The sequence below is a fragment of the Ectopseudomonas oleovorans genome, from assembly GCF_029845265.1.
In the GTDB taxonomy this organism is placed as follows: Bacteria; Pseudomonadota; Gammaproteobacteria; order Pseudomonadales; family Pseudomonadaceae; genus Aquipseudomonas; species Aquipseudomonas oleovorans.
Genome location: NZ_JAOCLK010000036.1, coordinates 1 through 49,551 on the forward strand (window position 1 = coordinate 1; position 49,551 = coordinate 49,551).

Here is a 49,551-nt window from a genome sequence, read left to right on the forward strand (position 1 = left end):
TCAAGCGATAGGCAGGGTGCGCCGTGCGCACCGAGGGTGCTGACAGGTTACGCTCGCTGCCTTTCCAGTAGTTCACGAAAGGCCTCCTGCGGTAGCGGTTTGCTGAACAGGTAGCCCTGATAGAGGTGGCAACCCTGCGCTTGTAGAAAGTCCAGTTGGTCCTGCTGCTCCACACCCTCGGCGATCAGCGCCAGGCCCAGGCTGCGCGCCATGGCGACGATGGCACGGATGATCTCGGCATCGTTGGGATCGTGGGTGGCGTCACGCACGAAGGACTGATCGATCTTCAGCATGTCCACCGGCAGGCGCTTGAGATAGGTCAGCGAGCTGTAACCTGTGCCGAAATCGTCCATGGCGAAGCTGACGCCGTGCTTTTTCAGGCGCAACATCTTGCCGACGGTGTCATCAATATTCTGAATGACGATGCCTTCGGTGATCTCCAGTTTGAGCATGGCGTTGGGTAGCTGGCTGTTGCGCAGGCTGCTGGCGACCCGGTCGACGAAGTCATGCTGGCGAAATTGTCGCGGGCTGATGTTGACGCACAGGCTGAAGCGTTCGCCGTCGACCAATCCATCTGCCATCAGGCGCGAGCAGAAATGGCAGGCCTCGGCCAACACCCAGCCACCGACCTCGACGATCAGCCCGCTCTCTTCGAGTACCTGGATGAACTGCGCGGGCGACTGTGGGCCCAACTGCGGATGCTGCCAGCGCAGCAATGCCTCGGCGCCGACCACCTTGCCATCACAAGCATCGACCTGAGGCTGGAAGTGCAGTTCGAACTCGCCGCGCGCCAGGGCCAGGCGCAGATCGTTCTCCAGGCGCAGACGGGCGCTGGCGGCGTCCTGCATGGTGGTGCGAAACAGCTGGATGGCGTTGCGCCCGGAGTCCTTGGCGCGATAGAGGGCGATATCGGCGCGTTTTAGCAAATCCGCCGGGGTATTGCCGTGATCGGGAATCAGGGCGACGCCGATGCTCGGGGTCACCTGCAGGCGGTGGCCGTCCAGCAGCATCGGTTCGGCCAGTAGCTGGCGCAGCTTGTCGGCGACCTGGCGAACGTGGCGGGTGACCTCCGAGCGCTTGCCCTCCAGACCGGAGAGCAGCACCACGAATTCGTCGCCGCCGAGGCGGGCCACGGTGTCCTCCAGACGCACACTGGCCTCCAGGCGCGCAGTGACCAGGCGCAGCACGGAGTCGCCGACAGGATGGCCGAGCGAGTCGTTGATGTGCTTGAAGTGGTCGAGGTCGAGGAACAGCAGGGCGCCGCGCAGATCATGGCGCTTGAGCAGGGCGATCTGCTGGGTCAGGCGATCCATCAGCAGGGCGCGGTTGGGCAGGTTGGTCAACGCATCGTGGTAGGCCAGGTGCTGTACCTGCGCCTGCGCCTGCTTCAGTTCGCTGATATCGCGCGCGGTGAGCAGCAGGCAGGGCACGCCATTGAGCTCGATGGGTTGCACGGAAACGTCGACCAGACGCACCTCGCCGTCTCGATGCCGGCCATGCATTTCCATGTGCAGCACCTGGCCCTGCTGGGTCAGGTGCTCGATCATGCGCACGCGCTCTTCGGGGTAGGCCCAGATGTCCAGCTCGAAGGCCGTGCGACCGACTACTTCGTCCGGCAGATAGCCGGTGATGCGGGTGAAGCCTTCGTTGACCTCGATATAGCGCCCGCTGTCACGTTCGGTGATGGTGATGGCGTCCGGGCTGAAGTGGAAGGCCTTGGCAAATTTCTCTTCCGAGGCTTGCAGGCGCTGCTCGCGCAGCAGTCGCTCGCTGATATCGACCAGCGTGCCGACCATGCGCTGCGGTTGGCCGGTATCGTCGAGCTGCAGTTTGGCGGTGCTTTCGAGAAAGCGCAGGCCGCCATTTTCCAGTTGCACGCGATAGGTGACCTGATAGTGGCTGCGGTGTTCTGCGACCAGGCTTTGGTAGCTCTGGCGCAGACTGTGTCGATCCTCCATCGGTACCTGACGGAAGAAGTCGAGGAAGGCGCCTTCGAACGGTAACGACTCCAGGCCGTGCAGCTGGGAGGCACGGGCGCTGGCAAACAGCCGACTACTGGGGATGTGCCAGTCCCAGGTGCCCAGGTCGGCCGACTCCAGGGCCAGGCGCAGGCGCTGCCTGCTTTCGTTGAGTGCCTGCTCCTGCGCGCGCTGCTCGGTGATGTTGCGCACGGTGAGGACCAGGCAGGTGGTGCCGTTCAACTCGATTTCGCCACCGAACAGCAAGTTGCTGGTGACGCTGCCGTCGCGGCTGAACAGTCGTACCTCAAGGTTGTTCAGGCGCCCGGTCTGCGCGGCGTCGAGCATACGCTGGCGGTCGCTGGGGTCAGCCCAGATGCCCAACTCCAGTGAGGTGCGGCCCACGGCCTCGGCGCTGCTCCAGCCAAATTGCTGCTCGAAACTCGGGTTGACCTCGATGAAGCGGCCGGTCGCCCGGTCAGTGATGGCCACCGCGTCGGGCGTATGCATGAAGGCCTTGGCGAACTTTTCCTCACTGGCGCGCAGGGCGTTTTCTGCGCGCTTGCGTTCGCTGGTATCGAGGAAGGTGCAGAGCACCAGGCGCTCGCCCTGCAGCTCGATGTACTGGCTCGACAGTACGCCATCGAGAATATCGCCACCACGGGTGCGCAGTTGTACTTCCTGAATCACCGGCTCGCGGCTCAGCGGCGCTTGCTGGCGCAACTGATCGCGTTGGCTGGCGTGAACCCAGAGATTCAGCTCATGGATGGGGCGGCCAAGAATGTCGCTGGCGTTCCAGCCGAAGGCGTGGGTGAAGTGCTGGTTGACCTCGACAATCTCGCTGTTGTCGTAGCGCACCAACATCATGATGTCGGGGCTCAGGCGGAACAGGCTGGCGAAGCGTTCCTCGGAGGCGCGCAGGGCTTCGGCACGCTCCTGCTGGGCGCTGATGTCACGGATCACGCCGAACATGCGCGGCCGACCATCGGCCTCGCGTTGCAGGCTGCCGGTGATCTCCAGCCAGTGCAGGCTGCCGTCCGGCCAGCGGATGCGGTGGCGCAGGGCGTCGGCAATCTGTTCGCCCTTGAGGATGGCATTGAATTTCGCCAGAACCTCGGCGCGCTCCTCTTCGGGGATCAGCTCGATGTAGTGCAGTTCTCGTGTCACCGGGCGCTTGGGGTCGAGGCCGAACAGGGCCTGGGCGCCGCGCGACCAGTTCACCTGGCCACTGCGAATGTCCCAGTACCAGGTGCCGAGATGAGCACCGTTGAGCGCGGCAAGCAAACGCGGCGCGTCTTGCCAGGTTTGCTCGAATTCGGCGGGATCCATCGCCGGTATATGTGGCAGGGGCGGGGTCTGGTCAGTCGATCTGGCCATGGCCGTACCTTCCTCTGGAGTGCGCGATGCGCGGGGCGGGCGTTAGAGGTATGTAGATATGTTTTTGTCGTTATGTCGCCACGTTAGTCTCAGTTCGGATGCCTATGCAAGATCATCGCGCTGGCTGTCGAGCAGATCCATGAATGCCCGTGCGGCATTCGACAGGGTGCGCTCGGTATGCAGGATGTAGCCCAACTGGCGGGTCAGCTGGATGCCCGGTATCGGCAGGCGCGCGACCTGGTCGTCGAGCATGGTGCGCGGCAGCACGCTCCAGGCCAGGCCGATGGACACCATCATCTTGATGGTTTCCAGGTAGTTGGTGCTCATGGCAATGTTGGGCGTCAGGCCCTGGGCCTCGAACAGGCGCTGCACGATGTGATGGGTGAAGGTGTTGCCGCCGGGGAAGACTGCAGGATGCTGCGCCACGTCGGCCAGGCTGATCACCTGGCTGCGCGCCAGGGGGTGTTCCGGTGCGGCGACGAAATCCAGTGGATCGTCCCACACGGCGACGGCGCGGATCGGTTCGCGGGTTTCCGGGGCGAGGGTAATCACCGCCAGCTCGGCGCGACCATGCAGCACTTCTTCGTACGCCACTTCCGAGTCGAGGAACTGGATATCCAGCGCCACCTGCGGGTGGGCGCGGGTAAAGGCGCGTAGCAGGGCGGGCAGGCGATGCAAGCCGATATGGTGGCTGGTGGCGAGGGTCAGGCGGCCGCTGACTTCACCCGACAGGTTGGTCAGCGCGCGGCGGGTATCGTCCAGTACGTTGAGGATCTGGTAAGCACGCGGCAGCAGGGCGCGGCCGGCCTGGGTCAGGCCAATCTCGCGGCCGAGGCGGTCGAACAGGCGCACGCCCAGTTGCTGTTCCAGGCCGGCGATGCGCTTGCTTACGGCAGGCTGGGTCAGGTGCAGGCGCTCGCCGGCTTCGGAAAAACTGCCAGTTTCGGCAATGGCGATAAAGGCGTTGAGGTTGGCCAGATCCATGGAACGCTCCGGTAAGTAATGATGCGCTGAGCATACATTCCTCTTCGGAATCCTTTGAATAAAAAATATGAATTTGAGTTATTTCGTGCCTGGCAATAGCATTCCCCCCATAAGCCGAAGGGCCATTTTCGCCCAGGCATAGAAAGGTGCACTTCTGACGCCGGGCGGTGATAACGCAGGCAGTTTCCGGATGTGCTCAAAAGGCGCTGATGAGGTAAGGCTGATGACTGGCAAGACGCTCTACGACAAGCTCTGGGAAATGCACGAAGTGAAACGTCGCGACGACGGTTCCTCGCTGATCTACATTGATCGTCACATCCTCCATGAGGTGACCTCACCGCAGGCTTTCGAAGGCCTGCGTCTGGCCGGGCGCAAGCCGTGGCGCATCGACGCCAACATCGCCACGCCGGATCACAACGTGCCGACCACCAAGGCCGAGCGTCAGGGCGGCCTCGAGGCCATCGCCGACGAAGTCTCGCGCATCCAGGTACAGACCCTGGACGAGAACTGCGATGACTTCGGCATCCTTGAATTCAAGATGAACGACGTGCGTCAGGGTATCGTCCACGTGGTCGGGCCGGAGCAGGGCGCCACCTTGCCGGGCATGACCGTGGTCTGCGGCGACTCGCACACCTCCACCCATGGCGCCTTCGGTGCCCTGGCCCATGGCATCGGCACCTCCGAGGTCGAGCACGTGCTCGCCACCCAGTGCCTGGTCGCCAAGAAAATGAAGAACATGCAGGTGCGCGTTGAAGGCAAGCTGCCGTTCGGCGTTACCGCCAAGGACATCGTGCTGGCCGTGATCGGCAAGATCGGCACCGCTGGCGGCAATGGCCATGCCCTGGAGTTCGCCGGCAGCGCGATTCGCGACCTGTCGCTGGAAGGGCGCATGACCATCTGCAACATGTCCATTGAGGCCGGCGCCCGTGTCGGCCTGGTGGCGGTGGACGAGAAAACCATCGCCTACGTCAAGGATCGTCCGTTCGCGCCCAAGGGTAGCGACTGGGACAAAGCCGTGGCGCAGTGGCAGAACCTGGTGTCCGACGCCGATGCGGTGTTCGACACTGTGGTCGAGCTGCGTGCCGAGGACATCAAGCCACAGGTCAGCTGGGGCACTTCGCCGGAGATGGTTCTGGCCGTCGATCAGAACGTGCCGGACCCGGCCCGCGAAAGCGACCCGGTGAAGAAGGATTCGATCACTCGTGCGCTGAAGTACATGGGCCTGAGCGCCAATCAGCCGATCACCGATATCCAGCTCGATCGCGTGTTCATTGGTTCCTGCACCAACTCGCGCATCGAAGACCTGCGCGCTGCCGCAGAGGTGGCCAAGGGGCGCAAGGTCGCCGCGACCGTCAAGCAGGCGCTGGTGGTGCCGGGCTCCGGTCTGGTCAAGGCGCAAGCCGAGGCGGAAGGGCTGGACAAGATTTTCATCGAGGCCGGTTTCGAATGGCGTGAGCCGGGTTGCTCCATGTGCCTGGCGATGAACCCGGACAAGCTGGGCAGTGGCGAGCATTGCGCGTCCACCTCCAACCGCAACTTCGAAGGCCGTCAGGGCGCCGGTGGTCGTACCCACCTGGTGAGCCCGGCCATGGCTGCCGCGGCGGCGGTTACCGGTCGTTTCATCGACGTGCGCGAATTGATCCAGGCCTGAGGAGCTAGATGATGAAAGCCTTTACCCAACACACCGGCCTGGTCTGCCCACTCGACCGTGCCAACGTCGACACCGACCAGATCATTCCCAAGCAGTTTCTGAAGTCGATCAAACGCACCGGCTTCGGCCCCAACCTGTTTGACGAGTGGCGCTACCTGGATGTTGGCCAGCCGAACCAGGACAACTCCAAGCGCCCGATCAACAAGGATTTCGTGCTCAACTTCCCGCGCTACCAGGGCGCCAGCGTACTGCTGGCCCGCGAGAACTTCGGCTGCGGCTCTTCGCGCGAGCACGCGCCGTGGGCGCTGGACGAGTACGGTTTCCGCACCGTGATCGCGCCGAGCTTCGCCGACATCTTCTTCAACAACAGCTTCAAGAACGGCCTGCTGCCGATCATCCTCAAGGACGAAGAAGTCGATGCGCTGTTCGAGCAGGCCGAGGCCACCGAGGGTTATCAACTGACCGTCGATCTCGAGGCGCAAACCGTGACCCGTCCCGACGGCGTGCAGTACAGCTTCGAAGTCGATGCCTTCCGCAAGCACTGCCTGCTCAATGGTCTGGACGACATTGGCCTGACTCTGCAGGATCAGGAGGCGATCAAGGCTTTCGAAGCCAAACACCAGCAGAACAGCCCCTGGTTGTTCGGCGCGATCAGGTAGGGTGCGCTGCGCGCACCGACGGATTCATTGTTCAGGTGGTGCGCATGGCGCACCCTACGGTTTGACGAGGATGTGATGAGCAAGCAGATTCTGGTTCTCCCGGGCGACGGTATCGGCCCGGAAATCATGGCCGAGGCGGTCAAGGTGCTGAACCTGGCCAACGACAAGTACGCCCTGGGTTTCGAGCTGAGCTTCGATGACCTGGGCGGTGCCGCCATCGACCGTTACGGCGTGCCGCTGGCCGACGAAACCCTGGCGCGCGCCAAGTCTGCCGATGCCGTGCTGCTCGGCGCCGTTGGCGGGCCGAAGTGGGACACCATCGACCCGGCCATCCGTCCCGAGCGTGGCCTGCTGAAGATCCGCTCGCAGCTGGGCCTGTTCGGCAACCTGCGTCCGGCCATTCTCTACCCGCAGTTGGCCGAGGCCTCCAGCCTCAAGCCGGAAGTGGTCGCTGGCCTGGATATCCTCATCGTCCGTGAGCTGACCGGCGGCATCTACTTCGGCCAGCCGCGCGAAAGCAAGGTGCTGGAAAACGGCGAGCGCATGGCGTACGACACCCTGCCGTACAGCGAGAGCGAAATCCGCCGCATCGCCAAGGTCGGTTTCGACATGGCGCGCGTGCGTGGCAAGAAGCTGTGCTCGGTGGACAAGGCCAACGTCCTGGCGTCCAGCCAGCTGTGGCGCGCTGTGGTCGAGGAAGTGGCCAAGGATTACCCGGACGTCGAACTGAGCCACATGTACGTCGACAACGCCGCCATGCAACTGGTACGCGCACCCAAGCAATTCGACGTGATGGTCACCGACAACATGTTTGGTGACATTTTGTCCGACGAAGCTTCGATGCTGACCGGTTCCATCGGCATGCTGCCGTCGGCATCCTTGGACGCCAACAACAAGGGCATGTACGAGCCGTGCCATGGCTCCGCGCCGGACATCGCCGGCAAGGGCATCGCCAACCCGCTGGCCACCATTCTCTCGGTCTCGATGATGCTGCGTTACAGCTTCGGCCAGGTCGCTGCCGCCGATGCCATCGAGAAGGCGGTGAGCCTGGTGCTGGATCAGGGCCTGCGCACGGGTGACATCTGGTCCGAGGGCAAGACCAAGGTCGGTACCGCTGCCATGGGTGATGCAGTAGTCGAAGCGCTGCGTAGTCTGTAATCTTCCCAGCCCCGCCGGGGTGGTTCCGGCGGGCTGTTTATATAGGTGTAGTCGTTATGAAACGTGTAGGTCTGATCGGTTGGCGTGGCATGGTCGGTTCCGTGCTCATGCAGCGCATGCTGGAAGAGCGGGACTTCGACCTGATCGAGCCGGTGTTCTTCACCACTTCCAATGTCGGTGGCCAAGGCCCTGCCATTGGCAAGGACATCGCTGCGCTGAAAGATGCCTACAGCATTGACGACCTCAAGGGCCTGGACGTGATCCTGACCTGCCAGGGCGGCGACTACACCAATGAAGTATTCCCCAAGCTGCGTGAAGCCGGCTGGCAGGGCTACTGGATCGACGCGGCCTCCAGCCTGCGCATGGATGACGACTCGGTGATCGTGCTCGACCCCATCAACCGCAAGGTGATTGACCAGGCGCTGGACGCCGGCACCAAGAACTACATCGGCGGCAACTGCACCGTCAGCCTGATGCTGATGGCGCTCGGCGGTCTGTACGAGGCTGGTCTGGTGGAGTGGATGAGTGCCATGACCTACCAGGCTGCTTCCGGTGCTGGCGCGCAGAACATGCGTGAGCTGATCAAGCAGATGGGCGCTATCAACGGCGCTGTCGCCGATGAACTGGCTGATCCGGCCAGCGCTATTCTGGATATTGACCGCAAGGTGGCCGAGGCCATGCGTGGCGAAGGCTTCCCGGTCGACAACTTCGGTGTGCCGCTGGCTGGCAGCCTGATCCCCTACATCGACAAGGAACTGCCGAACGGGCAGAGCCGTGAAGAGTGGAAGGCTCAGGCCGAAACCAACAAGATTCTCGGTCGTTTCAAGAACCCGATCCCGGTCGACGGCATTTGCGTGCGCATCGGCGCCATGCGCTGCCACAGCCAGGCGCTGACCATCAAGCTGAACAAGGATGTGCCGATGGCCGACATCGAAGGCCTGATCAGCCAGCACAACCCGTGGGTCAAACTGGTGCCGAACCACCGCGAAGATTCCATCCGCGACCTCGGCCCGACTGCCGTAACCGGCACCCTGAGTGTTCCGGTCGGTCGTCTGCGCAAGCTCAACATGGGTTCGCAGTACCTGGGTGCGTTCACCGTCGGTGACCAACTGCTGTGGGGCGCTGCCGAACCGCTGCGTCGCATGCTGCGGATCCTGCTCGAGCGCTAAGCGCGAAGCCGGCATCCTGTATCAAACAAAGCCCTTCTGTCTCGGCAGAGGGGCTTTGTGTTTTCTGGGAGAGCCGATTGCCTGGGCGATGGGTCGCAGTTACAGTGCCGCTCCCTCTGTGTCGTAGGTCAGCTCATGAGTCAGTCCATCAATATCGCCGTGATCGGCGCCACCAGCAACGTCGGCGAAGCGCTGGTCGAATTGCTCGAAGAGCGTGAGTTTCCGGTGAAGGATCTGCATCTGCTGGCCAGCAGCGAGTCGGCTGGACAGAGTCTTTCTTTCCGTGGTCGGCAGGTGCGGGTCAGATCGCTCGATGCCTTCGATTTCACTCAGGTGCAACTGGCGTTCTTTGCTGCGGGCTCTGACGTGACGCGCAGCCATCATGAGCGCGTGGTCGCGGCCGGTTGTTCCGTTATCGATCTGAGTGCTGCTTTTTCGCTGGAGCAAGCGCCATGCGTATTGCCCGAACTTGGCGCCGCAGGTTTGCCGGCATTGACCAAGCCGTGGTGTGTCAGTGCGCCGACGCCTTCGGCGGTTGCCTGTGCGCTGGTGCTGGCGACGCTGAGGCCTGTACTGCGACCCCAACAGCTGCAGGTGACTGCCATGCTGTCGATCTCCACTCTGGGGCGTAGCGGTGTGCAGGAGCTGGCGCGGCAGACCGCCGAGCTGCTCAACGGGCGCCCGCTGGAATCGAAGGCGGTAGATCGACAGATCGCGTTCAATCTGCTGGCGCAGGTCGGCGAGGTGGATGACCACGGGCATGCTCAGTTGGAGAAGCGTCTGGTGGCCGAGATTCAACAGTTATTGAGTCTGCCTGGGCTTCCGGTAGCAGCCACCTGCGCCTTGGTGCCGGTGTTCTTTGGCGATAGTCTCGCACTGGGCGTGTATGCTGATTCGGCTATCGATATCAGTACAGTGCTGCAATTGCTCGAGGTCGCGCCGGGCATCGAGTTGGTAGAGGTCGGCGATTACCCGACTGCAGTGGGTGATGCAGTGGGGCAGGATCAGGTCTATGTGGGGCGTGTCCGGCGCGGCGTGAGCGATCCAAGGCAACTCAATTTGTGGATTGCGTCTGATAATGTAAGAAAAGGCGCCGCCCTTAATGCTGTGCAGATAGCTGAGTTATTGATAAAACACTATCTGTAAAAGATACTTACCTAGAATTTTGAAGAATCTTTCTAGCTTGGCAATACTGGCTGAGTTGATTGCTGAATGGGGAGCCGCTCGTGGAGCGGAGGCAGGCAGCAATTCTCAAGACCCACTCGCATGCCGAGAAAAAGATAAAACAAGGGATAACGCTATGGTTCGGGTTCGCAAACTGGTGCTGGCAATCGCAGCCGCTTCCGCGCTGTCTTCCGGTATGGCGCATGCGCTGGGGCTGGGTGAAGTTACCCTGCAATCGTCGCTGAATCAGCCGTTGGTAGCGGAAATCGAATTGCTGGAGGTACGCGACCTTGCTTCCAATGAGGTGATTCCCAGCCTCGCGTCCCCTGAGGAGTTCATCAAAGCTGGCGTCGACCGTCAGTACTTTTTGACCGACCTCAAGTTCACCCCGGTATTGAAGCCCAACGGCAAGAGCGTTATCCGCATCACCTCGAGCAAGAGCGTGCGTGAGCCTTACCTCAACTTCCTGGTTGAAGTGCTCTGGCCGAACGGGCGCTTGTTGCGTGAATACACCCTGCTGCTCGATCCGCCGCTTTACTCTCCGCAAACTACCGTAGCCGCTGCGCCGCAACTGCCTATCGCCGCGCCTGCACCGCGTCCGTCTGCGGCGCTTGCTTCCGCTTCTGCGTCGCGCACTGCAGCACCCGCTCCGGCCCCGCGTCCTGCCGCACCGGCCCCGGCGTCGCGCGCCATTGCCGGTAACGAATACAGAACCACTGCCAACGATACGCTCTGGGAAATCGCCCAGCGCGTCGGTGGTGGCTCGGTCAATCAGGTCATGCTGGCCATTCAGGATTTGAATCCGGATGCCTTCATCGGCGGCAATATCAACCGTATGAAGAGCGGTCAGGTACTTCGCCTGCCGGACGAACAGCAGATTCGCAGCCGCAGCAATGCCGAGGCGATCGCTCAGGTTGCCGAGCAGAATGCCGCCTGGCGTGAAGGCCGTGCTGTCGCTTCGCGTCAGCTGGATGCCACTCGCCGCACCACAGCGGGCGCTGCGCCGGCGACTGCAGAGGCGGGTGATAGCCTGAAACTGGTCGCTGCTGAAGCAGGTCAGTCCACTCGCGGTAGCGATACCGGTGCGGCTGGCAGCAAGGCGCTGGCCGACAAGCTGGCAGTGACTCAGGAAAGCCTGGATTCGACTCGTCGTGAGAACGCCGAACTGCAGAGCCGTGTCAGTGACCTGCAAAGCCAGCTGGACAAGCTGCAGCGTCTGGTGGAGCTGAAGGACAGCCAGTTGGCCAAGTTGCAGGCCGACCTGTCGGCTGCGCCCGCAGCTCCTGCTGCAACGGAAGAACCGCCTGCGGAAACTCCGGCAGCAGCGCCTGAGGCCGCGCCGCCCGCTGTGGAGGCGGCCACGCCGCCGACTACGCCGACTGAGGAGGCAGCGCCTGACTACAACTATTCCGAGGAACCGGCTGCGCCCGTCGAGGACAGCGCCGCCGCAACCCAACAGCCGGCCAGTGAGCCGGCTACTGCCGTTGAACCAGCCGCCCCGGTCAAGCCGGCCGAAGCAGCCAAACCTGCTACACCTGCTCCTGCTCCTGCTCCTGCACCTGCGCCGGCCCCACAGAGCTTCATTGATGACCTGCTGGCTAACCCGATGATGCTGGGTCTGGCCGGTGGTGGGGCGCTTCTGCTTCTGTTGGCCGGCCTGATGGCGCTGTCGCGCCGCAACGCCCAGAAAGAGTCCGAGCTGCAAGATGAACTGGCCGACGACCTGTCTCAGGAACAGGCGTTTGCCTCCGGCCTGGACATGCCTGAAGACAGTTTCGCTGGCCTCGATGATGAGCCTGTGCAGACCGCCCAGGCCGCTGGCGAGGAGCGTGTCACGGCGCAGACTGGCGACGCGTTGGGCGAGGCTGATATCTACATTGCTTACGGGCGCTTCAATCAGGCGGCCGAACTGCTGCAGAACGCGATTAATGACGAGCCGCACCGCGCCGATCTGCGTCTGAAGCTGATGGAAGTCTACGCCGAGCTGGGTGACCGCGAAGGCTTTGCCCGTCAGGATAACGAGCTGCGCGAGATCGGCGGGGTGAATGCCGAAGCCGAGCTGCTGAAGTCCAAGTATCCAGCGATCGCAGCCTTCGCAGGTGTGGGTGCCGCAGCTGCCGCTGCCTCCGTCGATGACGACATGGGCGACTTCAGTCTGGGCGACCTCAGTCTGGATGAACCGACCGCAGAAACGCCTGCTTCCACCGGCGCTGATCTGGATGATGCCTTCGATCTGAGCCTCGATGACCTGGAGGCCGATCTGGAGAGCGATGTTCAGTCGAGCAAGGCTGAGCAAGCGCCGTTGTCGCTGGATGATGATCTGGACTTCGGTCTGGTCGATGAACCCGCCGCGCCGGCAGCTTCTGCCGACGACGATCTGGGCTTCGATCTCGCCCTGGATGATGACAAGGTTGAGCTGTCCCAGCCGACCGACGATCTGTCCGCCTTCAGCCTGGATCTGGATGAGGCGGCTCCGGCAGTCAGCGATGAAGCTGATGATTTCCTGCTGAGCCTCGATGACGATGCACCGCTGAACCAGCCGGCCGAGGATCTTTCCGATTTGAGCCTGGATCTGGCTGAAGAAGCGCCATCTGCCAATCTCGATCTGCCGGCTGACTTCGATCTCTCACTCGAAGACGAAACTCCGGTTCAGCCGGCTGTTGCATCCGACAGCTTCGCTGCGCAGCTGGATGAAGTGACCGCCGAGCTGGATCAGCTGTCAGCTGACCTCGAAGAGCCGCAAGCAGCTCCGCTGGCGCCGGCCAGCAGCCTGTCCAGTGATCTGGATGGCGATGATGACTTCGACTTCCTGTCCGGCACCGATGAAACTGCGACCAAGCTGGATCTGGCTCGGGCTTATATAGACATGGGCGACACCGAAGGTGCGCGCGACATTCTCGAAGAAGTGGTTGCCGAGGGCAGTGACGCCCAGCAGCAAGAAGCTCGTGAGATGATTAGCAAGTTGGTTTGATTGATAAATGTCTGATGCAGTACCTGTAGCGGCCGCCGAAATGGCGGCCGCTGGCTTTTTCAGAATCGCCCTGGGCCTCGAATACAAGGGCGCACGTTATCGCGGGTTCCAGCGCCAGGGCGCGAATGTTCCGTCGATCCAGGGTCACCTGGAAAATGCCTTGTCCAAGGTCGCCGGTGGTGCCCCGGTCAGCATTCTGTGCGCAGGGCGTACCGATGCTTCTGTGCATTCCAGTGGTCAGGTGGTGCATTTCGATACCACTGTCGAGCGTTCGCTGCACGCGTGGATCATGGGCGCCAACATGAATTTGCCCGGTGACATTAGCGTGACCTGGGCGAAGGTGATGCCGGCGCACTTTCATGCACGCTTCTCGGCCATCGCGCGACGCTACCGCTACGTGATCTACAACGATCCGATTCGCCCGGCGCATATGGCCGAGGAAGTCACCTGGAATCATCGGCCGCTGAATGTGGCGCGCATGCGTGAAGCGGCCCTGGCGCTGGTCGGCACTCATGATTTCAGCGCCTTCCGGGCAACCCGTTGCCAGGCCAAGTCACCGATCAAGACCGTGCACCACCTGCAACTTATCGAGCATGGTCGCTTCATCGTGCTGGATATTCGCGCCAATGCTTTTCTGCATCATATGGTGCGTAACATCGCCGGCGTGTTGATGACCATTGGTGCGGGTGAGCGGCCGCCGGAATGGGCGCGCGAGGTGCTCGAGCGCGGCGATCGACATAGCGGGGGAGTGACGGCGCACCCCTACGGTCTCTATCTGATACAAGTCGATTACCCGGAGGAGTTCGAATTGCCGCAGCGCTATCTCGGGCCGCATTTTCTCTCCGGTCTGCCGGACGTGCGACAGCTATAACCCTTTGTTACCATCCGAGCCCGGATGGCGAGAGGTATGAACGTGACGGTCGTACGTAGCAAGATTTGTGGGATCACCCGCATCGAGGATGCTCTGGCAGCGGTGGAGGCGGGAGCCGACGCCATTGGTCTGGTGTTCTACGGGAAAAGCCCGCGAGCAGTCAGCATCGAGCAGGCCGCAGCTATCCTGCAGGCGTTACCGCCGTTCGTGACCAGTGTCGGGCTGTTCGTCGACATGCCGCACGACGAGCTGCAACAGTTGTTGCAGCGCCTGCCGCTGGATCTGCTGCAGTTTCACGGTGATGAGTCGCCGGCCGACTGTGAAGGCCATGGCCGCCCCTATATCAAGGCGCTGCGGGTTCGCCCCGGTGAGGACGTATCGGCCGCCATGGCGCCGTACGCTGGTGCGCGGGGTATTCTGCTCGATACCTTCGTCGAGGGCGTTCCGGGTGGTACGGGCGCTTCGTTCGATTGGTCGCTGGTGCCGGAAAATGCCGCCAAGCCAATCATCCTGGCCGGCGGCCTGGATGCAGGCAATGTCGCGACGGCTATTCGCCAGGTGCGGCCCTATGCCGTGGATGTCAGCGGCGGGGTAGAGGCCGGTAAAGGCATAAAGGATGCAGGCAAGATTCGTGCATTCGTGCGGGCAGTGCGTGATGCTCGATGTGACGGCGATTGAAGCAGGGCCGTCAATTAGCCTGTCACGCCGCCTTGGCTCGTTTCGGCGGGCGCTGGGTGCGGCAGAAAAGAATTGCTGGAGATGGGCGTTTCACGATGAGGCGTTCATCCGAACCAACGGTTATGGAGAAATGACAGCATGAGCAACTGGTTGGTAGACAAACTCATTCCCTCGATCATGCGTTCCGAGGTGAAGAAGAGCTCTGTGCCCGAGGGCCTGTGGCACAAATGTCCGTCCTGTGATGCCGTGCTCTACCGTCCTGAGCTGGAAAAGGCACTCGATGTCTGCCCCAAGTGCAATCACCACATGCGTATCGGTGCTCGTGCGCGTATCGACCTCTTCCTCGATGCCGAGGGGCGCGAGGAGATCGGTGCTGATCTCGAGCCGGTCGACCGCCTGAAATTCCGCGACAGCAAGAAGTACAAGGATCGTCTGAGCGCTGCGCAGAAGCAGACTGGCGAGAAAGACGCGCTGATCTCCATGAGCGGCACCCTCGAAGGTATGCCGATCGCCGTTTGCGCGTTCGAGTTTTCCTTCATGGGTGGTTCCATGGGCGCCGTCGTTGGCGAGCGTTTCGTTCGGGCGGCCAATGTCGCGCTGGAAAAACGCTGCCCGCTGGTGTGCTTCTCCGCTTCCGGCGGCGCGCGCATGCAGGAAGCGCTGATCTCGCTGATGCAGATGGCCAAGACTGCCGCCGCCCTGGCGCGCCTGCGTGAAGAAGGCCTGCCGTTCATCTCCGTGCTGACTGATCCGGTCTATGGCGGTGTTTCCGCCAGCCTGGCGATGCTTGGTGATGTCATCGTGGCCGAGCCGAAGGCGCTGATCGGTTTTGCCGGCCCGCGCGTGATCGAGCAGACCGTGCGCGAGAAACTGCCGGAAGGCTTCCAGCGTAGCGAGTTCCTGCTGGAACATGGCGCCATCGACATGATCATTTCGCGCAATGAGCTGCGTCCGCGCCTGGCGCGTCTGCTTGCGCAAATGATGCATCGTCCGTCTCCGGTTTCCCTGCCGGCCACTGCATGACCGAACGTAGCCTGGGCGAGTGGCTCGCCTACCTCGAGCAGTTGCATCCGTCGGCCATCGACATGGGGCTGGAGCGCTCGCGTGAGGTGGCGCAGCGGCTCGGCCTGGGCAAACCTGCGCCATTGGTGGTTACCGTCACCGGTACCAATGGCAAGGGCTCTACCTGCGCCTTTCTCGCCAGCCTGATCGCAGCCCAGGGGCAGCGTGTCGGTGTCTACAGTTCACCGCACCTGCTGCGTTACAACGAGCGTGTGTTGCTGGATGGGCGCGAGGCGAGCGATGAAGAGCTGTGTCAGGCTTTCACCGCGGTCGAGGCCGCGCGTGGTGAAATTTCCCTGACCTATTTCGAGATGGGTACGCTGGCGGCCTTCTGGCTGTTCGAACGTGCTCAGCTGGATGCCGTGGTGCTCGAAGTCGGCCTCGGTGGACGCCTGGATGCGGTGAACCTGGTCGATGCCGATCTGGCCCTGATCACCAGCATTGGTCTGGATCACGCTGACTGGCTGGGCGATACCCGTGAATCGGTCGCCTTCGAAAAGGCCGGGATCATGCGCGCCGGCATGCCTGCGTTGTGCGGTGATCTCGACCCACCGCAGCCCTTGCTGGAGCAGGCGGTGACTTTGGACGCGCCGTTGTTCCTGCGTGGTCGTGACTACGACCTCAGTGTGCAGGCGCAGGACTGGTCCTGGTATGGCCTCGATGCGCATGGCCAGGTGCTGCGGTTGGAGCAGCTGCCGCTTCTCGATCTGCCGATGGAAAACGCGGCGCTGGCGTTGCAGGCCTATGCGCTTCTGCCGCTGCCGTGGAATCACCAGCAGGTCGTTCAGGCCCTGCTCGCCACGCGGGTAACCGGGCGTCTGGATCGTCGTGCGCTGGATTGGCGAGGCAAGTCACTCACACTGTTGCTCGATGTTGGGCATAATCCTCATGCCGCCGATTATCTGGCGCAGCGCCTGGAGAGTCGCCCGCTGGCCGGGCAGCGCTGGGCGGTGTTCGGTTTGTTGGCCGACAAGGATCTGCCCGGCGTGGTGTCGCCGCTTCTGAGTCTGGTTGCTGGCTGGGCCGTGGCGCCGCTGGATACGCCGCGTTCACGCTCTGCCGATGACCTGGCCGAGCACCTGCGGGGGCAGGGCGCGGCGGTGGTGCAGTACCCGGATGTGCGTACTGCGCTCGATGCGCAGTGCGAGCAGGCGGCAGAGGGTGACGAGATACTGTTGTTCGGATCGTTTTTCTGCGTGGCCGAGGCCCTGGATTGGCTGGCCCGCCCGGCTTGATAAGGGGATTGGGGATGGCAATGCTGGACAGTGGGCTCAAACAGCGCATGGTCGGTGCTCTGGTACTGGTGGCGCTGGCGGTGATTTTCCTGCCGATGCTGCTGTCGCGCGAGGACGAGATGCGCCGCGTGGTAGTGGATGCGCCGGCCATGCCGCAAGCGCCCGCTGCTGCCGAGGTCATCGTGCAGCCTGCCGAGGTCGTCGAGCCCGAGGAGTTGCCGCGGGAGCCGGTTCCCGTCGAAGAGGTGGAGCCTCAGATCGTCGAGGTGCCTGAGCAGCCCAAGCCGACCCCGCCGCCTGTCGCGCAACAGAGCAAGCCCGATCCGGTCAAGACCGAACAGGCGGCGAGCGCTGCTCCTGCCAAGCCGGAAGGGCGCCTGGACGCCAACAGTCTGCCGATCAGCTGGTCAGTGCAGTTGGCCAGTCTGTCCAGTCGCGCTGGAGCAGAAAATCTGCAGAAAACGCTGCGCAGTCAGGGCTACAACGCCTATATCCGTACTTTCGATGGCATGAATCGGGTGTTTGTCGGGCCGTTGATCGAGCGCGCCGAGGCCGAGCGTCTGCGTGACCAGCTCAACCGCCAGCACAAACTCAGCGGTTTTGTCGTGCGCTTCCAGCCGGAAGCAGGCTAAGCACGCAAGGGACTTTGCAGCGCCTGGTTACCCGATGCGCCGGGCTCTGCTAAAATGCTCCGCCTTTTCCGCTGGTAGGCCGCACCGTGGTATTCACCTGGGTCGATTGGGCGATCATCGCCGTCATCGCCATTTCTAGTTTGATCAGTCTGAAGCGCGGTTTCGTCAAGGAAGCCCTGTCGCTGCTGACCTGGATCATCGCAGGTGTGGTCGCCTGGATGTTCGGTGGCGCACTGGCCCAGCATCTCGTCGAATTTATCGAAACGCCTTCCGCGCGGGTCATCGCAGCCTGTGCCATTCTCTTCATCGCCACCTTGCTGGTGGGCGCTCTGGTCAATTTCCTCATCGGTGAGCTGATCCGCGTGACTGGTCTGTCCGGTACCGACCGTTTTCTCGGCATGGTATTCGGCGCCGCACGTGGTGGTTTGTTGGTGGTGCTGCTGGTCGGGCTGATCAGCCTGGCGCCAGTGGAGCAGGATACGTGGTGGCAACAGTCGCAACTGGTGCCGCATTTTCTGATGGTCGCCGACTGGTCGAAGAACCTCATTCTGGGGTGGTCCGATCAGTGGTTTACCGGTGGATCGGCTCACCCAGCTGATCTGCTTTAAAAGAGTGACCGCTGCGGAGTAACCGCTGCATCGGTCGCTGAATTAGCCTGAACTATCTAGCAGGGGTCGTGGCACATGTGTGGCATCGTCGGTATCGTCGGTAAATCGAACGTCAATCAGGCGCTGTATGACGGGCTCACCGTCCTTCAGCACCGCGGCCAGGATGCTGCCGGTATTGTCACCAGCCATGATGGCCGCCTGTTCCTGCGCAAGGACAACGGCCTGGTGCGTGACGTGTTCCAGCAGCGCCACATGCAGCGCCTGGTTGGCCATATGGGCATCGGCCATGTGCGCTACCCGACCGCTGGCAGCTCCAGCTCGGCCGAAGCTCAGCCGTTCTACGTCAACTCGCCGTACGGCATCACCCTGGCGCACAACGGCAACCTGACCAACGTCGAGCAGTTGGCCAAGGAAATCTACGAGTCCGATCTGCGTCACGTGAACACCAACTCCGATTCGGAAGTGCTGCTCAACGTGTTCGCCCATGAGTTGGCCCAGCGCGGCAAGCTGCAGCCGACCGAAGAAGATGTGTTCGCCGCCGTTACCCACGTGCACGAGCGCTGCCTGGGCGGTTACGCCGTCGTCGCGATGATCACCGGCTATGGCATCGTCGGCTTCCGCGACCCGAATGGCATTCGTCCGATCGTCTTCGGCCAGCGCCATACCGATGAAGGTGTCGAGTACATGATCGCGTCCGAGAGCGTATCGCTGGACGTGCTCGGCTTCACCCTGATCCGCGACCTGGCGCCGGGCGAGGCGGTCTACATCACCGAAGAGGGCAAGCTGTTCACCCGTCAGTGCGCGGCCAACCCGCAGTATGCGCCCTGCATCTTCGAGCACGTTTACCTGGCGCGCCCGGACTCGATCATGGACGGTATCTCGGTGTACAAGGCGCGTCTGCGCATGGGCGAGAAGCTGGCCGACAAGATCCTGCGCGAGCGTCCGGATCATGACATCGACGTGGTCATCCCGATTCCTGACACCAGCCGTACCGCGGCGTTGGAGCTGGCCAATCACCTGGGCGTGAAATTCCGCGAAGGTTTCGTCAAGAACCGCTACATCGGCCGCACCTTCATCATGCCCGGCCAGGCGGCGCGCAAGAAATCCGTACGGCAGAAGCTCAACGCCATCGAGCTGGAGTTCCGCGGCAAGAACGTGATGCTGGTGGACGACTCCATCGTCCGTGGCACCACCTGCAAGCAGATCATTCAGATGGCCCGCGAGGCCGGCGCGAAGAATGTCTACTTCTGCTCGGCAGCCCCGGCGGTGCGCTACCCGAACGTCTACGGCATCGACATGCCCAGCGCCCATGAGCTGATCGCCCATGGCCGCAGCACCGAGGAGGTCTGCGAGCTGATCGGTGCCGACTGGCTGGTTTATCAGGATCTGCCGGACCTGATCGAAGCAGTCAGCGGCAGCAAGAAGATCAAGATCGACAACTTCGACTGCGCAGTGTTTGACGGCAAGTACGTCACTGGTGACGTCGATGAGGCCTACCTGGATAAGATCGAGCAGGCACGCAACGATGCCAGCAAGGTCAAGTCGCAGGCAGTCAGCGCGATCATCGATCTGTATAACAACTGATTCGAGCGGGCAGGGCAGTAGTCCTGCCCTTTTTGTGAGGTAGCGATATGGCTGTGGAATGGGAAGCCGGCAGGCTTGATAGTGACCTGGATGGCGTAGGCTTCGACACCCTGGCGGTGCGTGCCGGCCAACACCGTTCGCCTGAGGGTGAGCATGGCGAAGCGTTGTACCTGACGTCCAGTTACGTGTTCCGCACCGCTGCCGATGCCGCTGCGCGCTTTGCTGGGGAAGTGCCGGGCAACGTCTATTCGCGCTACACCAACCCCACCGTACGTACCTTCGAGGAGCGCATTGCCGCACTGGAAGGCGCCGAGCAGGCGGTGGCCACTGCCTCCGGTATGTCGGCGATTCTTGCCATTGTCATGAGCCTGTGCAGTGGCGGTGACCATGTATTGGTGTCGCGCAGCGTATTCGGTTCGACCATCAGCCTGTTCGAGAAGTACCTCAAGCGCTTTGGCATCGAAGTGGATTACGTACCGCTGGCGGATCTGGATGCCTGGCAGGGCGCCTTCAAACCCAACACCAAGCTGTTGTTCGTCGAATCGCCTTCCAACCCGCTGGCCGAACTGGTGGATATCGCCGCACTGGCCGAGATCGCCCATGCTCGCGGCGCGCTGCTGGCGGTGGACAACTGTTTCTGCACGCCGGCCCTGCAGCAGCCGCTGAAACTTGGCGCCGACATCGTCATGCATTCGGCGACCAAGTACGTCGACGGCCAGGGCCGTGGTCTGGGCGGTGTGGTGGCGGGGCGTAGCGAGCAGATGAAGGAAGTGGTGGGTTTCCTGCGTACCGCCGGGCCGACCCTGAGCCCGTTCAACGCCTGGATGTTCGTCAAGGGCCTGGAGACGCTGCGTATCCGTATGCGCGCGCAGAGCGAGAGTGCCCTGCAACTGGCGCTGTGGCTGGAACAGCAGCCGCAGGTCGAGCGTGTGCATTACGCCGGTCTGCCCAGCCATCCGCAGCACGAGCTGGCGAAGACGCAGCAGAGCGCCTTTGGCGCGGTGGTCAGTTTCGAGGTCAAGGGTGGCCGTGACGCCGCCTGGAAGGTGATCGATGGCACTCGCGTCATTTCGATCACCACTAACCTCGGCGACACCAAGACCACCGTCGCCCATCCTGCTACCACCTCGCATGGCCGCCTGACCCCGCAGGAGCGGGCCAATGCCGGCATTCGCGACAGCCTGATTCGCGTTGCAGTGGGCCTGGAAGAGCTGGAAGACCTCAAGACAGATCTGGCGCGCGGCCTGGCTGCGCTCTGAGCATGTTGGAGTGGGGCACGAATGACACGCCCAGCAACGGGCGTGTCGCGTTGGTCACCGGAGCCGCGCGCGGTATCGGCCTGGGCATCAGCGCCTGGCTGATCACTGAGGGCTGGCAGGTGGTGCTGGCCGACGTGGATCGTGAGCGGGGCTCCAGGGTTGCGCGTGTGCTGGGTAACAATGCCTGGTTCGTCGCCATGGACGTAGCCAGGGAAGATCAGGTCAGTGTCGGTGTTGCCGAGATACTCGGTCAGTTCGGCCGCCTCGATGCGCTGGTGTGCAATGCGGCTATCTCCGATCCGCACACCCCGCCGCTGGAGTCGCTCGATCTCAAACGCTGGAATCGTACGCTGGCGGTCAACCTGACCGGTGCCATGCTGCTGGCCAAGCACTGCGCGCCGTATCTGCGTGGGCATCGCGGCACCATCGTCAATATCGCCTCGACCCGTGCCAGCCAGTCCGAAGCCGATTGCGAGGCCTACGCTGCTAGCAAGGGCGGCCTCGTTGCGCTCACGCATGCGCTGTCGATCAGCCTGGGGCCAGAGGTGAGAGTCAACTGCGTCAGCCCTGGCTGGATCGACGCTCGTGACCCGTCGCAGCAACGCCTGGAACCACTATCGGTGTTCGATCATGCGCAGCATCCGGTCGGCCGTGTCGGCACGGTAGAGGATGTCGCGGCGCAGGTCGCCTGGCTGCTCTCCGATGCGGCCGGTTTCGTCACCGGGCAGGAGTTCGTCATCGATGGCGGCATGAGCCGCAAGATGATCTATCAGGATTGAGTGCGGTAGGGCGGGTGCAACCCGCCGGCAGACTGTGGCGGGTTAAACCCGCCCTACAACTGTTGCAGATTTGGCAAAAACGAAAAAGGCTCCCGAAGGAGCCTTTTTCATGTGTGGCCGAATTACATGTTGGGGTAATTCGGGCCGCCGGTGCCTTCCGGCGCCACCCAGGTGATGTTCTGGGCCGGGTCCTTGATGTCGCAGGTCTTGCAGTGCACGCAGTTCTGTGCGTTGATCTGGAACTTCTTCTCGCCGTCTTCCTGCGTCACCACTTCGTACACGCCGGCCGGGCAGTAGCGCTGCGCCGGTTCGTCGTACAGCGGCAGGTTCTTCGTCAGCGGAATGCTCGGGTCGGTGAGCTTCAGGTGGCAGGGCTGCTCTTCTTCGTGGTTGGTGTTGGAGAGGAATACCGAGCTCAGTTTGTCGAAGCTCAGTTTGCCGTCCGGTTTCGGGTAGGCGATCTTCGCGCATTCGGCTGCAGGCTTCAGGCAGGCGTAATCCGGCTTGTTGTCGTGCAGGGTGAAGGGCGCCTTGCCGCCGAAGATGTTCTGGTCCAGCCAGTTGATACCGCCGCCGACGATGGCGCCGTACTTGTGGATGGCCGCACCGAAGTTGCGGCTGCGGAACAGCTCGTCGTACAGCCAGCTGGCTTTGAAACTATCGACGTAGTTGTTCAGCTCGTCACCGCCTTCGCGGCCGGCTGCCAGGGCTTCGGTGATGGCGTCGGCAGCGAGCATGCCGGACTTCATCGCGGTGTGGCTGCCCTTGATCTTGGCGAAATTCAGGGTGCCGAGATCGCAGCCGATCAGCGCGCCGCCCGGGAAGACCATTTTCGGCAGCGAATTCAGGCCGCCTTTGCAGATGGCGCGGGCACCATAGGCAACGCGCTTGCCGCCTTCCAGGTACTGGGCAATCACCGGGTGATGCTTGTAGCGCTGGAACTCGTCGAACGGCGACAGGTGCGGGTTGGCGTAGGACAGGTCGATGATCAGACCTACCACGACCTGGTTGTTCTCCAGGTGATAGAGGAAGGAGCCGCCGGTGTTCTCGGTGCCCATGATGTCCATCGGCCAGCCAGCAGTGTGTACCACCAGGCCCTGGTCATGCTTGGCCGGGTCGATATCCCAGATTTCCTTGATGCCGATGCCGTAATGCTGGGCATCGGCTTCGCTGTCGAGGTTGTACTTCTTGATCAGCTGCTTGCCGATGTGGCCACGGCAGCCTTCGGCGAACAGGGTGTACTTGGCACGCAGTTCCATGCCCGGGGTGTAATAGCCTTCCTTCGGATTGCCTTCGCGATCGACGCCCAGATCACCGGTGACGATGCCGCGTACCACGCCGTTGTCGTCGATCAGCGCTTCCTGAGCGGCGAAGCCCGGGTAGATCTCCACGCCCAGGTTCTCGGCCTGCTGAGCCAGCCAGCGGCACAGGTTGCCCAGGGAAATAATGTAATTGCCTTCGTTGTGCATGGTTTTCGGCACAAAGAAGTCAGGAATTCGGGTAGCCTTGTCAGCGTCGCGCAGCAGGTAGATGTCATCGCGCTTGACCGGGGTGTTCAGCGGGGCGCCGAGTTCTTTCCAGTCGGGGAAGAGTTCGTTCAGTGCGCGCGGTTCGAACACCGCGCCAGAGAGGATGTGAGCACCAACTTCGGAGCCTTTCTCGACCACGCAGACGCTGATCTCCTGACCCGCTTCAGCGGCTTTCTGCTTCAGTCGGCAGGCGGCGGACAGTCCGGACGGGCCGGCGCCGACGATGACGACGTCGAACTCCATAAATTCGCGTTCCACAGGCTATCTCCTACTCAAGGCTCTTCGATATTTTATGTTGGAGGGGCGGCTCGCTCCCTAAGCACGGCGTGGGCATTATATCTACACCCTCTCAGTGGGCCAATACAAACGTTTGTTTGAATTTTCTGTAGGCCTGTTAGAATCCTACTACATCGCGGATGACCGGCCAGTTCGCTGTATTGACCGGGCCAGGCCGCGGGGTCAAGATACGGGCGGTTTTGCGCTCGCCGTCTGAGCTGAAAGGTTGGTTGCGGCCGATTTTGCATCACCGGCCAGGCTCGCCTTGGCGACATTCTTATTCACCGGAGAGTAACGAGGAATCCATGAAGGTTCTTGTAGCTGTCAAACGAGTGGTTGACTACAACGTCAAGGTTCGCGTCAAGGCGGACAACAGCGGCGTCGACCTCGCCAACGTCAAGATGTCCATGAACCCCTTCTGCGAAATCGCCGTGGAAGAAGCCGTACGCCTGAAGGAGAAAGGCGTGGCGAGCGAAATCGTCGTCGTCTCCATCGGCCCGGCTACCGCCCAGGAGCAACTGCGCACTGCGCTGGCTCTGGGGGCCGACCGCGCCATCCTGGTCGAATCCAATGACGAGCTGAACTCCCTGGCCGTGGCCAAGCTGCTCAAGGCAGTGGTCGACAAGGAGCAGCCGCAGCTGGTGATCATGGGCAAGCAGGCCATCGACAGCGACAACAACCAGACCGGCCAGATGCTGGGCGCTCTGACTGGCTTCGGCCAAGGCACCTTCGCCTCCAAGGTCGAAGTAGCCGGCGACAAGGTCAATGTCACCCGTGAGATCGATGGCGGTCTGCAGACCGTTGCGCTGAACCTGCCGGCGATCATCACCACCGACCTGCGTCTGAACGAGCCGCGCTACGCGTCGCTGCCGAACATCATGAAGGCCAAGAAAAAGCCGCTGGAAACCGTTACCCCGGACGCGCTGGGCGTTTCCACCGCTTCCACCGTCAAGACCCTGAAAGTCGAAGCACCGGCTGCTCGCAGCGCTGGCATCAAGGTCAAGTCCGTGGCTGAACTGGTCGAGAAACTGAAGAACGAGGCGAAGGTAATCTAAATGACTATCCTGGTTATCGCTGAACACACCAATGCCGCCCTGGCGCCCGCTACCCTGAACACCGTTGCTGCGGCGCAGAAGATCGGTGGCGATATTCACGTTCTGGTTGCCGGTGCCAACGCTGGCGCTGCTGCCGAAGCCGCTGCCAAGATCGCTGGCGTGGCCAAGGTGCTGGTTGCCGACAACGCGGCCTATGCCAACCAGTTGCCGGAAAACGTCGCGCCGCTGGTAGCCGAACTGGGCAAGAACTACAGCCACATCCTGGCCGCAGCCACCAGCAACGGCAAGAACATCCTGCCGCGTGTCGCTGCTGCCCTGGACGTCGATCAGATCTCCGAGATCATCGCCGTTGAAAGCGCCGACACCTTCAAGCGTCCGATCTATGCCGGTAACGCCATCGCCACCGTGCAGTCCTCGGCTGCCGTCAAGGTGATCACCGTGCGTAGCACCGGTTTCGACGCTGTTGCTGCCGAAGGCGGCAGCGCTGCCATTGAAGCCGTTTCCGGCCCGGCCGATGCCGGCAAGTCCGCCTTCGTCGGCGAAGAGCTGGCCAAGTCCGATCGTCCGGAACTGACGGCTGCCAAGATCGTCGTTTCCGGCGGCCGTGGCATGGGCAATGGCGACAACTTCAAGCTCCTGTACGCGCTGGCCGACAAGCTGGGCGCTGCCGTCGGCGCTTCCCGCGCTGCCGTCGACGCCGGTTTCGTGCCGAACGACATGCAGGTCGGTCAGACCGGCAAGATCGTTGCGCCGCAGCTGTACATCGCCGTCGGTATCTCCGGTGCGATCCAGCACCTGGCCGGCATGAAGGACTCCAAGGTGATCGTCGCGATCAACAAGGACGAAGAGGCGCCGATCTTCCAGGTGGCTGACTACGGCCTGGTCGCCGACCTGTTCGAAGCCGTACCGGAGCTGGAGAAGTCGCTCTAAGCCGCTTTTCCCGCAACGAGAAACCCGCTCACCAGAGCGGGTTTTTTATTGCCTGCGCCTTGCTCGCGATCAGCGCCTGGCCATCACTTCAGGCCTTCGAGAAAGCCTCGGTAGAGTAGGGCGCTTTCTTCAGGGCGTTCGAGCATGGGCGCGTGGCCGACGTTGTCCATGATCACCACATTGGGTTTGTTCAGCAGCGGTTGCATCACCTCGATGCTGGAGACATCCAGCACGCGGTCCTGTCTGCCCCAGAGCAGCAGCGTCGGCGCCTGAATCTTGGGCAGCTCGGGCGCCAGGGGCACTGGGCGCTCCACGAGTTGCTTGAATACCTGGTCGTAATGCGTGGCCTTGGCCATGGCGCGTTCGCCCAGATAGCGTTTGAGCGATTCCGGCAGGTAGGGCGGTTCGACGAAGACGAAACGCAGCAGCTTGTCGAAATCCTGCGGCTGTTTGACCACCAGCGGGTTTGGCGAGCCACTGGTCAGCAGTTGATACAGTTCGCTCTTGTGTGGGCTCTCGATTCCGGCATTGGCGAACAGTGCCAGCGAGCGGACGCGTTCCGGGTAGCGCGCGGCGAAGAGGGCGGCAATCTGTCCGCCCATCGAGTTGCCCAGCACGTGCGCCTGTTGGACGCCCAGCTCATCGAGGATATCCGCCAGGCGCTCGGCCTGGGTGCCGACGTCGTAGCTGCCTGGCGGCAGATCGCTGTCGCCGAAGCCGGGCAGGTCCAGTGCGATGACGCGATAGTCCTGAGTCAGGGGGCGGGAAAAGCGCAGCCAGTTATCCTTGTCTGCAGCGAACCCGTGGAGCAGTACCAGGGTTTCGCCGCTTGCCGGTCCTCCCCGGTAATAATGGATGTTAAGATTGTGGACAGATAGTTGCTCGTGACTGAGCCCGGCACGGTACTGTTCTATCAGGCGCAGGCTGGCCAGTTGAGTCGCTGGAACGAAATACAGCGTGGCGGCGCTGCCTGATAGTAGAAGCAGCAGTGCGAACAGCAGTTTTTTCATGGCGCGTCCTTATCGCGAATTATTATGGCGGCGCCATTAAGCTAGCATGAACACCGAGGATGCCGGGGTGCCAAGACCATCCCACCGATCAACGCATAAACCGAGATTAGCCAATGCCAGAGCGTTGTCTGTTTAAGTCGCTGTTGCTGTGGTGCGCCCTGGCTCTGATGCCAGCCTCTGCTCTGGCTGCCGGTAAGTGCGAGCGCCTGGTGGCGACCGGCAACCCGGAGTATCCCCCTTATCTCTGGCGTGACCCGCAGAATCCACAGCAGCTGATCGGCGCCAATGCCGACCTGCTCAAGCATCTGGCCAAGGAACTGGGCGTGGTGGTCGATGTGATCTACACCGGGCCTTGGTCGCGCGCGCAGGACGAAGTGCGTACCGGCCGTGTCGACCTGCTGGCAGGGGCGTTTCTGACGCTACCGCGTCTGGAGAACATGGATTACGTGCACCCGGCATTCTTCTTCACGCCGAGTGTGGTCTGGGTGCGCAAGGGAGAGGCCTTTCCCTACGGCAGCTGGATCGACCTGCAAGGGCATACCGGCGACACCTTGGTGGGCAATAGCTTCGGCCAGCAGTTCGACGCCTTCGCCAAGCAAAACCTGAAGCTGGAGGGTGTCTCCAGCCTGACGCAGGCTTTCCAGAAGCTGTTGCTCGGTCGCACCGACTACGTGCTTTACGAGCGCTACCCCGGCCTTGCGCTCGCCGAGACGCTGGGGATGGACGATGATCTGGAGGTACTGGATCCGCCGATTTCCAGCGAAGGCCTCTACCTTACCTTGTCGCACAATTCGGCGTGCAACGAGCCTTGGCTGCGTGGCCAACTGGCGCGGAAGATGACAGAAATGGTCGCCGCCGGGCTGCCTGAGCAGTTCCTGCAACGCAATCTGGATCTGTGGAAGGCGCAGCAGATGCAGCCTGATCCGGTTGGCGACGTCACTCAGTAGGAAATTTTCGTGATCAATCGAACCCTTCCCTTGCTGCTGGCGCTGGGCCTGACAGCCTGCGCCAGCGATCCTGCTCCCACCGAGCAGATGCGGCTGACCGAACAGGCGTTGGCGCAGACCAAATCCCTGGGGGTGGTTAGCGAACAATCCGCGTCACTTCACCAGGCCGAAGAGAAGTTCGCGCAGGCCCAGGCGGCCATGCAGGACGGTGAACACAAGCAGGCGCGCCTGCTGGCCGAACAGGCCGAGCTGGATGCGCGCCTGGCTGAAGCTGAGCACCTCAATGCCAAAGGTCGGGAGCAACTGACCGAACTCCATCAACGCATCGGCCGTTTGCGCCAGCAACTGGGAGCCATGTGATGAAGACTTTTGGTCATCTGGGCGGTCTGATGCTGGTCGGTACGCTGTTGAGTGGTTGTGCGTCCAGTCAGTTGGCGAGTGAGCAGGCTCTGGAAGAAGCGCGTCTGAGTTTTCAGTCGGTCAAGGAAGATCCCAGTGTGCTGCGCGCCGCACCCAAGGACGTGATTCGCGCAGGCGAATTGCTGGGCCGTGCTGAGCGCCTGTCCAGTTACTGGGGCAGTGGCGACGATGTGCGTCATTACGCCTACCTTAGCCAGCGCTATGCCGAGATCGCCCGGCAACACAGCGATATCAGTCTCAACCAGGAACGCGCAGCCAAGCTCGAGCTGGAACGCCAGCGTCTGCAGTTGACCTTGCGCGAAGCCAAGCTGATGAGCGTGCAGCAGCACAACGACTGGTTGGAAGAGCAGATGGTCAGACTCGCCGCCAACGAGACCGAGCGCGGCCTGGTGATGACCCTGGGCGATATGTTGTTCGACGCCGGTCGCGCCGATCTGCAACCAGCAGCCAACCGTACGGCGCTCAAGCTCGTGCAGTTCCTGCAGATCAATCCGCAGCGCCGAGTGCGGATCGAAGGCTATACCGACAATACCGGTGATGCCGCCGAGAATCTCGAACTGTCGCGCGCGCGCGCGCAGGCTGTGGCCGATCTGCTGGTGGATCTGGGCGTGGAAGCCAAGCGTATTCAGGTCGTCGGTTACGGTGTCGACTTCCCGGTTGCGGAAAATGCATCGGCACGTGGCCGGGCGCAGAATCGGCGGGTGGAAATCGTCTTCTCCGACGAGCGAGGCCAGCTTGGTGCCGAGCGCTGAGCGAAATGCCTGACAGAACCCCGGCAGAGTCCGAGGTTTTTTATGCACTGAAATGGCGACGATGCCGTGCACGGTTGGCAAGCAATGGCGTAAGGGGAAAACAGATCCTATCTGTGCCGGTACAATTGTGTAGCAATAGGTTACTGTTATGCTCCAGTGACCCGGAGGATACCGCTATGACCAATCTGCTGCTCTATCAACGTATCGCCCAGCAGTTGGCCGAAGATATTCGTCGCGGTGTCTACCAGCCCGGCGAGCGCGTGCCTTCGGTGCGCAAGATGAGTGCGCAGCTCAATGTCAGCCACGCCACGGTGTTGCAGGCCTACGCCAACCTCGAAGATCAGGGGTTGATTCGTGCACGCCCGCAATCCGGCTTCTACGTGCACCAGACGCCAGCGCTGACCGCGCCGACGCCGGACATCGCCAAGGTCGAGCGACCAGGTCTGGTCACCCGCGCCAGCATCATCAACCAGGTCCTCACCGAGTCGCGTCGTGAGGGCGTATTTCCGCTGGGCGCCGCGGTGCCGCATGTCGACTATTTGCCGGTGCGAGCGTTGCACCAGCAACTGGCCAAGGTCACCCGTTTTCACAGCCCGCGCGCTTTCAGCTACATGTTCAGCCCCGGCTTCGAACCGTTGCGCCGCCAGGTGGCGATTCGCATGCGTGATGCCGGTGTGGTGGTCGATCCGTCCGAGGTAGTGATCACCCATGGCTGTGTCGATGCGCTGCAGATGAGCCTGCGCGTGTTGACCAAGCCGGGCGACCTGATCGCGGTGGAGTCGCCGACCTACTATGGTCTGCTGCAACTGGCCGATCTGCTCGGCCTCAAGGTCATCGAGATCCCGTGCGATCCGACCACCGGCATCAGCCTCGAAGCGCTGCAACTGGCGGCCAACCAGTGGCCGATCAAGGCACTGGTGCTGACGGCACGCCTATCCAATCCACTGGGTGGCACCATCCCCGAGGAGCGTCAGCGCCAGTTGCTGCGCCTGGCCGGCGATTACGATTTCCAGATCGTCGAAGATGATATTTACGGCGAACTGATGTTCGAACAGGGCCCGACCAAGGCGCTCAAATCCCATGATCGCGACAGCCAGGTGATCTATTGTTCGAGCTTCTCCAAGACGCTGTCGCCCGGTGTGCGCATCGGCTGGATCGTCGCCGGCAAGTATCAGGACGAGATCCAGCGGCTGCAGACCTTCTCCACCCATTCGGCGTGCAGCGTCACCCAGATGGCGGTGGCGGCCTACCTGGAAAATGGCGGGTATGACCGCCATCTGCGGCATATCCGTCAGGAGTACCGCAAGAACCTCAGCGCCTTCCAGCTGGCGGTGCAGCAGTATTTCCCGGTCGGTACGCAGATGACCCGGCCCAAGGGCGGCTTCATCCTCTGGGTCAGCCTGCCGGCGCGGGTCAACACCAAGGATCTGCACGTGCGCGCGCTGCAGCAGGGCATTTCCATCGCCCCCGGGCTGATCTTCAGCAATACCGAACAGTTCAACCATTGTGTGCGCCTCAACTGCGGCATTCCATGGAATCGTGAGGCGGAGAGGGCGCTGATGACGTTGGGCATGCTGGCCACGCAGCTGTGCCAGGAGGCGGGCGATTCGTGGGAAGGTTGAACAGGCACGTTCTGGTTTAACCCGATTCACCTCAGGGCTGCGTCTACCTGAGCGAAGGTCTTGTGCCATTGCTCAGGAGGTGCACCATGCCCGTTTATTCCTTGTTGCTCGTTCGTCCGTTCGCCGTCGGTTTTTCCGCGGGTACCGTGCTGTTGCTTGCCGCCTGCAGCGCCTCTGGCCCGGAGCCGGAAGCCCAGACCAACTCGGAGCCGGCGCCGTCACTCGTACGTGAACGCCTGGCTGCGCCTGCGGCTGCCGAGATGCATGTCGAGGCCAGCCAGAAGCGCATGTCGACCCTGGCTCACGCACCGTCTCCCATCGCCGATATCCTGCCGCCGGGCTACCGTGACGAATCGCGCGAGCAGTACCAGGCCTACGCCGACAACCCGGTGTTCGCTGTCGCCGAGACGCCGGTATCCACCTTCAGCATCGACGTCGATACCGGTAGCTACGCCAACGTGCGGCGCTTCCTCAACGGCGGGCAACTGCCACCGAAGGACGCCGTGCGTCTGGAGGAACTGGTCAACTACTTTCCCTACGCCTACCCGTTGCCGCAGGGCGATGCGCCTTTCGGCGTCAGCACTGAACTGGCGGTGACGCCGTGGAATCCGCAAACGCGCCTGCTGCGCATCGCCATCAAGGCGTCGGATCGCAGCGTTGAGGAGCTGCCGCCGGCCAACCTGGTGTTTCTGGTCGATGTGTCCGGCTCGATGCATCGCCGCGAAGGCCTGCCGATGGTGCAGGGCACCCTGAAATTGCTGGTCGAGCAGTTGCGCCCGCAGGATCGCGTCTCGCTGGTCACCTATGCCGGTGACTGCCAGGTGGTGCTCGATTCCACGCCCGGTAGCGACAAGGCGAAGATCCGTGCGGCCATCGATCAACTCAGCGCCGGTGGTTCGACGGCCGGGGAGTCGGGCATCCAACTGGCCTACCAGCAGGCGGGCAAGCACCTGATCGATGGCGGCATCAATCGCATCCTGCTGACCACCGATGGCGACTTCAACGTCGGCATCAGCGACTTCGACAGCCTCAAGCAACTGGCTGCCGACAAGCGCAAGAGCGGCGTCTCGCTGACCACCCTGGGTTTTGGCGTGGACAACTACAACGAGCGCCTGATGGAGCAGCTGGCCGACGCTGGTAACGGCAATTACGCCTACATCGACAACCTGCGCGAGGCGCGCAAGGTGCTGGTCGATCAGCTCGGCTCGACCCTGGCCACCTTGGCCAGCGACGTGAAACTGCAACTGGAATTCAACCCGAGCGAGGTCAGCGAGTACCGCCTGCTGGGCTACGACAACCGTGCGCTCAAGCGCGAGGACTTCAGTAGCGACAAGGTCGATGCCGGTGATATTGGCGCCGGGCACACCGTGACTGCGCTCTACGAGATCGTCCCGGCGGGCAGCAAAGGCTGGCTGGAGCCGCTGCGTTATCAGGCCAGTGCCCAGCCTGCGAGCAAGAGCGGCGAACTGGCCTGGTTGCGGATTCGCTACAAGGCGCCGGGGGAAGCATCCAGCCGGCTGCTGGAGCGGCCTATCGCACGCGGCGAGGCCAAGCCGGTTGCGGCTGCCAGCGAGGACCTGCGCTTCGCCGCAGCGGTAGCCGCCTTCGCCCAGCAGCTCAAGGGTGGGCGCTACACGGGCGACTTCGATCTGGCGCAGAGTATCGAGTTGGCGCGCTCGGCCAAGGGTGAGGATCGCTTCGGCCTGCGCGGCGAATTCATCCAACTGGCCGAAATCGCCCAGAGCCTGCACACTTCCGGCTCCACGCCAGCACGAGTTCAGCAGTGAACGCACCCCTCATGGATGACGACGCCGCTTTGTTGCGGCGTTACCGTCGCGGCGATGCCGCGGCCTTCAACGCGCTCTACCAGCGCCATCGGCTGGGCCTGTTTCGCTTTCTGCTCGGCCTGTGCGGCGATCACGCCCTGGCCGAAGAAGTGTTCCAGGAAACCTGGGTGAGCCTGATCCGCAGCCAGAGTGAGCAGCGCGAGTCGGTGCTGTTCAAGACCTGGCTGTACCAGATCGCGCGCAACCGCCTGATCGACCACTGGCGCAAGACGGGCCGCCATCAGGCCGGGCATGACGAATACGATGAAGGCCAGCATGCCCAGGCCGATCCGCAACCCGGTCCGGAACAGCAGTGGAGCCTGAGTCGCGACAGTGAGCGGCTGCAGGCGGCGTTGGCCGACCTGCCGGAAGATCAGCGCGAAGTGTTCCTGCTGCGCGCCCATGGCGACCTGGAATTGAACGAGATTGCCGAGTTGACCCGCACGCCGGCCGAGACGGTCAAGAGCCGTCTGCGCTATGCCCTGCAGAAGCTGCGCCGGCTGCTGGCCACCGAGGAGTTGTCCGCATGAAAGATCAACGAGAACCTCTGGATCACGAGCAGGCGCTGCTGGCGCATTTCTGTGCCCATGGCAGCGGCGAACCCTCGGCCGAGCTGGATGCGCGCATCCTGGCGGCGGCCAGTGCGGCCGCCCGTGAAGCGCAGCAGTCCGGCACGGCTGAATCCGGCTGGGCGCAGCGCCTGCATCAATGGCTGTTCGGCAGTGGCCGCCAGCGCTGGTCGGTGGCGGTGGCCGGGCTGGCTTGCGTCGGCATCGGCGTCAGCCTGACCTGGCACACCCTGGAGCAGACGCCGGAGGCTTTCGATGCTGTACCACCCAGCGTGGCGATGAGCCCCGTCGCACCGGCGCCGATGGCGGCCAAGCGTGGGCCAGAGCAGGAGACGGTTGCACCTGTGGCTGCCCCGCAGGAACGCATGACAAGCCAGGCCATGGCACGTCAGGCGCCGTCTGCCGATATGGCTGAGGCCCCGATGGCCAGTGGCGCTGCGCTGGCACCCATGGCCGAACTGGTGATCCAGAGCGAACCGCGCGAGGCGCTGCTGCGTCTGCTGGAGCTGCGCAAGGCGGGTGAGCAGGAGGAGGCGCAGCGGTTGCTGGAGCAGCTAAAGGCCGACTATCCACACCTGGATATCGAGGCTGAGCTCGCTCATCTGGCCACCGAGTCGCCGCGTGAATGAGGCACGAGGTAAAGGTCGTGTAAGTCGGCTTGTCAGGCGCGCCCAGGCGGAGGAACATGGGCGCGTACTGATCGAGCTGCCCTTGTCCCATGATGCGTAAGTCCATTCTTCTATTGCTGTGCCTGGGTTGGCTGAGCGCCTGTGAGCGTGAGCCGGAACCCGTTGCACAGCAGCCCGCGCCAGCGCCGGCAGTGGTCACTGCTACTGCGCCCGTTGCCGAGGTCGCCAAGCCAGAGCCTGTCGAACCAGCACCGCCTGCCAAGGTGGTTGAAAGCAAGCCCGTGCCCGCCGCCAAATCGCCCGTCGTCGCCAAGCCCAAGCCTGTTGTAGCGCCACAGCCCAAGCCGGTGGAGCCTGAATCGAAATTGGCATTGGATCTGAGCGTGCCGCAGGAGCTGTTCGAGCAGGCGCTGGAAAGTGAAACCCGCGAGGATTTCTCTCCCTTGCTGCCGCCGCTGTTTGGTGAGAAAACCGAAGTCCAGAGCCCGTTCCAGATCAGCGGTCGGCTGATCAGCAATGAGCGAGTGGACGACTACTGGGATTCCATCGAAGGCGCTGAGCTGCAGTTCGAGTTCAAGCAGTAGTAGGGAGCGGCGTACCCTACCCATGGCCAGGCTTCATTCTGCTCAGAAACGGTAGTGTCGCTGTGACTAATGCTGTTCGAGCCTTCATCAGTCAGCCTCTGATCCGATGCACCGAGTGGCTCGCCTGTTGCTCTGCTGTCTTGACCTCGACATAACGCATGGTGGGCCTGCTGGCTGCTTCACAAATTGCCTGCGCATCGTTCGTCACTCCCGCGAAGGCGGGAGCCCAGGTGCTTCTTGAATTCTGGCTTCCCGCCTGCGCGGGAATGACAGCCAACCTGTCGGACGCTAACGGCGCAGGTAGGAGGCGAAGTCGATATCGCCGGCCGAGAGGATCGCCTGCACGCGGTTGTGCACGCCCAGCTTGCGCAGGATGGCCGAGACATGCGCTTTGACCGTGGTTTCGGCGATATCCAGGCTGTAGGCGATCTGCTTGTTCGATTCGCCCTTGGTCATGCGTTCGAGCACCAGCAGCTGCTTGCGCGTCAGGGCCTGCAGCAGTTCCGGCGAGATGCTGTGGTGGTCGGGGTGGTGGCGATGGCCGCCGCTCTTCTGTGAGCGGATGATGTCCGGGGGCAGGTAGACGTTGCCGTCGAGAATCTGCGCGATGGCCTCGGTCATTTGCGCCCGCGGCGAGGACTTGGTGATGAAACCCACTGCGCCGTAGGTGATGGCCTGCAACACGATCTGCTTGTCCTGCTCGGCGGAGACGATCACCACCGGGATGGTCGGCGCCTCGTTACGCAGGTTCATCAGCCCGCCCAGGCCGTGCATGCCGGGCATGTTCAGGTCGAGCAGGATCAGATCCAGGTCGTCGTGGCTTTGGGTCAGCTCCAGGGCACTGTCCAGGTCAGCGGTTTCCATGATCTCGCTGCCGGGAAAACCGTCGGCGATGACGTTATGGATGGCTTCACGAAACAGCGGATGGTCGTCGGCAATCAGAATCTTGTACATGGCCTTGCACCTCGTTGTTGTGATTATGGTGTGGCAGTGGGCGTGAAGAAAGCGGCAGGCAGTTCGGCGGGTTGAGCAGGCGCCATCGGCAGGCCGGCCTGCTCCCAGGCGTCGATGCCATCACGGTACCAGTAGAGCTGGCGATAGCCCATGGCATGGGCGCGGCGCGCGGCATTCCAGCTCGGCCAGCAGTCGGGGCGGCAGTAGAAAACCAAAGGCTTGTTCAGATCGCCTTTACTGGCCTGGCTCAGGTAGTGGGTGAAGTAGCGCAGCCATAGCGTTTCCAGGTTGCCGCTGCCGGTGTTGGGTAGCCACAGACTGCCGGGGATGTTGGCGTGGGGCTCTTCTTCGATGAAGCGATCATGGCGCCACAGCTGACGATAGACATCGATCAGTTGAACATCGGGGCGTTCGTCGAGTAGTTTTTTCAGAGCAGGAGTATCGAGAATCTGGACACCTTCAAGCGTTGACGGTGTCGGGCTGCGGTACTGGCTGCTGCGATACCCATCGGCGTCGAACAGATCTTCGGCTTGCGCAAGGCAGGCCAGTAACACCGAGGCGAGCATCAGGCCTGCTTGCACGGGCAGACGGTACTTCATGGCAAGGTCTCTACTTATTATTGTGGCGGTATTACAGGCCATGGTCGCAGGCTTGGAAATTCTACGTTGGAGAGGAAAACCAGTACCAAAGTAGTAGAGGGGCTGTTGAGACGTCCGTAGGGCGGGTGCAACCCGCCAATCGCGCGACGGCGGGTTGCACCCGCCCTACGGATTTGGGCTGCATTCGGCAGCGGACGCAGAGCCATTCCCACGTGGAGCGAGAGCAACGATCAAGTGCATTGCTGGTTTCAGCCCGCCTTGCGCAGCGCCGCGTGTTGCGGGTTGAAGCTGGCCACGGCGCGCAGGGTGAGCACCAGCGTCAGGCCGGTACACACCGCCAGCGCCTCGACATGCAGGCGCAGGTACAGCGCATTTCGCACCAACTCCACCGCATGGGTGAAGGGGTTGAACGCACACAGCCAGTACAGCCACTCGCTGGACTCGCGCATTTTCCACAGCGGGTACAGCGCCGAGGAGAGGAAGAACATCGGGAAGATGACGAAATTCATCACCCCGGCGAAGTTCTCCAACTGCCGAATGCCGTTGGACAGCAGCAAGCCCAGGGCGCTGAGCAGCAATGCCACCAGCAGCAGTGCCGGCAACGCGGCGAGCAGGCCCCAGGCCGGAGGTTGCACGCCGTAGACCCAGGCAATGGCGAGGAAGGCATAGACCTGCAGCAGCGAGATCAGCGCCGTGGCCAGCAGTTTGGCCACCAGCAGGAAGGCACGCGGCAGCGGGCTGGTGAGCAGCACGCGCATGCTACCCATCTCGCGGTCGTAGACCATCGACAGCGAGCCCTGCATGCCGTTGAACAGCAGGATCATGCAGGCCAGGCCCGGCACGATGTAGGTGTCGTAGGTGATGTAGGTGTCGTACGGCTCGATGATGGCGATGCCCAGCGCGGCGCGAAAACCGGCGGCGAACACCAGCAACCAGAGCAGCGGGCGCACCAGGGCGCTGAGAAAGCGCGAGCGCTGCAACACGAAGCGCAGCCATTCGCGCAGGACGATGCCACGCAGGCATTCCCAATAGGCGGTCATGGTTGCGGCTCCTTTGCGGAGTCTGTGGGGGGGGTGGGAGGGGCTTTAGCCGCGAGATCCACGATATCGAAGAGCTCGCGGCTAAAGCCCCTCCCACCGTTCGGCCGTAGCGCCTCACGTACATGGCCACGACCCAGCGCCTCGTCGCCGGTCAGACGGGCGAAGCTGATGACCAGGTCGTCGCCGAACTGGCTGGCCTTGCCCCAGGCCACGCGCGCGCCGCGATGCAGGATCAGCAGGTCGTCGCTGGATTCGATCTCATCCAGCAGGTGGGTCGTCCACAACACGCACAGACCTTGCTCGCGGCACAGGTTGCGCACATGTCGGCCCAGCGCCAGGCGGCTGGCCGGGTCGAGCCCGGCGCTGGCTTCGTCGAGCAGCAGCAGGCGCGGCTGGTGGAGCAGGGCGCGGGCAATCTCCACGCGGCGGCGGTGGCCGCCGTTGAGCGTGCGCACCTTGTCGTGACGACGCTCGGCTAGATCCTGGCGCAACAGCTCTTCGTCGATACGCGCCTGCGCCTCGCGGCGCGGCATGCCATGCAGCGCGGCATGATAGGCGAGGTTCTGTTGCACCGAGAGGTCGAGATCCAGCGTGCTCTGCTGGAACACCACGCCGAGCTGACGCAACGCCTGGCGTGGCTGCTCGCGCAGGCTGTGGCCGAAGATGCGGATATCGCCCTGCTGCAGGTCGTACAGGCGGGTGAGCAGGGCGATCAGCGTGGACTTGCCGGCGCCGTTGGGGCCGAGCAGGGCACCGAAGCGGCCTGGCGCCAGATCGAAGGCCAGGTCGTTGAGCGCCTGGCGGGCACCATAGGCGAAACCGACGCCGCTCACCTCCAGCGCATTCATGGCGTGACCACCACGCCCCAGGGATAGCGGCCAACCTTGATCGACTTGGTCACCTTGAGCGTATCGACGTCGATCACCGATACGTCGCCACTGACGCCATTGGTGGTCAGCAGGCGCTTCTGATCCGGGGTGAACGCCAGGTGCCAGACGCGCCGGCCGACCAGCAGGTAATCGAGAATCTCGTAGGTCTTGGCATCCACCACCGCTACATGGTTGGCCGGGCCGAGGGCGACGAAGGCGTACTTGCCATCGTCCGTGAGCTTGACCCCCACCGGCTGCACCTTGTCCGGGTGCACGCCCTTGATGGCGAAGTTGAGCACCTTGAGCACCTGGCGCGAGTCGACGTCCAGCACCGTCACTGTGCCGCCGATTTCGGCCGAGGCCCACAGGCGTTTGCCGTCCTTGTCGAATTCGACGTGACGCGGGCGCTGGTCGACCAGGGTGTTGTCCACCAGTTGATTGGTGGCGGTGTCGATCCAGTGCAGCATGTTGGTGGTCTCGCTGGTGTTTACCGCCCACTTGCCGTCCGGGCTCACCGCCATGCCTTCGGGCTCCACGCCCACTTCGATCTGCGCCAGCACCTCGTCGCTTTGCACGTCGACCACGGTGACCAGAGCATCGTCTTCATTGGAGATGTACAGCCAGCGGTCGTTGGGGTGCAGGGCGAATTGCTCGGGGTCGGCGCCGGAGGGTAACTCCTTGACGATCTTGCGCGTGGCCAGGTCCATCACCTGCACGCGGTCCGAGTCGCTGGCGCAGATGTACAGAAGTTTATTGTCGGAAGACAGCAGCAGCCCGCGCGGGCGCATGCCAACGGCCAGGGTGGCGGTGACTTCCAGGCTGTCGAGGTCGATGACGCTGATGCTGTCGTCCTTCTCGTTGGACACGTAGGCAGTGGCGGCGAAGGCCGAGTGACAGGCCAGGCCGAAGGCGACGGCACAGGCGAGACGGGTCAGGCGCATGGGGTTGATCCTCTTGTTGTAGTGGTTGGTAGCCGTTGCTTTTGTGGGAGGGGCTTTCGACTCGGGCATCCTGCTTCGTTCTACCTCCTGCATCCCTGCAGTCGCAGCCGCGACAGTCGCCGCTGAAGCGCCTCCCACAAGTGTTCTGCTTTTCTGTAGGAGCCCGCTTGCGGGCGATACCTTGCGATGATCGCCGGCAAGCCGGCTCCTACAGAGGTATTCCCGCCAGATCACAGCTCACCTCAGGCCTGTCGTAGCCGAGGCTGTCCATTTCGTTGCTCGGATGGAGAAAACCGTCCTGCGGCGAGGTGCTGACCAGCGCGCGCGGGTGCACCAGCGGAATCGGTTGGCGCAGCTCGCCGTTCCACGGGCGGAAACTCAGCTTGCGGCCCTTGAAGCCGTCCAGCGGTAGTTGTTCGTTCAGCAGCAGATGACGAATGCCCTGCGGCTCGGCGGTGCGCTGCTTGGTGATGGCCGTGGCCAAGCTGCGCACGGCCATCCAGGCGGCGAAGTCGCGGTCGTTCATCCAGCGTCCGGCCAGCTCTTCGAAGCGTTTCTGCAACTGCGCGGCGCCGAAGGTTTCCACCGTTTTGTGCCAGGCAGTCGGGGTCAGGCCCTGGGTGCCGGCCACTGGGCGCGGGTACCAGGTGTTGTAGGGCAGGTATTCGCCGAAGTCGCCGCGCTCGTCGGCCACCAGCACCACGTCGTACTCGCTGGCTTGGGTGAACAGCGGCATCTCCGCCTGGGCGCTGCGGCGCTGGTCGTTGTCGAAGCTCCAGGGCTTCTCGCCGACGATCTTGTGGCCGAAGCGTTTGGCGGCGCGCTTGAGCGCGTCGGCGTAAGCGATGTCGTCCTCGGTGCCGCCGGTTACCAGCAGCCAGCGTGTCCATTTGCGCACGGCGAGAAACTGCGCCAGGGCGTCGGCCAGCATGGCGCGGCTGGGCAGGGTGTGCAGCACGTTGCCCAGGCATTGCTCGCGGCGCAGGCCGTCATCGGCGCTGCCGGCATTGAGCAGCAGGCTGTCCGGCAGGCGCTGGCTGAGCTGGCGCAGGGTCGCGGCGGGGGCGTTGACCACGAACAGGCGAATGCCTTGCGCATGCAGGTCATCGGCCGTGGTCAGTAGAGTCGCCGCATCCTCGCTCTCGGCTGCCTCGAGGCTGTAGCTCTGCTTGAGAAAGCGTCCGGTGCTGTTGCTGTCGGCGATCGCCAGTTCGGCGCCACGACGGCCGGCATCGGTTGGTTCGGGGATGACGTTGGACAGCAGCGGGCCGTGCGGCGGCAGGTGGCCCAGGTAGCCGATGCGTATCTGCAAGTCGTTCGCTGCGGCATTGGTCGCCAGGCCGAGTGTGGCAACGAGGCAGAACAACAGGCGGCAACTGATCCGGTGCATGGGGCGACTCCTGCAGAGGTTGTCGCCAGCATAGGAAGTGTCGCCAGGTCGGGAAATATGCCCAAGGTCGCGCCGGCTTAGTACAAAGGTCGTAGCTCTTCAGGGCCGTTCTTCAAGGCCTTCACTCGCCTTGTTGGCGGATATCCAGGCGCAGGCCATGGATGCTGGCCTTGCCGTCGCGGACGCGTAACTGGGCGTCTTCGCGAATTTCCAGCTGCTGTATCCGGTCACCGCGTTTCAGCTTCTCCCGGATCAGCGAGAAGGCCAGGATAGTGCCGCCTGCGTTTATCAGTTCGGGCTCATTGCGCTGGTAGCTGTACTCGTCGGCCTGGGCAAAGGTCTGCTGCCAGAGCGTGCGCAGCTGCGCCTTGCTCAGATGCTGCCAGTTACGCTCGTGCGGCAGTCGCACCAGGATCTGTGCGTCATCGTCGATCAGCATCACCAGTGCCTCGGCATCCTGGCGTTGGGCTGCCTGGTCGACCGTCGCGAGGGCCGCCAGTGCGGCGCGGCGTTCGTGCTCGGTCAGGGTGATGGTGGTGCGGCTGCCTTCGCGGCTGGCGAGAAACTGCTGGGCCTGCGGATGTTCTCCCTGCCTGGCCGCGGCCCGTATCCAGCTCAGCCCGGCACTGTGCTGGCCTTGCTTGTACAGGCGTTCACCCAGCGTCCACTGCGCCTCGGCGTTGTCCTGCTCGGCAGCACGTCGATACCACTGCGCCGCCTGGTCCGGGTCGGCCTCGGTGCCCAGCCCCAGGTCATGGGCGCGGGCTACCTCGTACATGCCGATGGCGTCACCCGCATCGGCGGCGCGCTGGTACCAGGTCAACGCCTGCTCGAGGTCGGCTGCGGTGCCCAGACCGGCGGCGTACATGTTGCCGAGGTTGAGCATGCCCTGGCGGTTACCGGCTTCGGCGAGCTGGCGATAGCGCTCTAAGGCCTCATCGAAGTCGCCCATCTTGTATACCGCATAGGCGTCCAGCACCTGGATCATCTCGCGGGCGATACGCGTTTGTTCGTCGTCGCCGGCACTCAGCGGCGTGCTCAGCAGTGTGCCCAGCAGCAGGCAGGCGAGATGACGCATGGCGGTACTCCAGAGGGTGGAAGCGGTGAATTAGGCTAACAAGCCGGGTACGTGCGGTATTTAGTTCGATGGTGGCGGATGGATGCGCCGTTGGTGGCGGGTAGGGCAGGGGCGATGGGCATTCGGCCCGGATCTGGCGGGAAATATGCCAAAGTACCAGCTGGGCAGTACCAAGGTAGTAACCCGGTGTGGGCCTTTACTTCCTAGCATGGCAGGCGACGTCCAATAACAAGAACAGGTGAACGCCATGCGTATTTTCAAGGCCCTGCTACTGCCGCTGTTGCTGATCATCAGCCTGCTCGGTGTCGATCAACTGCATGCAGCCGGTGATATGACCCGCCGCCCGGTGGCATTGCCTGACCTGGTGCTGGGTAACGACGATAGCGACTACTTCATGTCGCAGACCGAATACCAGCTGGAAACCGGCCAGGCCTACCAGCTCAAGATCATCGCCAGCGGACAGAAGGAATACGCCTTCCAGGCGCCTGAGTTCGCCACCTCCATCTATCTGCGCAAGGTCGAGGCCGGCGGTGTGGAGATCAAGGCGATCACCCTCACCGAGCTGGAGTTCGAGGACGCCGGCGAGGCGGAGATCTTCTTCCTGCCGGTCAAGCCGGGCAAATACCGCTTCTACGCCAAGGGCCTGGAGGGCAAGGGCATGCTCGGCCATTTTGTTGTCAAGTAGCGTGGTCAAGTAGATGACCGCCCTCGGTCGCATCAACCTCGGCGTCAGCCTGCTGTTCGTGCTGGTCACCCTGGCCGGGCTGGCGCTGTTGTTGCGCCAGTCCGGCCACGACGTGCGCCGCGAGTTGCTGGCGGCCGAGGCGGTGGTCGAGTACCTGGGCGAAGTGGCGCGCAGCAACCCCGGCAGCCTGCGTCCGGAGCTGACCGAGAACCTGCGGCATATCCGCGTGAGCTGGCTGCGCCCGGGCGAAGAGCCCAAGCAGCAAACCGAAAGTGCCATCGAGCTTTGGATCGCCGAACGCCTGCTGGGCTCGGCCTCACTGGTGGCCGATGCCTGGCCGCTGGAGGATGGCCGCGAGTTGCGTATTGCCCTCGATCCCTATGACGAGATCGAGGAAATCTACGACTCGCTGCTGCAACTGCTGCTGCTTAGCGCCTTCGCCCTGATCCTCAGCCTGCTGACCATTCGCTTTGCCGTGCGCCGGGCCCGGTGTGTGCTGGACGAACTGCTCGCCGGCCTGCGCCAGGTCGGCGCCGGTCACTTCGATACGCGCTTGCATGACCACAGCCTGGCCGAGGCCAAACACCTGGCGGCGCACTTCAACGAGATGACCATCACCCTGCAACAGGTGCAGGCGGACAACGCCGAGCTGACCCAGGCGTTGCTGGCGTTGCAGGAGCGCGAGCGCACGCGCCTTGGCCAGACCCTGCACGACGACCTCGGCCAGTACCTGAGTGGCATCCGTGCCCAGGCCTGTCTGCTCAAAGTGATTGCCGACCGGCCGCAGCAGGTGCAGGACACCGCGCGCCTGCTCGACGACAACTGCGAGCGCCTGCAGCAGGGCTTTCGCAGCCTGATCCGCGACCTCTACCCGGTGGTGCTGGAGCGTCTGGAACTCGGCCCGGCGCTGCAGCAACTGGCCGCCGACTGGCAGCAGGCGCAAGGCATTCGCTGCCGCCTGCAACTGAGCGAACAACTGCCAAGCCTGCCGTTGGCGAGCAAGGCCCATCTCTATCGCCTGGTGCAGGAGGCGTTGACCAATGTCGCCCGCCATGCCGATGCCAGCGAAGTACGTATTCGCCTGCAACGCCGTGGCCATGGCTTGCGCCTGCTGGTGCGCGACAACGGCCAGGGCACTGCACTGCCGCTGCGCCCGGGCATCGGCCTGCGCTCGATGCGCGAGCGCAGCCGCAGTCTCGGCGGCGAACTGCGCCTGCACAGCCGCCCACAAGCTGGCTGGGCGCTTTGCCTGAATATTCCCTTGGAGGCAACGTCATGAAGATTCTGCTGGTAGATGACCACGCAGTAGTGCGCCAGGGCTACGCCAGCCTGCTGCGCGCCCTTTTACCGGAAGTGCAACTGCGCGAGGCCTGCGACGGCGAACAGGCCCTGCAGCGGGTGCAGGAAGAGATTCCCAACCTGGTGATCATGGATATCGGCCTGCCCGGCATCAGCGGCCTGGAAACCACCCGCCGCCTACGTCAGCGCCTGCCGCAACTGCGCGTGCTGTTCTTCAGCATGCACGACGAACTGCCCCTGGTGCGCCAGGCGCTGGACGCCGGCGCCATCGGCTACCTGACCAAGAACTCCTCACCGGAAGTGCTGGTAGAAGCGGTCAAACGCACCGCAGCCGGCCATGCCTATATTGAACAGCAACTGGCCACCCAACTGGCCTGCAATCCGGCAAGCAGCGACGGCCTCGACCCCCGTCTGCGTGAGCTGACCCAGCGCGAGTTTGAAATCTTCGTCATGCTCGCCCGCGGCCTGCCACCCAGGCAGATTGCCGAGAAGCTGTGCATCAGCGCCAAGACCCTGTCCAACTACCAGACCCTGGTGAAGAACAAACTGCAGATCGCCTCGCAGGCGGAGCTGGTGCATTTGGCGATTGATAGTGGGGTGGTCAGGGTGGGGTTGGAGAGTGCTTGAGAGTTGAGGGCAGGCTGCAATGGTCTGCTTGCTGAGCCGCCTCCCATACAGCCGTAATCCCTGCGGCAAAAGGCGCAGTTTGGCTAACGCTGGGTACAGCTTTCAGACTCGCCGCAAGTCATTGAATAGGTGTAGATTGGCGGCGCTGGGCTATGGCGGGCATGCGGTGTTAGACCGGACTCTAAAAGTTAAATCCCGCTCCATTGCTTGGTGAAGGGTTATTCGATGAGGAAGCGATGGCTGAGCAAGTGCTCAAGGCGCTGAAGTATTCGGATGCCGATATGGCGGATATTAAGCGGCTGATGCGCGATACCGGCGCAGCCGTCGAGCAGTTTCAGAAACTGGCGGTAAAGATGCCTAATGTCTAGTTGGGTCTGGATATCGATATCACCGAATATATTCCAGATGAGCTTCTTGAGAAGGGGCGTGACTATGCGGACGAAAAGCTTGCGGACTATATAGGGTGCGACGATGACTGAGTCGGTACGGGTTTACCAAGATGTAACCATTCTCAATACCGAGGAGCGCAAGGCGCTCTATCGGGAGATACTTGAGGAAGACGTTTTCGGCGAGCGCAGCAAGCGCTTTACGCGAGCCTTGAAGACCCTGATGTTCAAGGGCGAAATAGAATCCTATGAACAGGGGGTGGACGATGAGGCGGAATTGGGCGGTCGGCGCGAGAACGACCTGACCCATCTAGTGCCTGCCTACTTGTGCCTGGCATCGCCCGAGGTGTCGGTGGATTTTTTTGTGCAGATACTCGGTCGCTACAATAAAGCTGTGCAAACGAGTGTAGCTGGCCAAATTGTTTCATATCTGAATGGTAGCTTCAGTCTGAGTGAGGCGTATTTCACAAGAGTGCAGTACATAATGTTGGCCTTGGAGCGCCTGGCTCCTTCCGATTCGCTGGTTTGCGGGCTAGGCGAGGACAACTTGATCAGAATGTTCAATCGATTCCTATCTCGAATCAGCTATAAAGCGAACAGTAGCCGTTGTTTATGGCCGCTGTTCTCCGATCAGTTCGATAAGGGCTTTGCCGCGCTACATAAGCAGTTTGGCAGTCGTGAGGAGGATATTATTTTACTTATACAAGGCCTGTTCGGCAGCGCGCCCAATCACCCGGATGCTTATGTTGATGCCGGTTTTATAAACTTCTGTCAGCGGTATTTTTCCCGCACCTTTAGCCCTGAATTTCTAGCTTATTTAGACAATATTTATCAATCAATTCCCGAGGATAGGAGGATTCGTCTGGATGGAGACAAAATTCTACATTTTGCTGAATAAGCTTGACGCGGCAACGTTGGAGCAGGTCGAGCTTAATCTGAGTGCACAGAAAGCTGTCTTTGTTGAGGATGTTGCTTCTCAATGGCAGCCGCTTTACTTGGCGCTTGAGTACGTAGCTCTTCCAGAAAGTATCGAAAAGCCGCAGGCGGATACTTTGATGCTGGGATGGGATGTTGATTTTGACCCAGGTGAGCTAAACGAGGTGGTCGAACCGTTCAAAGCCGCAAAGTTGAACGTCCCAGTTATGCTTTTGGTTCTTGAGGATGGCAGCGCTATCAGGGTGCACTCGCTTGATCCGGAAGAATGGTATGAAGAAAGGGCATTGAGTCCTGTCGGTGTTGAGTTGGTTAGTACCGGGTCTATCACCAATTGGATGTTAGAAATGGCGATGGAGAGCCCCACTAACGACTAACGAAGCTCAATGCATGGCGTCACGGTTATTGATTGTTCCCAGGCTCTGCGTGGGAATGCAGCCCTTGACGCTCCGCGTCCACTTGCCGGGAATTGCACCTCTGAGTCAGCAGGCGACGCAGAGCGTCACGGGCTAGCTCCCACGCGGAGCGTGGGAGCCATGGGGGAGATCGCTTCCCTTAGCCTCACTCACTGCCTTCCCTCACCACCCGCCAAACCGTATTCGCCAGATCATCCGCGACGATCAGCGCGCCGCGCGGATCGACCGTGACGCCCACCGGGCGGCCACGGGTCTTGCCGTCTTCATCGCGAAAGCCGGTGACGAAGTCGATGGGGTCGCCTGCAGGGCGGCCGTTTTCGAAGGGCACGAAGATCACCTTGTAGCCCACCGGGTTCTTGCGGTTCCAGCTGCCGTGCTCGCCGACGAATACGCCGTCGGCATATTGCTCACCCATCACCGAACTGGAGAAGTCCAGGCCCAGGGCTGCAACGTGGGCGCCGAGGGCGTAGTCCGGTTCGATGGCGGCGGCGACCTTGTCCGGATTCTGCGGTTTTACCCGTGGGTCGACGTGCTGGCCGAAGTAGCTGTAGGGCCAGCCGTAGAAGCCACCTTCCTGTACCGAGGTGAGGTAGTCGGGCACCAGATCTTCGCCCAGTTCGTCACGCTCGTTGACTACCGCCCACAGGGTGCCTGTGCCCGGCTGGATGGCCAGTGCGGTGGGGTTGCGCAGGCCAGTGGCGTAGGGCTTGTGGGCGCCGGTTTCGGCGTCCACCTGCCACACCAGAGCACGATCGACTTCGGCTTCCATGCCGCGTTCGGTGATGTTGCTGTTGGAGCCGATGCCGACGTACAGGTAGCGGCCGTCTTCGCTGATGGTCAGCGCCTTGGTCCAGTGGTGATTGATCGCCGATGGCAGGTCGGCGACCTTGCTCGGCGGGCCGCTGGCCTAGGTCTGGCCTTCTTCATAGTCGAAGCGCACCAGCTCGTCCTGGTTGGCCACGTACAGGTTGCCTTCGTGCAGGGCCAGGCCGTAGGGCGCGTTGAGGTCTTCGGCGAACACCGTCTGCAGCTCGTAGCTGCCGTCGCCATCGGCATCGCGCAGCAGGGTGAGGCGGTTGCCGCTTTCCACCGAGGTGTTGCCGCGTGCCTTTATCACACCGGCGATCACGTCTTTGGGCTTTAGCTTGGCCGCGTTACCGCCACGGCCCTCGGCGACGAGGATGTCGCCGTTGGGTAGCACCAGGGTTTGCCGGGGAATCTTCAGGTCGGTGGCGATGGCAGTGACGCTGAACCCTTCGGGCACGATCGGTCGTTGATCACCCCAGGGCGTCGGCTCTGCAATGGTCATGCTCGGCAGGATGCCGCGTTCGGGGGAGGGCAAGTCCGGCTGGGCGCCGTAGAACTGCTGGTTGCTGCCGGGCTCTTCGCCGCAGGCGGTCAACAGCAGGGCGAGGGGCAGGGCGGTCAGTGCGATGGCAGTTTTCATCGGGCATCTCCTGTGCGTGGCCGGGCCATGCCGACCCATGTGGCGGCAATGGCCAGCAAGGTGACGATTACCGACAGAGCCAGGCCCATGGGCATCACGGCCCAGGCGTCCTTGGCGTGCTCCAGCGCATTGATGAAGCCCAGCACCCAGGTAACCAGGAGCAGCAGGAAGTAGGTGAGCGGGCGCGGATTGCGTCGACGGAATAGCCCGACCAGGGCGAACAGCATCGCCAGGCCGGCGAATACCAGAGCGCCGGCGATCAGCCAGGAGGCGAAGTTGCTCCACTGGATCTGGTAGCTGCGGTAGTAGGCGATGTCGGCGATCAGGGCGCCGAGAAACAGCGGCACCTGGCCGCACAGCAGGGTGGCGTGCAAGGGGCTGAGAATGTTGGGGTAGGCGTGCGGAGTTGCAGTGGTGGTGGTCACGGCAGATCCCTCTTGGGCAATGACTGATGACGGCCTGGATGCTGCCGCCTCGATCTGGCTGTTCCTAAGAAGGGATTGCCCTGGGTGGGCATGGTTCAGGTTGTTTTGCTGCTGGGCGGGAGAGCGAGGTTTTTGGTGTGAGGTGTTCGATCTGGTGCTCGCATGGGGTGTAGGAGCGGCTTTAGCCGCGAAGCGCTCTTGAGCATCGCGGCTGAAGCCGCTCCTACAGGAGGGCGTTGAACAACGTAGGGCGGGTGCAGCCCGCCAGAACGCGGATTGTCGTTAGTTGCACTGTCTGTTGGTGGGCTGAAGCCCACCCTACGTGCTCAAGCCCTTTGAGACGGGGGTTGCTCGGGTGTTCAGGTTGGCACTCGCTCCTACGGTAAGGGGTGTTCTTGCGGGATCGGCTCAGTCCCAGCCCTTGGGGCATTGCACGCAGCCGGGCATGTTGGCGTCCTGGAAGTTGCCGAAGCGGGTGCGGGCACCGGTGAGGTTGGCATTCTCCAGGTTGGAGCCGCCGAGCTTCACTTCCTGCAGGTTGGCGTCTTGCAGATGCGCATCTTTCAGATCGGCCTTGCTCAGCCAGGTCATTTCCAGATTGGCCGCCTGCAGTTGGACGTTGTGCAGCTTGGCGCCGGAGAGGCGGGCGAACTCCAGATTGGCGGCGCGCATGTCGGCGCCTTCGAACTGCGCGGCCTGGGCGAACAGGCCCCAGCCGCTGATGGCCACCAGGCTGGCGCCGGACAGGTCGGCCAGGCGCAGGTTGCTCTGTTGCAGGCTGGCGCGGTTGAGTTTGGCGCCGCGCAGCTTGGCCTTTTCCAGGTTGGCCAGGTCAAGGTTGACGTGGCGCAGATCCGCGCCGGAAAGATCGGCGCCGGAAAGATTCATGCGGCGCATGTCCAGGTTGCGCAGGTCGGCGCCGCGCAGGTTGGCGTTGGGGCATTGGCTGTCGGGTTCGATGCGGCAGCCGTTGATCTGCGGTACTCCGTCGTTGTCGGTCTCGGCGCCGATGGCGTGGCTGCCGATTACCAGCAGCAGGACCGGGATAAGCAGGGGCAGGTAGTTCATGGCGAGTCCTCGAATGGGATGGTGGGTGAGGCAGTCGCGGCTAAAGCCCCTCCCACAGGTAGCATGCATGGCGCACCAGGTGCGCCATGCGTTCAGCCTTTAGCGTTGGGCGCTGGCTTTGTCCCAGCTCGGCAGTTTGAACACCCAGAAGGAACCGCCCTGGGCAACCGGTTTGGTCAGCTCGGCCATGTCGCCGCCCCACAGCGGCACGGCGCCGCCGTAGCCGGCAGTTACGCCGATGTACTGCTCACCGTCCTGTTCCCAGGTGACGGGCGGGGAGATGATTCCGGTGCCGACCTGGAACTTCCACAGCTCCTTACCGTTCTTGGCGTCGAAGGCCTTGAAGTAGCCGTCGCCGGTGCCGGTGAATACCAGGTTGCCTTTGGTGGCCAGTACGCCGGCCCATAGCGGCAGGCGCTCCTTGTGCTCCCAGGCGACCTTGCCGGTGGTCGGGTTCATCGCGCGCAGGATGCCGACGTGATCGTCGAACAGACGCTTGATGCGAAAGCCCATGCCCAGGTAGGCGGAGCCTTTTTTGTAGGTGGCTTCCTCGGCCCAGTAGTCCTCCTTCCAGTGGTTGGCCGGGACGTAGAACAGGCCGGTGTCCTGGCTGTAGGCCATCGGGTTCCAGTTCTTACCGCCGAGGAACGGCGGGGAGACTTCGACCACTTCACCCTTGCTTTCACCGGGCTTGGGCTTCGGCGGGCGTTGCCCCGGATTCTCTACCGGGCGACCGGTTTCCAGGTCGATGTGGCTGGCCCAGGTGATCTTGTCGACAAAGGGGAAGGCATTTTTCAGTTTGCCGTTGCTGCGGTCGACCACGTAGAAGAAGCCGTTGCGGTCGGCGTGGGCGGTAGCCTTGGTGACCTTGCCGTCCTTGTCCTTGTAGTCGAACAGCACCAGCTCGTTGTTGCCGGAGAAGTCCCAGGCGTCGTTCGGGGTGTGCTGGTAGAACCACTTCACTTCACCGGTGGTGGGGTCGACGCCAACCTGGCCGGAGGTGTACAGGCTGTCGTAATCCTTGGGATCGCCGCCATCGCTGGTCCGCGCCCAGCCGTTCCACGGCGCCGGGTTGCCGGCGCCGATGATGATGGTGTTGGTCTCGGCATCGAAGCTGGCGCTCTGCCACGGCGCACCACCGCCCTGGCTCCAGGCTTCCTTCTTGCCGGTTGGGTGGTTGGGATCATCCGGCCAGCTCGGCGCTTTGACGTCGCCGGTCGGGGTACTTTCCTTGCCGTTCAGGCGGCCCATGTGGCCTTCGACGAACGGACGCATCCAGACTTCTTCGCCAGTCTCCGGATCGCGGGCGAAGAGTTTGCCGACCACGCCGAACTCATCGCCGGAGCTGCCGTGGATGACCAGCACCTTGCCGGTCTTGCCATCCTTCACGATGGTCGGCGCGCCGGTCATGGTGTAGCCGGCGGAGTGATCACCGAATTTCTTGTT

At 62.5% G+C, this 49,551-nt stretch carries 45 protein-coding genes and 2 pseudogenes; 31 read left to right on the forward strand and 16 right to left on the reverse strand.

Annotation, left to right across the window (positions count from 1 at the left end; all coding sequences use genetic code 11):
* Window positions 1–47: 47 nt before the first annotated feature.
* Both N5J71_RS16720 and N5J71_RS16725 read right to left on the reverse strand, forming a co-directional pair.
* Window positions 48–3,335, reverse strand: coding sequence for a sensor domain-containing protein (locus N5J71_RS16720; protein ID WP_279917264.1), 3,288 nt, complete (start codon window positions 3,333–3,335; stop codon window positions 48–50).
* Between the two features lie 102 nt (window positions 3,336–3,437).
* Complete coding sequence (locus N5J71_RS16725; protein ID WP_003461102.1) at window positions 3,438–4,319, reverse strand: LysR family transcriptional regulator; 882 nt, start codon at window positions 4,317–4,319, stop codon at window positions 3,438–3,440.
* 223 nt (window positions 4,320–4,542) lie between these two features.
* On the opposite strand from N5J71_RS16725, the gene leuC reads away from it, so the two are divergent.
* The 15 genes from leuC to N5J71_RS16800 all read left to right on the forward strand — a co-directional run bounded on the left by leuC (window position 4,543) and on the right by N5J71_RS16800 (window position 21,799).
* On the forward strand, window positions 4,543–5,970 hold the full coding sequence (leuC, locus tag N5J71_RS16730; RefSeq protein ID WP_003461103.1) for a 3-isopropylmalate dehydratase large subunit: 1,428 nt from the start codon (window positions 4,543–4,545) through the stop codon (window positions 5,968–5,970).
* 11 nt (window positions 5,971–5,981) lie between these two features.
* Complete coding sequence (gene leuD / locus N5J71_RS16735; protein ID WP_039964709.1) at window positions 5,982–6,629, forward strand: 3-isopropylmalate dehydratase small subunit; 648 nt, start codon at window positions 5,982–5,984, stop codon at window positions 6,627–6,629.
* Window positions 6,630–6,704: 75 nt separating this feature from the next.
* Window positions 6,705–7,787 carry a 3-isopropylmalate dehydrogenase gene (leuB, locus tag N5J71_RS16740; RefSeq protein ID WP_125881525.1) on the forward strand — a complete coding sequence of 361 codons (1,083 nt, stop codon included), beginning with the start codon at window positions 6,705–6,707 and terminating at the stop codon, window positions 7,785–7,787.
* A 56-nt stretch (window positions 7,788–7,843) separates the two neighbouring features.
* Window positions 7,844–8,956 carry an aspartate-semialdehyde dehydrogenase gene (gene asd / locus N5J71_RS16745; RefSeq protein ID WP_279917265.1) on the forward strand — a complete coding sequence of 371 codons (1,113 nt, stop codon included), beginning with the start codon at window positions 7,844–7,846 and terminating at the stop codon, window positions 8,954–8,956.
* Window positions 8,957–9,091: 135 nt separating this feature from the next.
* On the forward strand, window positions 9,092–10,102 hold the full coding sequence (locus tag N5J71_RS16750) for an aspartate-semialdehyde dehydrogenase (RefSeq protein ID WP_092374844.1): 1,011 nt from the start codon (window positions 9,092–9,094) through the stop codon (window positions 10,100–10,102).
* A 154-nt stretch (window positions 10,103–10,256) separates the two neighbouring features.
* A complete protein-coding gene (locus N5J71_RS16755) occupies window positions 10,257–13,091 on the forward strand; it encodes a motility hub landmark protein FimV (RefSeq protein WP_206419328.1) in 2,835 nt (944 codons plus the stop codon).
* 7 nt (window positions 13,092–13,098) lie between these two features.
* Entirely contained in the window at window positions 13,099–13,962 is an 864-nt protein-coding gene (truA, locus tag N5J71_RS16760) for a tRNA pseudouridine(38-40) synthase TruA (RefSeq protein WP_003461110.1), read from the forward strand.
* Window positions 13,963–13,986: 24 nt separating this feature from the next.
* Window positions 13,987–14,640, forward strand: coding sequence for a phosphoribosylanthranilate isomerase (locus N5J71_RS16765; RefSeq protein WP_074859053.1), 654 nt, complete (start codon window positions 13,987–13,989; stop codon window positions 14,638–14,640).
* 138 nt (window positions 14,641–14,778) lie between these two features.
* A complete protein-coding gene (accD, locus tag N5J71_RS16770) occupies window positions 14,779–15,663 on the forward strand; it encodes an acetyl-CoA carboxylase, carboxyltransferase subunit beta (protein ID WP_084341586.1) in 885 nt (294 codons plus the stop codon).
* The gene (gene folC, locus N5J71_RS16775) at window positions 15,660–16,937 is read left to right on the forward strand and encodes a bifunctional tetrahydrofolate synthase/dihydrofolate synthase (protein WP_206408035.1); all 1,278 of its coding nucleotides are present in this window, start codon (window positions 15,660–15,662) and stop codon (window positions 16,935–16,937) included. The genes accD and folC overlap by 4 nt, the downstream gene beginning before the upstream one ends.
* 14 nt (window positions 16,938–16,951) lie before the next feature.
* Window positions 16,952–17,569, forward strand: coding sequence for an SPOR domain-containing protein (locus tag N5J71_RS16780; RefSeq protein WP_074859048.1), 618 nt, complete (start codon window positions 16,952–16,954; stop codon window positions 17,567–17,569).
* Between the two features lie 86 nt (window positions 17,570–17,655).
* Window positions 17,656–18,177 (forward strand): CvpA family protein, encoded by a 522-nt coding sequence (locus tag N5J71_RS16785; protein WP_003461125.1) that lies wholly within the window; start codon window positions 17,656–17,658, stop codon window positions 18,175–18,177.
* A 75-nt stretch (window positions 18,178–18,252) separates the two neighbouring features.
* Window positions 18,253–19,761, forward strand: coding sequence for an amidophosphoribosyltransferase (gene purF / locus N5J71_RS16790; protein WP_003461126.1), 1,509 nt, complete (start codon window positions 18,253–18,255; stop codon window positions 19,759–19,761).
* Between the two features lie 47 nt (window positions 19,762–19,808).
* Window positions 19,809–21,020 (forward strand): O-succinylhomoserine sulfhydrylase, encoded by a 1,212-nt coding sequence (locus tag N5J71_RS16795; RefSeq protein ID WP_104727827.1) that lies wholly within the window; start codon window positions 19,809–19,811, stop codon window positions 21,018–21,020.
* 2 nt (window positions 21,021–21,022) lie between these two features.
* Entirely contained in the window at window positions 21,023–21,799 is a 777-nt protein-coding gene (locus tag N5J71_RS16800) for an SDR family oxidoreductase (RefSeq protein ID WP_279534802.1), read from the forward strand.
* A gap of 122 nt (window positions 21,800–21,921) precedes the next feature.
* Here the strand turns inward: N5J71_RS16800 and N5J71_RS16805 are convergent, their stop codons facing one another.
* Complete coding sequence (locus N5J71_RS16805) at window positions 21,922–23,586, reverse strand: electron transfer flavoprotein-ubiquinone oxidoreductase (protein WP_074859039.1); 1,665 nt, start codon at window positions 23,584–23,586, stop codon at window positions 21,922–21,924.
* Window positions 23,587–23,909: 323 nt separating this feature from the next.
* Here N5J71_RS16805 and N5J71_RS16810 point away from each other — a divergent pair, with 323 nt between their 5' ends.
* Both N5J71_RS16810 and N5J71_RS16815 read left to right on the forward strand, forming a co-directional pair.
* The gene (locus N5J71_RS16810; protein ID WP_003461132.1) at window positions 23,910–24,659 is read left to right on the forward strand and encodes an electron transfer flavoprotein subunit beta/FixA family protein; all 750 of its coding nucleotides are present in this window, start codon (window positions 23,910–23,912) and stop codon (window positions 24,657–24,659) included.
* Complete coding sequence (locus N5J71_RS16815) at window positions 24,660–25,589, forward strand: electron transfer flavoprotein subunit alpha/FixB family protein (RefSeq protein WP_279917266.1); 930 nt, start codon at window positions 24,660–24,662, stop codon at window positions 25,587–25,589.
* An 83-nt stretch (window positions 25,590–25,672) separates the two neighbouring features.
* Here the strand turns inward: N5J71_RS16815 and N5J71_RS16820 are convergent, their stop codons facing one another.
* Entirely contained in the window at window positions 25,673–26,599 is a 927-nt protein-coding gene (locus N5J71_RS16820; protein WP_074859036.1) for an alpha/beta fold hydrolase, read from the reverse strand.
* A 113-nt stretch (window positions 26,600–26,712) separates the two neighbouring features.
* Here N5J71_RS16820 and N5J71_RS16825 point away from each other — a divergent pair, with 113 nt between their 5' ends.
* The 8 genes from N5J71_RS16825 (at window position 26,713) to N5J71_RS16860 (ending at window position 33,948) form a co-directional block, all read left to right on the forward strand.
* The gene (locus N5J71_RS16825) at window positions 26,713–27,546 is read left to right on the forward strand and encodes a substrate-binding periplasmic protein (RefSeq protein WP_003461136.1); all 834 of its coding nucleotides are present in this window, start codon (window positions 26,713–26,715) and stop codon (window positions 27,544–27,546) included.
* Window positions 27,547–27,555: 9 nt separating this feature from the next.
* The gene (locus N5J71_RS16830) at window positions 27,556–27,906 is read left to right on the forward strand and encodes a DUF4398 domain-containing protein (protein WP_003461137.1); all 351 of its coding nucleotides are present in this window, start codon (window positions 27,556–27,558) and stop codon (window positions 27,904–27,906) included.
* On the forward strand, window positions 27,906–28,718 hold the full coding sequence (locus N5J71_RS16835; protein WP_003461138.1) for an OmpA family protein: 813 nt from the start codon (window positions 27,906–27,908) through the stop codon (window positions 28,716–28,718). Before N5J71_RS16830 ends, N5J71_RS16835 begins: the two co-directional genes overlap by 1 nt.
* Before the next feature lie 176 nt (window positions 28,719–28,894).
* On the forward strand, window positions 28,895–30,340 hold the full coding sequence (locus N5J71_RS16840; protein ID WP_074859025.1) for an aminotransferase-like domain-containing protein: 1,446 nt from the start codon (window positions 28,895–28,897) through the stop codon (window positions 30,338–30,340).
* An 86-nt stretch (window positions 30,341–30,426) separates the two neighbouring features.
* Window positions 30,427–32,127: a vWA domain-containing protein gene (locus tag N5J71_RS16845; RefSeq protein ID WP_074859022.1), complete on the forward strand. Its 1,701-nt coding sequence runs from the start codon at window positions 30,427–30,429 to the stop codon at window positions 32,125–32,127.
* Entirely contained in the window at window positions 32,124–32,696 is a 573-nt protein-coding gene (locus N5J71_RS16850) for an RNA polymerase sigma factor (protein WP_039964710.1), read from the forward strand. The genes N5J71_RS16845 and N5J71_RS16850 overlap by 4 nt, the downstream gene beginning before the upstream one ends.
* Window positions 32,693–33,364: a hypothetical protein gene (locus N5J71_RS16855; RefSeq protein WP_003461146.1), complete on the forward strand. Its 672-nt coding sequence runs from the start codon at window positions 32,693–32,695 to the stop codon at window positions 33,362–33,364. The genes N5J71_RS16850 and N5J71_RS16855 overlap by 4 nt, the downstream gene beginning before the upstream one ends.
* An 89-nt stretch (window positions 33,365–33,453) precedes the next feature.
* Entirely contained in the window at window positions 33,454–33,948 is a 495-nt protein-coding gene (locus N5J71_RS16860; RefSeq protein WP_003461147.1) for a hypothetical protein, read from the forward strand.
* A 97-nt stretch (window positions 33,949–34,045) separates the two neighbouring features.
* On the opposite strand, the pseudogene N5J71_RS16865 reads toward N5J71_RS16860, so the two are convergent.
* From N5J71_RS16865 to N5J71_RS16900, 8 genes and pseudogenes are all read right to left on the reverse strand, one after another.
* Window positions 34,046–34,147 (reverse strand): annotated as a pseudogene (locus N5J71_RS16865) (IS110 family transposase); the annotation flags it as partial.
* Between the two features lie 89 nt (window positions 34,148–34,236).
* On the reverse strand, window positions 34,237–34,902 hold the full coding sequence (locus N5J71_RS16870; RefSeq protein WP_074859020.1) for a response regulator transcription factor: 666 nt from the start codon (window positions 34,900–34,902) through the stop codon (window positions 34,237–34,239).
* A gap of 23 nt (window positions 34,903–34,925) precedes the next feature.
* Window positions 34,926–35,501, reverse strand: a complete 576-nt coding sequence (locus tag N5J71_RS16875) for a PQQ-dependent catabolism-associated CXXCW motif protein (protein ID WP_279917267.1) — start codon at window positions 35,499–35,501, stop codon at window positions 34,926–34,928.
* Window positions 35,502–35,749: 248 nt separating this feature from the next.
* Window positions 35,750–36,541 (reverse strand): ABC transporter permease, encoded by a 792-nt coding sequence (locus tag N5J71_RS16880; RefSeq protein ID WP_257598480.1) that lies wholly within the window; start codon window positions 36,539–36,541, stop codon window positions 35,750–35,752.
* Window positions 36,538–37,389, reverse strand: coding sequence for an ABC transporter ATP-binding protein (locus tag N5J71_RS16885; protein ID WP_279917268.1), 852 nt, complete (start codon window positions 37,387–37,389; stop codon window positions 36,538–36,540). Before N5J71_RS16885 ends, N5J71_RS16880 begins: the two co-directional genes overlap by 4 nt.
* A complete protein-coding gene (locus N5J71_RS16890) occupies window positions 37,386–38,351 on the reverse strand; it encodes a YVTN family beta-propeller repeat protein (protein ID WP_039964712.1) in 966 nt (321 codons plus the stop codon). Before N5J71_RS16890 ends, N5J71_RS16885 begins: the two co-directional genes overlap by 4 nt.
* Before the next feature lie 208 nt (window positions 38,352–38,559).
* Window positions 38,560–39,741, reverse strand: coding sequence for an ABC transporter substrate-binding protein (locus N5J71_RS16895; RefSeq protein ID WP_206408023.1), 1,182 nt, complete (start codon window positions 39,739–39,741; stop codon window positions 38,560–38,562).
* Window positions 39,742–39,862: 121 nt separating this feature from the next.
* Complete coding sequence (locus tag N5J71_RS16900; RefSeq protein ID WP_279917269.1) at window positions 39,863–40,819, reverse strand: tetratricopeptide repeat protein; 957 nt, start codon at window positions 40,817–40,819, stop codon at window positions 39,863–39,865.
* Window positions 40,820–41,066: 247 nt separating this feature from the next.
* Here N5J71_RS16900 and N5J71_RS16905 point away from each other — a divergent pair, with 247 nt between their 5' ends.
* From N5J71_RS16905 to N5J71_RS16930, 6 genes are all read left to right on the forward strand, one after another.
* Window positions 41,067–41,504 carry a cupredoxin domain-containing protein gene (locus N5J71_RS16905; RefSeq protein ID WP_116618858.1) on the forward strand — a complete coding sequence of 146 codons (438 nt, stop codon included), beginning with the start codon at window positions 41,067–41,069 and terminating at the stop codon, window positions 41,502–41,504.
* 13 nt (window positions 41,505–41,517) lie between these two features.
* A complete protein-coding gene (locus N5J71_RS16910; protein ID WP_279917270.1) occupies window positions 41,518–42,783 on the forward strand; it encodes a HAMP domain-containing sensor histidine kinase in 1,266 nt (421 codons plus the stop codon).
* Window positions 42,780–43,430: a response regulator transcription factor gene (locus N5J71_RS16915; protein WP_079783509.1), complete on the forward strand. Its 651-nt coding sequence runs from the start codon at window positions 42,780–42,782 to the stop codon at window positions 43,428–43,430. The genes N5J71_RS16910 and N5J71_RS16915 overlap by 4 nt, the downstream gene beginning before the upstream one ends.
* A gap of 236 nt (window positions 43,431–43,666) precedes the next feature.
* On the forward strand, window positions 43,667–43,798 hold the full coding sequence (locus N5J71_RS16920; protein ID WP_279917271.1) for a hypothetical protein: 132 nt from the start codon (window positions 43,667–43,669) through the stop codon (window positions 43,796–43,798).
* 103 nt (window positions 43,799–43,901) lie between these two features.
* Window positions 43,902–44,714, forward strand: coding sequence for a hypothetical protein (locus N5J71_RS16925; RefSeq protein ID WP_279917272.1), 813 nt, complete (start codon window positions 43,902–43,904; stop codon window positions 44,712–44,714).
* Window positions 44,683–45,126, forward strand: a complete 444-nt coding sequence (locus N5J71_RS16930; RefSeq protein ID WP_279917273.1) for a hypothetical protein — start codon at window positions 44,683–44,685, stop codon at window positions 45,124–45,126. The genes N5J71_RS16925 and N5J71_RS16930 overlap by 32 nt, the downstream gene beginning before the upstream one ends.
* A 184-nt stretch (window positions 45,127–45,310) precedes the next feature.
* Here N5J71_RS16930 and N5J71_RS16935 read toward each other — a convergent pair.
* The 4 genes and pseudogenes from N5J71_RS16935 to exaA form a co-directional block, all read right to left on the reverse strand.
* A pseudogene (locus N5J71_RS16935) lies at window positions 45,311–46,612 on the reverse strand (PQQ-dependent sugar dehydrogenase).
* Entirely contained in the window at window positions 46,609–47,037 is a 429-nt protein-coding gene (locus N5J71_RS16940; protein WP_279917274.1) for a DUF2231 domain-containing protein, read from the reverse strand. The pseudogene N5J71_RS16935 and the gene N5J71_RS16940 overlap by 4 nt, the downstream one beginning before the upstream one ends.
* A 408-nt stretch (window positions 47,038–47,445) precedes the next feature.
* Window positions 47,446–48,105, reverse strand: coding sequence for a pentapeptide repeat-containing protein (locus tag N5J71_RS16945; RefSeq protein ID WP_084341925.1), 660 nt, complete (start codon window positions 48,103–48,105; stop codon window positions 47,446–47,448).
* A gap of 99 nt (window positions 48,106–48,204) precedes the next feature.
* A partial coding sequence (exaA, locus tag N5J71_RS16950) for a quinoprotein ethanol dehydrogenase (protein ID WP_279917275.1) occupies window positions 48,205–49,551 on the reverse strand: 1,347 nt, incomplete at its 5' end.

Excerpts from the sequence above, each read along its gene's own strand:
- N5J71_RS16895 (WP_206408023.1), bottom strand. The coding sequence starts at position 39,741 with ATGCACCGGATCAGTTGCCGCCTGTTGTTCTGCCTCGTTGCCACACTC.
- N5J71_RS16890 (WP_039964712.1), bottom strand. The coding sequence starts at position 38,351 with ATGCGCCTGACCCGTCTCGCCTGTGCCGTCGCCTTCGGCCTGGCCTGT.
- N5J71_RS16945 (WP_084341925.1), bottom strand. The coding sequence starts at position 48,105 with ATGAACTACCTGCCCCTGCTTATCCCGGTCCTGCTGCTGGTAATCGGC.
- N5J71_RS16810 (WP_003461132.1), top strand. The coding sequence starts at position 23,910 with ATGAAGGTTCTTGTAGCTGTCAAACGAGTGGTTGACTACAACGTCAAG.
- N5J71_RS16825 (WP_003461136.1), top strand. The coding sequence starts at position 26,713 with ATGCCAGAGCGTTGTCTGTTTAAGTCGCTGTTGCTGTGGTGCGCCCTG.
- leuB (WP_125881525.1), top strand. The coding sequence starts at position 6,705 with ATGAGCAAGCAGATTCTGGTTCTCCCGGGCGACGGTATCGGCCCGGAA.
- N5J71_RS16815 (WP_279917266.1), top strand. The coding sequence starts at position 24,660 with ATGACTATCCTGGTTATCGCTGAACACACCAATGCCGCCCTGGCGCCC.
- N5J71_RS16725 (WP_003461102.1), bottom strand. The coding sequence starts at position 4,319 with ATGGATCTGGCCAACCTCAACGCCTTTATCGCCATTGCCGAAACTGGC.
- N5J71_RS16915 (WP_079783509.1), top strand. The coding sequence starts at position 42,780 with ATGAAGATTCTGCTGGTAGATGACCACGCAGTAGTGCGCCAGGGCTAC.
- leuC (WP_003461103.1), top strand. The coding sequence starts at position 4,543 with ATGACTGGCAAGACGCTCTACGACAAGCTCTGGGAAATGCACGAAGTG.
- N5J71_RS16860 (WP_003461147.1), top strand. The coding sequence starts at position 33,454 with ATGATGCGTAAGTCCATTCTTCTATTGCTGTGCCTGGGTTGGCTGAGC.
- N5J71_RS16900 (WP_279917269.1), bottom strand. The coding sequence starts at position 40,819 with ATGCGTCATCTCGCCTGCCTGCTGCTGGGCACACTGCTGAGCACGCCG.
- leuD (WP_039964709.1), top strand. The coding sequence starts at position 5,982 with ATGAAAGCCTTTACCCAACACACCGGCCTGGTCTGCCCACTCGACCGT.
- N5J71_RS16780 (WP_074859048.1), top strand. The coding sequence starts at position 16,952 with ATGGCAATGCTGGACAGTGGGCTCAAACAGCGCATGGTCGGTGCTCTG.
- N5J71_RS16870 (WP_074859020.1), bottom strand. The coding sequence starts at position 34,902 with ATGTACAAGATTCTGATTGCCGACGACCATCCGCTGTTTCGTGAAGCC.
- purF (WP_003461126.1), top strand. The coding sequence starts at position 18,253 with ATGTGTGGCATCGTCGGTATCGTCGGTAAATCGAACGTCAATCAGGCG.
- N5J71_RS16795 (WP_104727827.1), top strand. The coding sequence starts at position 19,809 with ATGGCTGTGGAATGGGAAGCCGGCAGGCTTGATAGTGACCTGGATGGC.
- N5J71_RS16905 (WP_116618858.1), top strand. The coding sequence starts at position 41,067 with ATGCGTATTTTCAAGGCCCTGCTACTGCCGCTGTTGCTGATCATCAGC.
- accD (WP_084341586.1), top strand. The coding sequence starts at position 14,779 with ATGAGCAACTGGTTGGTAGACAAACTCATTCCCTCGATCATGCGTTCC.
- N5J71_RS16875 (WP_279917267.1), bottom strand. The coding sequence starts at position 35,501 with ATGAAGTACCGTCTGCCCGTGCAAGCAGGCCTGATGCTCGCCTCGGTG.
- N5J71_RS16820 (WP_074859036.1), bottom strand. The coding sequence starts at position 26,599 with ATGAAAAAACTGCTGTTCGCACTGCTGCTTCTACTATCAGGCAGCGCC.
- N5J71_RS16855 (WP_003461146.1), top strand. The coding sequence starts at position 32,693 with ATGAAAGATCAACGAGAACCTCTGGATCACGAGCAGGCGCTGCTGGCG.
- asd (WP_279917265.1), top strand. The coding sequence starts at position 7,844 with ATGAAACGTGTAGGTCTGATCGGTTGGCGTGGCATGGTCGGTTCCGTG.
- folC (WP_206408035.1), top strand. The coding sequence starts at position 15,660 with ATGACCGAACGTAGCCTGGGCGAGTGGCTCGCCTACCTCGAGCAGTTG.
- N5J71_RS16835 (WP_003461138.1), top strand. The coding sequence starts at position 27,906 with ATGAAGACTTTTGGTCATCTGGGCGGTCTGATGCTGGTCGGTACGCTG.
- N5J71_RS16840 (WP_074859025.1), top strand. The coding sequence starts at position 28,895 with ATGACCAATCTGCTGCTCTATCAACGTATCGCCCAGCAGTTGGCCGAA.
- truA (WP_003461110.1), top strand. The coding sequence starts at position 13,099 with ATGTCTGATGCAGTACCTGTAGCGGCCGCCGAAATGGCGGCCGCTGGC.
- N5J71_RS16910 (WP_279917270.1), top strand. The coding sequence starts at position 41,518 with ATGACCGCCCTCGGTCGCATCAACCTCGGCGTCAGCCTGCTGTTCGTG.
- N5J71_RS16920 (WP_279917271.1), top strand. The coding sequence starts at position 43,667 with ATGGCTGAGCAAGTGCTCAAGGCGCTGAAGTATTCGGATGCCGATATG.
- N5J71_RS16765 (WP_074859053.1), top strand. The coding sequence starts at position 13,987 with ATGGCGAGAGGTATGAACGTGACGGTCGTACGTAGCAAGATTTGTGGG.
- N5J71_RS16930 (WP_279917273.1), top strand. The coding sequence starts at position 44,683 with ATGGAGACAAAATTCTACATTTTGCTGAATAAGCTTGACGCGGCAACG.
- N5J71_RS16755 (WP_206419328.1), top strand. The coding sequence starts at position 10,257 with ATGGTTCGGGTTCGCAAACTGGTGCTGGCAATCGCAGCCGCTTCCGCG.
- N5J71_RS16720 (WP_279917264.1), bottom strand. The coding sequence starts at position 3,335 with ATGGCCAGATCGACTGACCAGACCCCGCCCCTGCCACATATACCGGCG.
- N5J71_RS16880 (WP_257598480.1), bottom strand. The coding sequence starts at position 36,541 with ATGACCGCCTATTGGGAATGCCTGCGTGGCATCGTCCTGCGCGAATGG.
- N5J71_RS16885 (WP_279917268.1), bottom strand. The coding sequence starts at position 37,389 with ATGAATGCGCTGGAGGTGAGCGGCGTCGGTTTCGCCTATGGTGCCCGC.
- N5J71_RS16925 (WP_279917272.1), top strand. The coding sequence starts at position 43,902 with ATGACTGAGTCGGTACGGGTTTACCAAGATGTAACCATTCTCAATACC.
- N5J71_RS16800 (WP_279534802.1), top strand. The coding sequence starts at position 21,023 with ATGTTGGAGTGGGGCACGAATGACACGCCCAGCAACGGGCGTGTCGCG.
- N5J71_RS16750 (WP_092374844.1), top strand. The coding sequence starts at position 9,092 with ATGAGTCAGTCCATCAATATCGCCGTGATCGGCGCCACCAGCAACGTC.
- N5J71_RS16845 (WP_074859022.1), top strand. The coding sequence starts at position 30,427 with ATGCCCGTTTATTCCTTGTTGCTCGTTCGTCCGTTCGCCGTCGGTTTT.